This window comes from Bordetella genomosp. 6, assembly GCF_002119705.1.
GTDB classification, from domain to species: domain Bacteria; phylum Pseudomonadota; class Gammaproteobacteria; order Burkholderiales; family Burkholderiaceae_B; genus Bordetella; species Bordetella bronchiseptica_F.
The window spans coordinates 3,993,685-4,048,933 of sequence record NZ_CP021107.1 but is presented as its reverse complement, the minus strand read 5'-3'; the positions used below and the strand labels follow the sequence as shown (position 1 = coordinate 4,048,933).

Genomic DNA, 55,249 nt, shown 5'->3' with positions numbered 1-55,249 from the left:
GTGCGGAACAGCCGCGCGCCGTCGCGGATGAACACATTGGTGCCGTGCCATTCGTGCACGCCGAAGTCGGCGTCGAAGCCATCGGTGATGGTGTACCAGGGCATGTCCCAGCCCATGCGGGCCTTCAGCCGGGCGATGTCGGCCTGCGGCGCGCGCGAGACGAACGCCAGGGTGGTGTCGCGCGCGTTGAGGTGGGCCAGGTGGGCGACCTGGTCGGCCACCATGGAGCAGCCGCGGCATGCGTGGTCGGGCCAGCCGTATACGCCCGGCTCGTAGAAGGCGCGGTACACGATGAGCTGGCGCCGGCCCTCGAACAGGTCGAGCAGGCTGGCCGGCCCCTGGGGGCCTTCGAAGGCGTAGCCGTCGCGCACCGCCATCCACGGCATGCGCCGGCGCTCGGCGGCCAGGGCATCGCGGGCGCGGGTGTGGGCTTTCTCCCTGGCGAGCAGGCGCTCGCGCGCCGCTTCCCATTCCTGGGCGGACACCACCGGCGGCGTGTCCATGGCGGGCGGGGAGGATGGGGCGGAAGTTCCGGGTTGGCGGGTCATGGTGCGTCTCCTGGTTCGGGCCAGGCCGCGCGCCGCATGCGCGCGGCCCCGAAACAGTGTGGCACCGCCGGCCGCCGGCGGGGAGTAACAAATGTGGCGCCCTGAATGTGGCGCCCTGGCGCCTGTCCGGCGCCATGCCCGCGCAGCCTCAGCTGAGCAGCGAGCGCGGCATGTTGACGATCATGTCGGCCACCCCGCGCGTGCCGTGCCCCGGGCTCATGTGCTCGAACATGGCCTTGGCCGCCTGGGCCGGCTGGTTGGCGAGCACCGCGTCGAGCACCAGCTGGTGGTGTCCGTAGGACGTCGGAATGCGTCCGACCGCGCCGAAGGCGTGCCGCCGATAGGCGCCGGTCTGGGTCCGCATGCGCAGGATCTCCTGGCGCAGGTAGGGATTGCGCGACCCCTTGTACAGCGCTTCGTGGAAAGCCAGGTTCATTTCCTGCCAGCCCACTTCGTCGTTGGCTTCGACGATGGCGGCGGCGTCCTCGTGCAGTTGCCTGAGCACGACGCGCTCTTCGTCCGTCATGCGCTCGCAGGCATAGCGGGCGCACAGGCTTTCCAGCTCGGCCAGCAGCTCCCACATGGACAGCAATTGCTGCACGTCCATCTTGGCCACCACCATGCCGCCGCGCGGCAGGCTGGTCAGCAGGCCCTGCGCCTGCAACTGCAGCAGCGCCTCGCGCACCGGCGTGCGCGACACATTGTGCTGCGCGGCCAGCTTGCCGTCGTCAACCTGGTCGCCCGGCAACAGCGTGCCGTCCTGGAGTTGCCGTTCGATGTCGATCCGAATTCTGTCGCTGACCTTCATTTTTCTCCCGCATCAGTAGAAACCCCGATATTTTTTTGGATGCGTCCATATAGATTAGCATGCTATAAAATATATCGAAGATGCAGTAAAAAATATTTATAAGGCTTTGGGAAATTCTCATCCAGGACGAAGGCCGCCGCATGCCAGCGGCGGTCCGCGCCTGTTCCCAAGGCGTCACATTAAGGATTCGCTGACCATGTCCGGCTCCAAGCCCCTGTCCCAGATTCGCGTTCTCGATCTTTCCCGCGTGCGCGCCGGCCCCGCGTGCGTGCGCATGCTGGCCGATTTCGGCGCGGACGTGATCCGCATCGAGCCGCCTCGCGGGGTCGACCCCAACGAGGCGATGTTCGCGGCCGACCGCATGAGCGGGGATTTCCAGAACCTGAACCGCAACAAGCGTTCGCTCACGCTGAACCTGAAGTACCCGCAGGGCCGCGAGATCCTCTACAAGCTGGTCGAGACCGCCGACGTGGTGGTCGAGAACTGGCGCCCCGACGTCAAGGCGCGCCTGGGGCTGGACTACGAGACGCTGCGCGGCATCAACCCGCGCATCATCCTGGCCAGCATTTCCGGTTACGGCCAGTCTGGCCCGTATGCGCGGCGCCCGGGTTTCGACCAGATCATCCAGGGCCTGAGCGGGCTGATGTCGATCACCGGCGAGCCGGGCGGCAAGCCCATGCGCGCGGGCCTGGCCGTGGCGGACGTGGGCGCCGGCATGTACGCGGCCATGGGCATCCTGATGGCGGTCATCGAGCGCCAGCGTTCCGGCCAGGGGCAGTGGGTGCAGGCGTCCCTGCTGCACAGCCTGATCGCCATGCTGGACTTCCAGGTGGCCCGCTACCTGAACGAGGGCGACGTGCCGGTCGCGGTGGGCAACGACCACCCGACCAGCTCGCCCATGGGCCTGTACCAGGCCAGCGATGGTCCGTTCAACCTGGGCTCGTCGGGCGAAGGCACCTGGCAGCGCCTGTGCCGCATCCTGGGCCGCGAGGACCTGGTCGAGGTGCCCGAGTACGGCAGCGAGAAGCTGCGCGTGCGCAACCGCGCCATGCTCAACGAGGTGCTGGCGCCGATCTTCGCGCGCCATGACGTGCAGCACTGGGTCCGGGTGCTGAACGAAGGCGGCGTGCCGGCCGGTCCGGTCTACACGATTCCGCAGGTCATCGCCGACGAGCAGGTGCGGCACCTGAACGTGGCGGTCACGGTGCCGACCAGCGTCGACCAGGACGTGACGGTCATCACCCAGCCGGTGGTGCTGTCGCGCACCCCGGCCGAGGTGACGGCCGGCGCGCCGCAATGGGGCGAGCACAGCGAAGCCATCCTGGCCGAGCTGGGCTACCAGCCTGCCGACCTCGAACGCCTGCGCGCGCAAGGGGTGTTCTGAACGGCCGCGCCGGCCGGCATCGAACGCAGTTCAACCATCATCGAGCAACGAGTCCACATACCATTCCCAGGGGAAAACGATGAAATACTGGAAAATACTTTGCGCCGCCGCGCTGGCGTGCGAGCTGATCGCGTTGCCCGGCCTGGCCGCCGCGGCCGATCCCGTGGTGCTGAAGTTCTCGCACGAGGCGCCCGAAACGCAGGCCAAGGGCCGCGCCGCCAACTACTTCGCCGAGAAGGTCGCGGAACTGAGCGGCGGCAGCCTGAAGATCGAGGTGTTCCCCAGCGCGCAGCTCATCCCCACCAAGGACGAGGTGCGCGCGGCCATGCGCGGGCAGGTCGACATCATCGCACCGCAGACCAGCTATTTCATCCCGATCGACAACAGCTGGGACGTTTTCTACATGCCCATGCTGTTCGACAACGCGCAGCAGGGCATGCGCATCGTGCAGGGCGAACTCGGCCGCGAGATGCTGGCCGGCCTCAAGCGCAACCGCCTGCACGGGCTGGGCATCTGGCATGACGGCCCGGGCTATGTGTTCGTGCGCGGCAAGCCGGTGGAAAAGCCCGCCGACCTGGCCGGCAAGAAGATCCGCATCTTCCCCTCGGCGCCGCTGGAGGCCGGCATACGCGCCGCCAACGGCATCCCGGTTTCGCTGCCCGCGCCCGACGTCTATGTGTCGCTGCAGCAAGGGCTGATCGAGGGCGTGGTGTCGGCGATCACGTTCGCCGCGCCCAGCCGCTGGTACGAGGTGGTCAAGGGCGGCACCCGCATGACGCTGTTCGTCGGCGGCTATGGCGTGGTGGTCAACGACCGCCGCTGGGAGTCGCTCAGCGAGGAGCATCGCAAAGTGCTCGAAGAGGCCATGCGCCTGACGGAGAAATGGAACTACGACCACACCGTCGAGAACATCGCGCAGTCCGAGAAGCTGATGACCGACAACGGCGTCACGTTCGCCGACCCGACGCCGGAAGAACTGGCCCAGTGGCGCGAAGTGATGAAGCCGGTCTACAAGAACCAGCCCGAGAACATCCGCCAGCGCATCGAACAGGTCGAGAAGCTGAAGGCCGCGATGGCCAAGTAGACCAGCTCCCGGGAAATCATCATGCTGACTTTGCTGCGCAGACTGGGCCGGGCCTGGGACACGGTCGAGCTGATGGTCGGGGGGGTCTTCCTGACCCTCTCGGTCATCCTGATCGTCACGGAGATCGCCGGCCGCAACCTGTTCGGGGTATCGATGGTCGGGGCCGACGAGATCGCCTCGTACATGGTCATCTGGAGCGTGTTCTTCACGGCGTCCATCGCCGCCAAGAAGAACATGCATATCCGCATCGACGTCATCTTCACGCTGGCCTCGCCCGCAGTGGGGCGGATGCTCGATATATTCGGCAGCCTGATGTCCGCCGCGTTCGCCGCCTACCTGACCTACTCGGGCCTGGTGCTGGTGCACGACAGCTGGATATTCGGCGAGACCACCATGACCATGCTGAGGCTGCCGCTGTGGGTGCCGCAACTCATCATGCCGATCGGCGGCTTCCTGCTGACCGTGCGGCTGGTCCAGCGCGTCGTCCACCTGCTCAAGACTCCCGCCTCGGCGCTGGTTTCGGAAGCCGTCCATAGCCCCACGGCCTAGCGCTCGATCTGAGAGAAAACCATGTTCGCTACTTTTTCGACGCTGTTCGCCGCGCTGGTGGGCGGCATGCCGGTGGCCTTCGCCCTGGGCGCCTGCGGCCTGGCGTATCTGCTGACCCAGAACGCCGCGGCCGACGCCCTGGCTTCGCAGCTGTTCGGCTCGCTGAACTCGTCCGGCCTGCTGGCCATTCCGTTCTTCATCCTGGCCGCCGAGATCCTCAGCCGCACGGGCGCCACCATGCGCCTGATCCACCTGATCGACACGTTCCTGCGGCACACCCGCGGGGGGCTGCTGGCCATCGCCGTCATCGCCACGGCGATGTTCTCGTCGATCTGCGGCAGCTCGGTCGCCACGGCCGCGGCCATCGGCACCGTGATGATCCCGGAAATGGTCAAGCGCGGCTATGACCGCACGCTGTGCGTGGGACTGATCGCCAGCGCCGGCGGGCTGGGCATCCTGCTGCCGCCCAGCGTGCCGCTGGTCGTCTATGGGATGGTGACCGAGAGCTCGATCGCCGGGCTGTTCGCCGCCGGCGCGGCGGTGGGCATCGTGCTGACCATCTGCCTGGTCATCGTGGCCTACATCTTCGGCTGCAAATCCGGCGTGGCGCCGCAGCCCAAGGCGAGCGCCGCCGAGCGCTGGAAGGCGTTCAAGGCCGCGCTGGGCGTGCTGCTGTCGCCGGTGATCGTGCTGGGCGGGATCTATTCCGGCATCTTCACGCCCATGGAAGCGGCGGCGGTCAGCTGCGTCTACGCGCTGGCGCTGGCGCTGTTCTATGGCCAGACGGCGCGCAAGCTGCTGGCGGTGCTGACCGACGCGGCCACCACGTCCTCGCTCATCATGCTGATCCTGGCCGGCGCGCAGCTGTTCGGGTATGCGATGACCAACGAACGGGTGCCGCACGCCATGTTCGACTTCGTGTCGTCGATGGACCTGTCCAAGGCCGGGTTCTACATCGGGGTGATGCTGTTCTTCCTGGTGATAGGGATGTTCCTGGAAGTGATCTCGGTCATCCTGATCACCATGCCCATCCTGCTGCCCATGCTGGCCGGATTCGACATCAATCCGATTTTCTTCGGTATCTTCGTGATCCTGAACATGGAGATCGCGGTGATCACCCCGCCCATCGGCCTGAACCTGTTCGCCATCAGCGCGATCAGCGAGGTGCCGGTGATGCGGGTGTTCCGCGGTTGCGTGCCGTTCGTGCTGCTGCTGTTCGCCTTCATGGTGGCCATGGTCTTCATCCCCGGCGTGCCGGAATTGTTCGACTACTTCTAGCCATGCAAACGGATCGCCCGCCGCTGTATGCGGTGAACCACTACCTCTGCCCGGCGGGCACGCCGCTGCCCGAGTTCGCGGCCCGCGTGGCCCGGGCCGGCTTCGGCGGCATCGGCCTGACCGCCGCCGCGCTGGACGAAATGCCTCTGCCGGCGATCGCGTCGCTGCTCGACGGCCTGGGGCTGCGCGTCTCGTCGGTCAACACCGCCGGGTTCTTCCGCGGCGGCGCGGCCGGCCAGGCCGGGCGCAACCTGCGGCTGCTGGAGGCGGCCGCGGCGCTCGACGCGGTGGCGTTGAACGTCATCGTGGGCGCCGACGACGAATCCGTGCCGCTGCAGCAGGCGCGGCAGGCGGTGGCGCGGGCGCTGGAGGGTTTTGGCGCGCAGGCGCGCGCGGCCGGCGTGCGGCTGGCGATCGAGCCGCTGAACCTCTCCAACGTTTTTTCCAAGAGCTGCGTCAACACCATCGCGCAAGTGGAGGCGCTGCGCGATGCCATTGGCGAAGCGACGATCAATGTCGATTACTTCCACCTGTGGGCCGACCCGGACCTGCCGCGCCTGCTGGGCGGCCAGGGCGTTCCCATCGGCCTCACGCAGTGGTGCGACGTGACCTGGACCGGCCATCCGGGCCAGGCGCGGCGCGCCCCGCTGGGCGCCGGCCGCCTGCCGGCCGCCGGATACCTGGACGGGCTGGCGGTGGACTGCCCCGTCGAGATAGAGCTTTTCATCGATCAACTTCCCGGGATGGACTATGCGCGGATCATCGACGATTCCGCGCGGCGTCTCGGCCTCAAAGGCGAGTAGAAACCATGGCAACCGCGATAGCTTCCGATGGCGTGCGTCTGCACTACGAAACGACCGGGGAGGGCACCCCCATCGTTTTCGTCCACGAGTTTGCCGGCAACCTGCGCAGCTGGGAGCCGCAGGTGCGGCATTTCGCGCGCCAGTACCAATGCATCCGCTTCAACGCCCGCGGCTATCCGCCCTCCGAGGTGCCCGAAAGCGCCTCGGCGTACTCGCAGGCGCAGGCGGTGCGCGACATCGTCGCGGTGATGGACGCGGCCGGCGTGTCCAGGGCGCACGTCGTCGGCCTGTCGATGGGCGGCTTCGCCGCCCTGCACCTGGGCCTGGCGCACCCCGAGCGCGCGCTGTCGCTGTGCGTGGCGGGCGTGGGCTATGGCGCCGAGCCCGGCCGCCGCGACCTGTTTCGCCAGGAGTCCGAAACCAGCGCGCGGCTGCTGCTCGAACTGGGCATGCCGGCCTTCGCCGAGCGCTATACCCAGGGCCCCACGCGCATGCCGTTCCTGCGCGCGGACCCGCTGGGCTTCGCCGAATTCGTCGCGCTCATGAAAACCCATTCGGCGCTGGGCTCGGCCAACACCCAGCTGGGCGTGCAACGCGAGCGCCCCTCGCTGTACGAGCTGGAGGAGCAGCTGGGCGCGCTGACGGTTCCCACGCTGATCCTCAACGGCGACGAGGACTGGCCCTGCCTGGCGCCGGGCCTGATGCTCAAGCGCGTGATCCCGTCGGCCGCGCTGAGCGTCATTCCCAACTGCGGCCATACCATCAACCTGGAGGCCAGCGAAGCCTTCAACCGCGTGCTGGGCGACTTCATGGTGCACGCGGCCAGCGGCCGCTGGCCGCAGCGCGATCCGCGCGCCATGGCCGATACCATCACCGGCATGTCGGGAGGCAAGTCTTGAACATCCTGGTCACCGGCGGGGCAGGCTTTGTCGGCCTGAACATCGTGGAGCGCCTGCTCAAGGCGGGCGCAAGCGTCGTGTCGTACGGCAGCGAGACGCCGCCGCCCCGGGTCATGGACTATCTCGGGGCGCTGGGCGGACGGTTCGAGGCGGTGCAGGGCGACGTGCGCGACGGCGCGCGCATCCGCGCCGTGTTCGCGCAGCACGGGATCACCGACGTGGTCCACGGCGCGGCGATCACCGCGGGCCTGGAGCGCGAGCGCGCCCAGCCGCACGCCGTGATCGAGGTCAACCTGCTGGGTACGCTGGAGGTGCTGTCGGCCGCCGCGTCGTGCGGCATCCGGCGCGTCGTGCAACTGGGCACGGGCTCGGTCTACGGGGCGCGCTGCCGCACCGACGGCCTGCTGGATCCGGACCAGGATCCGCCGGTGCCGGATTCGCTGTACGGCGTGACCAAGTACGCGGCCGAGCGGCTGGCGTGCCGCTACCGGGCCCAGCACGGACTGGACGTGGTGGTGGCGCGCCTGGGCGTGGTGTTCGGCCGCTGGGAGCACGACACCGGCGTGCGCGACACGCTCAGCATCCCGTACCAGATCCTCGGCCAGGCCCGCGCGGGCGGGACCGCCGCGCTGGCGCGGCAACTGCCGGACGACTGGGTCTACGCCCCCGACGTCGCGCAGGCCGTGCACAAGCTGCTGCTGGCGCGCGAACTGGGCCGGCCCGTCTACCAGATCGGCACCGGCGGGCGCTGGTCGGCGCAGCAGTGGTGCGAGCTGGTGCGGGCCCGCTTCCCGGGCTTCGAATACCGTTTCGTGGATACCCCGGAGCAGGTCAACGTCGGGCGCCAGACGCCCACGCCGCGCGCGCCGTTCTCCATCGACGCGTTGCGCGACGAGGTCGGCTACCGCCCCGAGTACGACGCCGCGGCCGCGCTGGACGATTACCTGGCCTGGCTGGCGCTGGGCCTGTACGCCACCGGGCCGAACGCCGCGCAACAAGGATGACGGACATGAACCCAGTGGGATCGAAAGCCGGCGGCGAGACCGGCGGCCTGCTCATGGGCCTGGTCGCCGTGGCCATCTTCGCCATGTCGCTGCCCATGACGCGGCTGGCGGTCGGGGACGTCTCCGCGCCGCAGCTCTCGCCGGTCTTCGTCACCTGCGCGCGCGCGGCCCTGGCCGGCTTGCTGAGCATTCTCTACCTGCTAGCCATCCGCTCGCCGCTGCCCCCCAGGCGGGTGCGCATGTCGCTGTTTGCCAGCGGCATGGGCACGGTGGTCGGTTTTCCGCTGTTCCTCGCGCTGGCGCTGCGCTACGTGGACGCCATGCAGGCCGCGGTGTTCACCGGCGTGCTGCCGCTGGCCACGGCGGTGTTCGGCGCCATCCTGTTCCGGCAGCGTCCCTCAGCCGCGTTCTGGCTGTGCGCCGTGGCAGGATGCGCCCTGGTGCTGGCGTTCGCCCTGTATCGCGGCAACGGCCAGGTCGGTTATGGCGACCTGATGCTGCTGGCGGCGGTCATCGTGGGCGCCATCGGCTATGTCACCGGAGCCAAGGCGTCGGCGGCCATGTCGGCCGGCGAGGTCATCAGCTGGATACTGGCCGTCACGTTCGTGCCGATGCTGGCCGTCAGCCTGGCCTATTGGCCGGCCGACGCGGTCTCGTGGAAGGCCTGGGGCGGGGTCGGCTACCTGGGCGTGTTTCCCATGTGGATCGGTTTCTTCATCTGGTATCGCGCCATGACGGTGGGGGGCGCGGTGCGCGTGAGCCAGGTCCAGCTGCTGCAGCCGTTCCTGGCCCTGCTGTTCGCCGTGCCCATCGTCGGCGAGTCGCTCGACGGGCTGACCATCGCCTTTTCGCTGGCCATCATCGCCATCGTCTACCTGGGCAAGCGCGCCCGGGTGAATTAAGCGGCGGCGCTGGATACGGCGCATCCCGGCGAGGGCGTTGTCGGGCGGCATCGTTCCAAAAAAAGGACTATGAGATCGAATTTGCGTAACTAGTCGGTTGATCGTTCCATTTTTATTATGTGCGGACCGTTACTTTTCGCGCCTTCCGGGGCGCATCTCTCCAGGAGAAAGTCATGTCCGTACCCGCCAATTTCAACGGCCAGCGTCCCGTCATCGATCCCGCCGATTCGGTGATGCTGCTGATCGACCACCAGAGCGGCCTGTTCCAGACGGTGGGCGACATGCCGATGCCGGAGTTGCGCGCCCGCGCGGCCGCGCTGGCCAAGATGGCCACGCTGAGCAAGCTGCCCGTCATCACCACGGCCTCGGTGCCGCAGGGCCCCAACGGCCCGCTGATTCCGGAAATCCACGCCAACGCCCCGCATGCCCAGTACGTGGCGCGCAAGGGCGAGATCAATGCCTGGGACAACCCCGAGTTCGTGGCGGCGGTCAAGGCCACCGGGCGCAAGACGCTCATCATCGCCGGCACCATCACCAGCGTATGCATGGCTTTCCCGTCGATCAGCGCGGTGGCCGATGGCTACAAGGTCTTCGCGGTGATCGACGCCTCGGGCACCTATTCGAAGATGGCGCAGGAGATCACCCTGGCCCGCGTGGTGCAGGCCGGCGTCGTGCCGATGGACACGGCGGCGGTGGCTTCCGAACTGCAGCGCACCTGGAACCGCGCGGACGCCCAGCAGTGGGCCGAAGTCTACACTCAGGTGTTCCCCGCCTACCAGTTGCTGATCGAAAGCTACGTCAAGGCGCAGGACGTGCTGAAGAACAACGAAATCCTCGATTCCCAGCGCTGAGGGACGGCAGGCATGAGCGCCTGTCCCTGGGGGACAGGCGCCGCGACGCCGGCATGACGGCGCGCGCCAGGACCTGCGCGGGCCTGCCGCCGCCGGGCGCGCCTGGCGGATATCCAGACGGGAGAAGAGCCTGGAAAACCTCAACGATCTCTATTACTTCGTGCAGGTGGTGCGCCACGGCGGCTTCGCGCAGGCCGGGCGGCTGCTGAACATTCCCAAGTCGCGCCTGAGCCGGCGCGTGGCCGCGCTGGAGGAACGGCTGGGCGTGCGCCTGGTGCACCGCTCCAGCCGCAGTTTCTCGGTGACCCACATCGGCCAGGAGTACTACGCCCAGTGCCAGGCCATGCTGGCCGGCGCCGAGGCCGCGCAGGAAGTCATAGACCGCGTCCACGCCGAGCCGCAGGGCATCCTGCGCGTGACCGCGCCGCCCGCGCTGATCCAGGGCGCGCTGGCGCAACTGGTGGCGCGGTTCATGATCCAGTGTCCCAAGGTGCATGTGCATCTGAAGAGCCTCAACCGTCCGGTGGACGTGCTGAGCGAGGGGTTCGACCTGGCGGTGCGCGTGCGGTTCGGGCCGGTCGAGAGCAGCGAGCTCATCATGAAGCCGCTGGGCGTCGCGCGCCAGCGGCTGGTGGCCAGCCCGCGCCTGCTGGCGCGGGGCGCGGCCATTCGCGGGCCAGAAGACCTGGCGCGCCTGCCGTCGGTGGTGCTGGGCACGGAACTGCGCGAAGGGCGCTGGGACCTCGAAGACGACCAGGGCCGCCGCTTTGCCGTGGCCTTGCGGCCGCGGCTGGCGACCGACGACGCGGCGGCGCTCAAGGCCGCGGTGCTGGCGGGCGTGGGGGTCGGCGCGTTGCCGCTGGTGATGATGCGCGAGGAATTGCGCGCCGGCGCGCTGGTGGCCTTGTGCGAGCCGTGGCAGCCGGTGCCCGGCCAGGTGCACGCGGTCTTTCCTTCGCGCCGCGGCGTGATGCCCGCGGTGCGCGAGCTGCTGGAGTTCCTGGGCAAGGAGTATCCGCGCAGCGACGACGGGCGGCTATGATGCACGGGGCGCGCATCGCCGCGCCGCCATGCCCGTATTCGCCGAGTCGTTGCCGTGTCCCCAGCCCAGCCCCTGTTCCGTCCCGCCGTGCCCGCCGACGCGGCGCGCTGCCACCAGATCGAGATTTCCGCCTACGAGGGCGACGAGGCGGCCACGCGCGAGAAAATCGCCCGGCGCATCGCGCTGTATCCCGAGGGCTTTCTCGTGATGGAGCTCGATGGCGCGATCATCGGCTTCATCAACAGCGGCTGCGCCCATGAGGTCGTCATGTCCGACGAGGCCTTCAAGGAGCTGGTCGGGCACGATGCCCAGGCGCCCAATGTCGTGATCATGTCGGTGGCGATCGATCCCGCCTGCCAGGGGCGCGGCTACGCCACGCTCATGATGCGCGCCTTCGTCGCGCGAATGCGCGCGCTGGGCAAGCGCACGATCCACCTCATGTGCAAGCAGCGCCATGTCGCGCTGTACGAACGCCTGGGATACCGCTATGTGAGGCCGTCCGCCTCGGACCATGGCGGCATGGCCTGGCACGAAATGATCATGCCCCTCTGACGCCGCGCTTGGGGCGCGCCGCGCCCTGGCTGGGCCCGATACTTGCTGGCGCACTGCGGTGGCGGTTCCGGCGTCCGCGTCCCTGTGGCAGGCGCGCCGGATCGCCGCCTTCGAACCGCGCACTGCCGCGCGATCAAAAAGGAGCACGCGCCATGTTGGGAACCATCTTGATAATCCTGTTGATCCTGGCCCTGATCGGGGCAGTGCCGGCCTGGCCCTACAGCCGCGGCTGGGGTTATACGCCCAGCGGGTTGCTGGGCGTGGTGCTGGTTGTCCTGATCGTCCTGCTGCTCATGGGCAGGATCTAGCCGCGCCGCGCGCGGCGCCGCGACCGCCCGCCGGGGCCGTTCAGATGGCGCCGCGCGCCGACAGGCCGGCAATGCTTGCTTCGCTCAGGCCCAGCAGCCCGCCCAGCACTTCGGCGGTATGCTCGCCCAGCGCGGGGGCCGGCGCGATCGGCCCGGCCGGGGTGGCCGAGAACCTGGGGCCGACGCCTTGCATTTTCAGCGGCCCCAGGCGCGGCGTGTCGACCGTGACGATGTTCTGCCGCGCCGCATAGTGCGGGTCGGCGAAGATGTCGGCGATCGAATAGGTGGTGGCATGGGCGATGCCCTGTGCCTGCAGGGCCGCGAACACGTGCCCGGGGTCGTTGTCCTTGATCCAGGCGGCGACCGTGCCGTTGAGTTCGCCGATGTGCTGCCAGCGCAGTTCATGGGTGGCGTAGCGCGGCTCGGACGCCAGCGCGGGCTGGCCCATGGCGGCGCACAGGCGCGCGAACATGGCGTTGTTGGAGACCGTCAGGATGAGAAAGCGCCCGTCGCGCATTTCGAAGGTCTCGCCAGGCGCCGCGGCGAAATGCACATTGCCCTGCCGCTGGCGCACCGTACCCAGGCGGTCGTGGGCGGTCGCCAGCACATCGGTGAAGCGAAACACCGATTCGTACAGCGCCAGGTCGATGTGCTGCCCCGGGCCGTCGCAGGCATCGCGCCGATAGAGGGCCATCATCAGCGAAAACGCCCCGAACAGCGCCGACTGGTAGTCGGCCAGCGAGTTGCCCGATTTCAGCGGCGGCCGGTCCGGGTAGCCGGTCAGGTGCATCAGGCCGCCGAAGGCCAGGGCGATGCGGTCGTACGCCGCCCGGCTCGCGTTCGGCCCGGTCTGGCCGAAGCCGGAAATGCTCAGCATGACGATGCGCGGATTGGCCTTGGCCAGCTCGGCGTAATCCAGGCCCCACTTCGCCAGCGTGCCCGGGCGGAAGTTCTCGACCACGGCATCGGCCTGCCGGGCCAGGTCGCGCAGCAGCGCCTGGCCCTCGGGCTGGCGCAGATCGAGAGTGACCGATTTCTTGTTGCGTCCCTCGACGTTCCAATACAGGCTTTCACCCTGCTCGAAGGGGCCGATCTGCCGCAAGGTATCGCCCGTGCCGGGCTGCTCGATCTTGATCACCTCCGCGCCGAAGTCGGCGAGCAGGGTGCCCACCACGGGCCCGGCGATCATGGTGCCCAGTTCGAGGATGCGCAGCCCCGCGAGCGGACCGCTGCGAGCCGGGGTGGTCGTGTCTTTCATCATGCTTGGCTGCCGATGGCTACCTGCGGCCAGGCGGCGCGTTGCCGCGCTCGCCCCGCATGCCGCAGGAAATGAGATTGGAGAAAATGCGCGCCACTTGCTCGCCGGGGATCGGGCCTTCCGGGTTGAACCACAGCGGGATCTGGTTGATCGCGCCCATGAAGAACGCGACGACCAGGCCGGGATCGTTGTCCGCGATGTCGCCGTCGGCGATGGCCTCGTTCACCCATTGGCGCAGGGCCGAATCGAATTGGCGGCGCCGCTTGAGGATGGCCAGCCGCTCGGGTTCGCGCAGCGACGTGGCCGGTTCGGTCAGGACGGCGTAGCTGCCCAGCTCGCCGTTGATCAGGCTCACATACCGGAACACGAACTCGCGCAGCCGCCCGAACGCGGTCGCCTGCGCGGCGCGGGCTTCGTCCATGGCGCGGTCGCCCAGGTCGAGCGCGAAGTTGTGGCACTCGAACAGGATTTCGTTCTTGTCCTTGACGTAGTAGTAGAGCGCCGGCTTGGATACGTGCAGGGCGCGGGCGACGTCGTCCAGCGAGGCGTTGTGGTAGCCCAGCCGGCTGAACGACTTGCCTGCTTCGCGAATCAGGGCGCGCCGCTTGACCTGGAACATTTCGTCGCGCGATGGAAGGTCTGCCCCCCACTTGGAGTTTGCTGGTTTGCGAGCCATGTCGGATGCCGTAGTCAGAAGAAAGCAAAGGGCAAAGATACACCAGGCTGTCAGCGGACCACGGCATGTGCTGGCTCACTCCAGGCTGCCGCGGGCCTTGGCCTGGGTTACCACCTTTTCCCACATGGCCGCTTCGCCGCGCTGGAACTGCAAGGCCGCGGCGGGCGTGCCCGGCGCCGGCTCGAAGCCGCGGTTGCGCAGCGCTTCCTGCGTGGCGGCTTCGCCCAGGAATGCGTTGGTGGCGGCATTCAGGCGCGCGATCACGGCATCGGGGGTCCTGGCCGGTGCGTACAGGCCCAGCCAGGTATCGACCGCATAGCCGGGCAGGGTGGCGGAGGCCGAGGGCACTTGCGGCAGCTCGCGCGAGCTGCCCGGGCTGGCGATGGCCAGGGCGACCAGGCGCCCGGCGCGGATGTGCGGCATGGCCGAGATGGTGTTGGTCACCATCAGGTCGATCTCGCCGCTGGCCAGCGCCGTTTCGGCCTGCGACGCGCCCTTGTAGGGGATGTGCGTGAGCTCGATGCCGGCGGCCTGCTGCAGGAATTCGGCGCCCAGGTGCAGCGCGCCGCCCTGGCCATTGGAGCCGAATTTCAGTTTGTCCGGGTTCTGCTTCGCGTAGCGGATGACGTCGTCCAGGGATTTCAGGCCGGATGCGCTGCTGGCCACGAGGACGGTCTCGGCATGGGCCAGCAGGCCCACCGGACGGAAGTCGTGCTCGAAATCGTACGGAACCTTGGATACGAGCGGATTGACCACGGCCACGCTGCTGGGTGCCAGCAGCAGGGTGTAGCCCTCGGGATCGGCGCGCGCGACGTGCTGGGCGCCGATCGAACCGGTAGCGCCGGGCTTGTTCTCGACCACGACCGGCTGGCCAAGGGCCTGCGTCAGGTGCTGGGCCAGCAGGCGCGCCAGCACGTCGGTGGCGCCGCCGGGCGACATGGGTACGACGACGGCGATCGATTTCGACGGGAAGGCGTCGGCATTGGCCAGGGCCGGCGCGGCGCAGGCGGCCAGCGCCAGTGCGAATAGGCGGCGCAACGCCAGGCGCCTGGCCAGTATTTGGCGAAAGTCATGGAACACGGTTGTCTCCTGTGGGTATTGTCTTGGCAAAGTGTGTCGGCAAAGGCCGGGGTGCTGCGTCAAAGATGAAGAATCGTCGCCACGGCCACGGCGGCGTCGCCGCCCAGCTGCCCGCCGTTGTTCTCGGCCAGTCCCACCTTGGCGTGTTCGCGCTGGCGCGCGCCGGCCTCGCCGCGCAATTGGTGGGTCAGTTCGACCAGTTGGGCCACGCCGGTCGCGCCGATGGGGTGGCCGCGGCTGAGCAGTCCGCCGCTGGCGTTGACCGATACGCGGCCGTTGAGATCGGTCGCGCCGCTGCGCAGCAGGTCCACGCCGCCGCCTGGCGCGCACAGCCCGAGGTTCTCGTAGTGGATCAGTTCGGCCGGCGCCGAGGCGTCGTGCACTTCGGCCACATGGATCTCGGACGGGGCGATGCCGGCTTGCCGGTAAACGGCCTGCGACACGCGGGTGGCGCAATTGGGCTGGTCGGCGTCGTCCAGCGCCGTCACCAGTGTCGAGCCGCCTACCCAGACCGGGCGGGCGCCGGTCAGGCCGGCCAGGGCGCGGGCCGAGCACAGGACGATGGCCGCGGCGCCGTCACCGATCGACGAACACATCGGCAGCGTCAGCGGATCGCTGATCATGCGGCTGGCCAGCACTTCCTCGATGGTGGTTTCCTTGCGGAACTGCGCGTTGTCGTTGCGCGCGCCGGCCCGCCGGCTCTTGACCACGATGCGGGCGAAATCCTGCGCGGTCGCGCCGGTGGCGCGCATGAATTTGCGCGTCTTTTCCGCATAGATGTCCATGAAGATCGTGCCCGAGCCGGACCCGATATGCTCGGGCATGGGTTCTTCCAGGTCGACCGCCTTGCCGAAGGCGCCGAACGACACGCTCTTGTCGGGGTGGGAAAGTTTCTCGGCGCCCACGACCAGCACGATGTCGGCCTGGCCGCCCTGGATAGCCTGCCAGGCCAGGTGGAAGGCGGTGCTGCTGGAGGCGCAGGCGTTCTCGACGTTGAAGATCGGCTTGCCCGCCAGGCCGGTGTGGCGCAGGGCTGCCTGGCCACGGATCATTTCCTGGCCGGTGATCAGCCCGGCCGCCGCGTTGGCGAAATAGACCTGGTCCACCTGCGCGGGCGCGATCCCGGCGTCGCCGAGCGCATCGCGCACGGCGGCCTCGGCCAGGCTGCGCGTCGAGCGGTCCAGGAACTTGCCGAAGGGGGTCATGCCCACGCCTATCACTGCTGTTCTTTGAGTCATGGTTTGCCTAGGTGAAAGAGGATGCGCGTTCAACGGCCCTGGAAGCGGGGCGGGCGTTTCTCGCGGAATGCCGCCAGCCCTTCGGCGCGATCGAACGACAGGCTGTGCAGGTGGTTGAGTTCGCGCTCGCGCCGCATGGCCACGGGCGCGGGCTGATCGGCGGCGTCGTTGAGGGCGCTTTTCATGCGAGCGATGACCAGCGGGCTCTTGCTGGCGATCTGGCCGGCCAGTTGCGCGGCGTGCGCGGCCAGCTGGTCGGCGGGCACCGCGCGCGCGACCAGGCCCAGCGCCACCCACTCGCTGGCCGGCAGCGACTGGCCGGTGAACATGACGTACTTGGCGTTGCCGATGCCGATGCGGCGGGGCAGCCGCACGGTCGCGCCGCCGCCGGGGAACATGGCGTAGTTGGCGTGGGCGTCGCCCAGCCGCGCGCTATCGGCCGCGAGCACGATGTCGCAGGCCAGCACCAGCTCCAGGCCGCCGGCGACGGCGATGCCGTTGACGGCGGCGATCACGGGCTTGGCGCTCGCCTCGATCAGCTCGGTCAGCGCGGCGATGGCGCGGATGAACGGGACATTGCTGCCGTGCTCCAGGGCGCGGCGCTCGGTTTCCTTGAGGTCGGCGCCGGCGCAGAAGGCGCGGCCGGCGCCGGTCAGGACGATGGCGCCGATTTTCGGGTCGTCCTGCGCCTGGCCGACGGCCTCGGTCAGCGCGGCCACCAGCGCGGCGTTCAGGGCGTTGAGGGCCTGCGGCCGGTTGAGCGTCAACCAGCGCACGCCGTCTTTGGTTTCGATGATGAGTTCTTCCAAGCCAGCCTCGCTTCGCGTACAATTTTACTTTGAAGTAAACAACTATACTTAATATTCAAAGCAAGTCAAGGAGAGGTGTCGCATGAATTATTTTTCGCTCGAAGGACGCAACGTGCTGGTGACCGGCGCGGGCCAGGGCGTGGGCCGCGCCATTGCGCTGGCGATGGCGGGCCACGGCGCCGGCGCGGTGGTGGTCAACGATTTCCATGCCGAGCGCGCCGAGGCCGTGGCGGCCGAACTGCGCGCGCTGGGTTGCCGGGCGCTGGGCGTGCAGGCCGACGTCACCGACCGGGCCAGCGTCAAGCGCATGTTCGACGCCATCAGGCAGGCATTCGGATCGCTGCATGTACTGGTGAACAACGCCGGCAACGCCGGCCCGGAGGCGGTGAGCGCGGACCTGCCGAAATTCTGGGAGAGCGAGGAAGCCGATTGGCAGAAATGGATCGGCACCAACTTCAATGGCGTGCTCAACTGCTGCCGCGAGGCGATTCCCTTTCTGATGGAGCACCAGGCCGGGCGGTTGATCACCATCGTCTCGGATGCCGGGCGCGTGGGCGAGTCCGGCTATGCGGTGTATTCCGGCGCCAAGGCCGGGGCCGCCGGCTTCATGCGCGCCATGGCCAAGGAGCTGGGCCGGTTCATGGCGACGGCCAATTGCATCGCCCTGGCCAGCGTCGAAACGCCGGGGCTGGCGCAACGCAATGCCGACCCGGAGCTGGTGCGCAAGAAGCTGGCCAAATATGTGATCCGCCGCCAGGGCCGGCCCGAAGACGCCGCCGGGGCGGCGGTGTTCCTGGCGTCCGATGCGGGATCATGGATCACCGGGCAGACGCTGCCCGTCAACGGGGGGTACTCGTTCAACCAGTGGGGGGGGGGGGGGGGGCTGCCTGCTGGTGCCTTGTATCTTTCCTCCGGTGGTGATTAGCTATCACCACCGCGCGCCGATGACCGCGAGTTGGTGCCCAAAGCGAGGACTTTGTGGGACAGATAGCGGCTCGGTTGCGCACTGCTGGGCCGGCGAAACACTGGACGGTATCGTAGGGCGAGGACCCTGTATGTACAAGGCAAGTGGGCGCAGTGGCTGACAGCAGTTTGTTATCTGCAGGAGGCCAAGTCCATGTTTTTTATAGGTATTGATGTATCGAAGGCTAAGCTGGATTGCACGTTGCTGACGGCTCAGTCTGATAAGCGTAAGACCAAGGTGGCGGCCAACAGCGCCGCGGGCGTGAAGGCCCTGCTGGCGTGGTGCGCCAAACACGGCGCACAGCCAGCGCAGTTGCACGCCATCCTGGAGCCCACGGGGCTGTATCACGAGCAAGCGGCCACGGCGCTGCACGATGCCCAGGTCCGGGTCTCTTTGGTCAATCCCGCCCAGGCTCGGGACTTTGCCAAGGCCTTGGCGATGCGCTCCAAAAATGATGCGCTCGACAGCTACGTTCTGGCACGCTATGGACAGACGCTGAGCCCGGCGCTGTGGCACCCGGCGCCCTTGCATGCGCGCCAACTGCGCGCCTTGTTGACGCGACGCGAGGCGCTGGGCAAGGATCTGCTGCGTGAGCTCAATCGCAAGGAGAAGAGCCAGTTCAGCCCTTCGGCGCCCTTGGTCGATGGCTCCATCGACAAGGCCATCGCGTTTCTGCGCGAACAGCTCAAACAGATCGAGCGGGCGATCGAGCAGCACATCGACAACCACCCCGATCTCAAGCAAGACCGCGAGCTGCTGAACTCCATCCCCGCCGTCGGGCCTCAGGCCGGCAACGCCATCCTGGCCGTCATGCACAATCGGCGTATCGACTCCGCCCAGAGCCTGGCCGCCTACCTCGGGATTGTCCCCGTGCAGCGCCAATCCGGCAGCAGCCTGAACGGCCGCGCACGCCTGTCCAAAGCCGGCCCGGCCCAGGTGCGCGCCACGTTGTACATGGCGGCCCTGGTGGGCACCCGCCACAACCCCCACATCCGTGCTCTCTACCAGCGTCTGCTCAAAGCGGGAAAAAGCAAAAAGGCCGCGCTGGGCGCGGCCATGAGAAAACTGGTGCATCTGTGCTTCGGGGTCCTCAAAAACCGCATCCCCTATCAGCCCAATTACGCCATGAACGCTTGACGGCCAAGACGGTATCTGTCCCTCTGAGGGACAGGCACCCTGTCAACTGGTGCCTGTCCCAGCGGGGACTGGCGCCTCGGCGGCGCCGGTCAAAGTCAGCTGGTGCCTGTCCGCGTGGGGACAGGCACCAGATTTATTCCTGCTCAGACTTATTCCATGAAATTTACTCGTTTGTTGTGATCAAACCCAGCGCTTAGCATAGGCCTCTGAACCCACAGCAGGAGCCCCGCATGAGCGCGCCCATTCCCGAATTCGCCCACAGCCTGGTCACGCGCGATGCGCGCGGCGTCTACACGCTGCAGATCCACGACGCCAAGAGCCTGAACATCCTGGCCACGCCGGTCACGCTGGGCCTGACCGCCGCGGCGCGCTGGATTGCCGCGCAGGAAGACGCGCGCGCGGTGGTCATCCGCGGCACGGGCGAGCGCGCCTTCATCGGCGGTGCCAATATCTACGAGATGGCCGAGCTCGACCCCGATGGCGCGCGCGGCTTCATCACCAACCTGCGCCACCTGTGCGACGCCGTGGCCGATATTCCGGTGCCGACCATCGCACGCATTCCGGGCTTCTGCCTGGGCGCGGGCATGGAGCTGGCCGCGGCCTGCGATATCCGGCTGGGCACGCACGACGCGGTGTTCGGCATGCCCGAGGTGCGGGTGGGCATTCCGTCGGTGATCCACGCCGTGCTGCTGCCGGCGCTGATCGGCCCGGGCGCCACCAACTGGCTGCTGCTCACGGGCGAGACGGTCGACGGCGAGCAGGCGCTGCGCTGGGGCTACCTGCAGTTCGCCTGCGAGGCGGCCGGGCTCGACGCGCTGGTCGAACGCACGGTCGCGCCGATCGCGGCCAGCGGCCCGCGCGCGGTGCGTTCGCAGAAGGCGCTGCTGCGCTACTGGAGCCATTCGAGCGTCGAGGCCGGGCTGGACCGCAGCGTGGCGGCGTTCGGCGAGGCGTTCACCACGTCCGAGCCGCGCGAGTACATGGCGCCGTTCCTGGCCCGCAAGCAGCAGCGGGAGCAAAAGTAATGTCCGGCCCGCTGCGCGGCGTGCGCGTCATCGACATGACGTCGGTGGCGATGGGGCCTTACGCGACCCAGATCCTGGGCGACATGGGCGCCGAGGTCATCAAGGTGGAGGCGCCGGAAGGCGATGTGTTCCGCACTTCGGCGCCGGCCGCGCACGCGGGCATGGGGCCGGCGTACCTCAACCTGAACCGCAACAAGCACAGCGTGACGCTGGACGCCAAGGCGCCGGCCGAGCGCGAGCGGCTGCTGGCGCTGATCGCCGGCGCCGACGTGTTCGTCTCCAACGTACGGCCGCGCGCGCTGGCCAGGCTGGGGCTGGACGCGGCCACGCTGTGCGCGCGCCATCCTCGGCTGATCTATTGTTCGGCGGTGGGGTATGGGCAGGATGGCCCGTATGCGGCGCAGCCGGCCTTCGACGACATCATCCAGGCCCGCAGCGGCCTGGCCGACCTGCAGGGGCGCAACGGCGGCGCGCCCGCCTATGTGAATACCATCCTGGCCGACAAGGTGGCCGGGCTGACGCTGGCCTACGCGATTCCCATGGCGCTGTACGAGCGCGAGCGCTCGGGCCAGGGGCAGGCGATCGAAGTGCCGATGTTCGAGACGCTGGTGTCGTTCGCGCTGGCCGAGCACATGAGCGGCCACACCTTCGAGCCGCCGCGCGGCCCCATGGGATACAGCCGGGTGCTGTCGCCGCAGCGCCGGCCCTACCGCACGCGCGACGGCTACCTGGCCCTGCTGCCGTACACCGACGCGCAATGGCAGCGCTTCTTCGCGCTGGCGCAGCGTGCCGACCTGGCCGCCGACCCGCGCTATGTGGACGCCGCCGCGCGCGCGCGCCACTTCGACGAGCTGTACCAGGACCTGGCGGACATCGTCGCGCAGCGCGGCACGCAGCAGTGGCTCGACCTGCTGGCCGACGCCGATATCCCGCATTCGCGCGTCAATACGCCGGAGGAACTGTTCGACGATCCGCACCTGCGGGCCACGGGCTTCTTCCGGCAGGTGGAGCACCCCACCGAGGGCGCGCTGGTGACGACCGCCATTCCCGTGCGCTTTTCGCGTACGCCGGGCTCGATACGCCGGCTGGCCCCACGCCAGGACGCCGATCGCGATATGCTCGACGCTGGGCGCTGAGGCTGGCATGGCCGGCGGCGCATCGGGCAACGACGGACCATGAACATCACCCTCAAGCAATTGCGCGTGTTCTGCGCGCTGTACGAACTGCGCAGCTTCACGGCGGCCGCGCGCGCCGCCTTCGTGACCCAGTCGGCCGTCAGCAAGCTGTGCGCCGAACTGGAGGCGGAGGTGGGGCAGCCGCTGTTCGAGCGCTCCACCCGCAGCGTCACGCCCTGTGACGGCGCGGCCGATTTCTATGCCTACGCGCAGGACATCCTGGGCACGGTGCGCGCCGCCGAACGCAGCATGTCGGGGCTGCGCTCGCTCGAACGGGGCATGGTGGGCGTGGCGACCTCGCCGCTCATGATGATCGGCCTGCTGGGCGACGTGGTGACGGCCTATCACCGCGCCCATCCCAGCGTGAAGCTGGAGCTGTTCGAGCTGACCACCGACGACACCATCGAATACGTGCGCCACGGCCGCGCCGATTTCGGCATCGCGTCGCTGGAGGCGCCGCCCGAGGAACAGCTGGAGGCGCGCGTGATCTACCGCGACACCATGTACGCGGTGTGCGCGCCCGGCCACGCGCTGGCCGCGAAGCGTGCGCTCGCCTGGGCCGATGTCGCGGCGCACGAGCACATCATGCTGCGCAATGCCTACAGCGTGCGGCGCAGCCTGGACCGGGTGGCCGCCGAACTGGGGCTGACGTTCCGTTCGTGTATCGAGGCGGGCCTGCTGTCGTCCGTGCTCAACCTGGTGGGCGAGGGCCTGGGCATCACGGTCGTGCCGGGCTATGCCTGCGGGCCGGCGCGCCAGCTCGGCCTGTGCGTGCTGCCCATCGCCGGCGCGCGCCGGCATGGCCATGAACTGTGGCTCATCCAGCGTCGCAGCGCACGGCTGTCGCTGGCGGCCAAGGCGTTCCTGGATGATGCGCTGGCGTACCTCGAGGCCCGCCAGGCCCGGGGCGATTGATCTCTGGAAAGAATAAGTCTATGAATATTAGTCGCTTGTTGGGATAAGCGCGCCGGTCCATCATGGATGCCTGGTTCAAGAGGGCCGATCCCGGCCCCGCAGGAGACAGCCATGACCCAAGTATTCGAAGGCGCGCGCCGCCGGCTGCTGGCAGCCGGCACGCTGGCGGCCTTTGCCGCGTTTGCCGGCGCGGCCCACGCCCAGGCGACCTATCCCGACAAACCCATCACCATCGTGGTGCCGTTCTCGCCGGGCAGCGCCACCGATACCAGCGCGCGCATCATTTCCGAGAAGCTGGGCCCGCGCCTGAACGTGCCCATCGTCATCGAGAACAAGCCGGGCGCCTCCGGCACCATCGGCGCCTCGTTCGCGGCGCGCGCGCAGGCCGACGGCTACACGCTCATCCTGACCAGCAGCTCCACGCACTCGGCCACGCCGGCGCTGTTCCGCAAGCTGCCGTTCGATCCGACCGGCGACTTCATCCACGTGATCCGCATCGCCACCATTCCGATGATGCTGGTGGTGCGCGACGACGCGCCCTACAAGTCGGCCGAGGAGCTGGTCAAGGCCACGCAGGCCAAGCCGCTGAACTACGCGTACGGCTCGCCCACCAGCCAGATCGCCGGCGCCACGTTCAACACCGTGGCCGGCGCGGCCGCCGCGGGCGTGCCGTACAAGAGCCAGCCGCCGGCCGTGACCGACCTGCTGGGCGGCCACGTCGACTATCTGTTCGCCGACCTGTCGGTGGTGACCTCGTTCATGCAGGGCGGCAAGCTGCGCGGCCTGGCGTTTACCGGACAGACGCGCGCCAAGGACTTCCCGGACGTGCCGACGCTGTCCGAACTGGGCTACCGCAACTTCGACCTGGTGGTATGGGTCGGGGTCGCCGCGCCCAAGGGCACGCCCGACGAGGTGGTGCAGCGCGTGAACCGCGAAGTCGCCGCCGTGCTGGCCGAGCCGGACGTGGCGCAGCGCTTCGAGTCGCTGGGCATGCAGGTGTTGCCCAACAGCGTGGCCGAGCACCAGGAGTTCGCCCTGGCGCAGCGCAAAGTCTGGACCCAGCGCGCGGTGGACGCGAAGATCGAACCGCAGTGATGCGGCAGGCGGGCGGCCCGGACGGGCCGCTTTTTTTTCGTCAGTTGAATACGTGGCGCCGCGCCGCATTGAGAAAGCGCGTGAACCACGGTTCGCCGACCGGGTGCACGATGGCGCGCAGCGCGCGGCTGTAGTCCAGCGTCAGGCCCGGCGTCCAGGCCATGGCCTGGGCGCGGCGGCGCACCTGCGCGGCGATCCACAGCTCGGGCATCAGCAGGGTGCGCAGCACCTGCAGCCAATTGCGGCTGCGCAGGTCCAGCACGCCGTCGAGGGCCGCCTCCAGGCCGAACGAGACCGAACTCGAGCAGTTGCGCCGCGTGAGGTTGTAGATTTCCACCTGGCGATAGTGCTGCCAGAAGGCCAGCAGCCCCTGGGCGTTGTAGTGCTCGAAGCGCACCTGCCAGTTCGACGGGCACCAGGCCTTCGATTCGGTGGGGTAGTCGGGCTGGTAGGTGCCCGGGACGTCGTTCTCCTTGACCGCCTTGAGGATGTTGAAGAACTCCGACGGCGAGCGGTCGATGTCGACGGCCGGGTAGAGGCTGATGTAGGCGGCGGGCTGCAGTTCCAGCGCCGCATGCCCGGTCGAGATGACGCCGTTGACGTCCACGGCGGCGATGTAGCGGTTGAACACCGGGCGCGCCACGGTGGTGTCCTTGGCCGAGCCCTCGGGCGTCCAGACATGCACCGTCAGCGGCGTGCCCTGCGGCGGCAGGCCGTGGCCGCCGGTCGCGGCGGCGTGCCGCGGGTGGTGCAGCTCGCCGGGCGCCAGCAGTTCGAACATGCTGGCGCGCTGGCTGAGCCGGCGCGCCTTGAGCGCGACCCGCACCGTGTTCAGGCCGCCGACCAGGATGGTGACGCCGATGAACAGCGACACCGTGCCCGCGTAGTGCGTGGGATAGGGCTGCACCATGAACACGCCGAACCCCAGCTGCGCCACGCCCACCAGCATGGACAGCCGCCAGCCGTCGTAGCGCACCACCCAGGCCGCGGCCATCTGGAAGATCCCCAGCAGCACGTAGGACAGTCCCAGGACGATAGCCAGCAGCAGATTGCTGATCGAGCCGCCCACCAGGATGAGCAGCGCCACGAACAGGAACAGCCCGCCCTTGAAGGCCAGCACCGCTTTCTGCGCGCCCAGTCCGCTGCCGGCCACGGTCAGCGTGACCACGCTTTCGGCCAGCAGCAGCGCACCGAACAGGGTGAGGGGGAAATAGCGGATGCCGTCCAGGCCGTCTATGGCGATGGCCAGCCCCAGCGCTGCCCACAAGGCGCCGACGAGGGCCAGCAGGTAGGCGTTGCGGCGCACGAAGCCGGCGCCGAACAGCAGCAGTGCGATCTGTATCATGGTCCAACGTCCCTGTGCGCGCGTCAGGACTGCGATGCCTGGCGCCAGCTGCCGATCAGAAAGGTCGTGTCTTCGCTTTGCATCACGCCGCGGCTGTGGTCCAGCATGACCCGCCAGCGGCCCGCGTCGTCGGCGATGCGCAGGCGCATCGGCCGGCCGTCCCGCGCCGCGCCGCCATCGGCGCGCAGGCGGCGCTCCAGCGCGGCGCGGTCGTCCGGGTGCGCGCGCGCCAGCATTTCGTCGCGCGTGGCCGGGGCCGGCGCCGCGCGCGGGGCGTCGTCGCCGTCCCAGACGATGGCGCCGGTGCCCAGGTCCAGGCGGTAGAGGCGTTCGGGTTGGCCGCCGGCGCGATCGCGGCCGTCCAGGCGCGCCACGCTGTGCGTGACCACGCGGATGAAGACTTGCAGCAGGGCGATGGCCACCAGGTAGGCCTGCGCCAGGATGAGCGGTTCGCCTTCGCGCATCCCAGGCGCGAAGAACGGGCCCAGGCCCAGGTCGGATCGATAGAGCGCGATCGCGCCCACGGCCAGGATGGCCAGCGATCCCGGCCGGTTGCCGCCCAGCAGCGTGACCACGGTGACCAGCGCCACGGGGACGCAGGCCAGGCCCATCGTCACGGGCGCGGGCAGGGCGTGCAGGTCGGCCATGCCGAACACCTGCCAGGCGACGGCCGCGGCGGCGATCCCGGCCACGATGGCGGCCGGCATGCCCAGGCGCGCGCCGGGCGCGCCCAGGCCGCGGAAGCCGGCAAAGCCCATGAGGATCGGCACGCCGAACAGCACGCCGGTGACGTTGGCCGCCCACCATATCCAGGCCAGTTCCTGGAACTCGCCCACCTCCATGGCGGCCAGCCCCGCGCTGGTGACGACGGCGCCGGCCGCGCTGGCCAGCAGCGTGGCGGCGATCCAGCCGAAGATGGCCCGCAGCGCGTCGCGTTCGCGCGCATAGGCGCGCGCGCCCATGGCGATCAGCATGCTGGTGCACAGGGAGACCAGGCCGACCCACAGCGCGCGGGCGGGCGGGTGGCCGTGCGCCACGGCCAGCGCCAGGTCGAGCGCCAGGAATGCCGCGAACAGCGCGGGCCACGTGCGTTGTTCGGCGATGAGGAAGGCGGCCGCCGCGATGCCGGCGGGCAGCCACACGAACGCGACCTCGGTCTGCGGATCGTCCAGCCGCAGCGACGCATAGCCGCCCATGACGTAGAGCAGGGCCCAGAGCAGGGTCATCGAGCGGCGTGTGACGGCGGGCATCGCATGTTCCTTCGGGCGGGGGAGCGGTCGGAGTATGGCAGTATATGGCACTGTCGCGCCCGGCCTGTCAACCGGGCCTTGGGAGCCCCCGTGCACGATCGCCTCGGCAAGCATCGCTTCATCCCGGCTCGCGCGTTGCGCGCCGCGCCGCCATGCTAGCCGGCCAGGCGCTGGCGGCGCTGGTCATCGCGCTGGGCGCGGCCTGGGGCGCGCTGGCGCTTGCCGTGCGCGGTCCGGCCCGCCTGCGCGTGCCGCTGGCCGTCGCCTGGCTGGCCGCCGCCGCGCTGGCGCTCCATGCGCTGTACGACCGCGCCTGGGCCGGGCTCGCGCCGTTCGCGGCCGCCGCGCTGTGGCTGGCGTGGTGGTGGCGCGGCATCAAGCCTTCGCTGAACCGGCCCTGGCAGGCCGAGGTTGCGCGCCTGTTGGCCGGCAGCGCCGATGGCCATCGCGTGCGCCTGAGCAATGTGCGCGATTTCCAGTGGCGCGGCGTGGATGACTTCGATGCGTGCTGGCGCGACGACGAGTACGACCTGGGCATGCTCGAGTCGGTCGATCTGGTGCTGTCTTACTGGGGGCGGGCGGCCATTGCGCACACCATGGTGTCGTTCGGCTTCGCCGACGGCCGTCATCTGGTGTTTTCGGTCGAGATACGACGCAAGGTGGGCGACAAGTTCTCGGAGCTCGGCGGTTTCTTTCGCCAGTACGAGCGCTGCATCGTCGCGGCCACCGAGCGGGACTGCATGCGGGTGCGCACCAACATCCGCGGCGAGGACGGCTATCTCTACCGCGTGCGCATGCCGCGCGAAGGGGCGCAGGCGCTGTTTCTCGCCTATGTCCACGCGGCCAACCAGCTGCGCGAGCGGCCGCGCTTCTACAACACCCTGACGGCCAACTGCACCACGATTGTCTTCCGCCTGGCCGAGCAGGTGGCGCCCGGGCTGCCGCTGGATTACCGGCTGCTGCTGTCCGGCTACCTGCCCGGCTATCTGTATGATCTGGACGCGCTCGAGGGCGTGGGCACGCTGGCCGAGCGCCGCGCCGCCGCCCGCTATACGGAGCGGGCGCGCGCCGAGCCCGACCCGGCGGCCTATTCGGCGGCGATCCGCGCGCCTAGCCGCGCGGCGGCTTGAGCGGCAGGATGCGCCGGTAGCCCGCCGGCAGCGGCGCCTGCGCGTGTTCGCCGACCGTGCGCGCCAGGCGCTCGGCCAGGGCCGGGTCGAACGGCTTGGAGCGGCGCGTGCGCAGGTCCACGTGCAGCGACAATTGCTCCATGGTGGCGGCCAGGTAGCCGTCCCGCGTCTGCCACAGCTCCATCAGGCACAGCACCCGCTTGTCGTCGGCCTCCAGCAGGCGCACGCGCAGCATGAGCGGATCGCCGGCCAGCACCTCGCGCAGGTACGCGACCTGGATATTCATGGTGTAGATGCCGCACTGGGTGGCCTCGGTGTAGTCCAGCCCCACGCCGACTTCGCGCAACAGCTCGAAGCCGACGCGATCGAAGATGCCGACGTATTCGGCGGCGTTCATGTGGCCGTACGCATCGATCCACGCGGGATCCACGCTGAGGGTGGTGCTGGGCAGGGCAGGCATGATCGGACCTCGGGAGTGGAGGGGGCGGGAAGGAGCCTGTCCCCGCCGGGACAGGCTCCTTCCTGCAGGGGCGGGCACGCGTGTTCGCGGCAGGGTAGCACACCGGGCGCCTGAACCGCCTCAGTCCAGCTGCACGCCCAGCTGGCGCACCAGGCCGCCCAGCCGCTCGGCCTCGGAGCGCACCAGCGTGTCGAACTGCGCCGGCGTGCCGCCCACCACGTCGCTGCCGATGGCTTCCCAGCGGGTGCGGAATGCCGGGTCGGCGAAGATTTCGTTGAGCGCCGTGTTGTAGCGCGCGATCACCTCGGGCGGGGTGCCGGCGGGCGCCACGATGCCGTGCCAGGCGTAGTAGTCGAAGCCGGGCAGGCCGGATTCGTCGATGGTGGGCACGTCGGGCAGCAGCGGCGAGCGCGCCTTGGTCGTGATGGCGATCGGCGTGAGCCGCTTGCTGTTGATGTGCTGGATCGAGCTGCCGAGAATGTCGAACATGCTCAGGATCTGCCCGCCGATCAGGTCGTTGAGCGCGGGGCCGGCGCCCTTGTACGGGATGTGCTGCAGCGGGGTCTGCGTGAGCGTCTTGAACAGCTCGCCGCCCAGGTGCTGCGGCGAGCCGTTGCCGGCCGAGCCGAAGGTCGCCTTGCCGGGGTTGGCCTTGGTGTAGGCGATGTACTCGGCCACCGTCTTGATGCCGGACTCCGGGTTGACCTCCAACACCAGCGGGAAGCGGGAGATCTGGATGATGGAGGCGAAGTCCTTGATCGGATCGTAGGGCAGGCTCTTGAACAGCGTCTGGTTGACCGACATGTTGCCGCTGGCGGCCAGCAGGATGGTGTAGCCGTCCGGCGCGGACTTGGCGACCTGGGCCGAGCCGACGTTGCCGGCGGCGCCGGCCTTGTTCTCGACGATGACGCTGGTGCCCAGCTTTTTGGACAGCGGCTCGGAAATCAGCCGCGCCATCAGGTCGGTGGGGCCGCCGGGGGGAAACGGGACGACGAAGCGGATGGGCTGGCTGGGCCAGTTGTCGGCGGCCAGGGCCGGCGCGATGGGCGCGGCCAGGAACATGCCCAGCAGGATGCCGGCGTAGCGTTTCATGGTGTCTCCTTGTTTTGGTTATGGGTGGCGCGCGCCGGCCGGGCCGGGCGCAGGAGCCATTCTGGCCGCGCGCGGCGCGCAGGGCAAGGCTACCAGCGGTAGCGGCGCAGCGCGAACGCGACGAATTCGCGCAGCAATGGGTCGCTGGCGTCGCGTTTCCAGGCGAAATGCGCGTACGAGCGGGCATCGCAGGCTTTCAGGCGCAGATAGCGCACGCCGTCCAGTCCGGCGTCGACGAACGGGTCGGGCACCAGGGCCACGCCGCCGCCGCGGCTGATCAGCAGCAGTGCGGTCAGCCAGTGGGTGACCTCGTGGCGTATCCGCGGCGAAAAGCCCGCATCCATGCACAGGGCGATCACGCTGTCGTAGTAACCCGGCGAGACATCGCGGGCAAACAGGACCATGTCCTCGCCGGCGAGCTGGCGCACGTCGATGACGCGGCGCCCGGCCAGCCGATGGTGGCGCGGCACGCAGGCCACGAACGGCTCGTCGCGGATCACCTGGCCCTCCAGCTCGGGCGCCAGCAGGCCGGCATGCAGGAAGCCCGCCGCCAGCTGGCCGCGCGCGATCGCCTTGGTCTGTTCGGCCGAGCTCATCTCGTGCAGCGTGACGATGACTTCGGGATTGCGTTCGGCATAGTCGTGCACGATCTCCGGCAAGCCCCGCAGCAGCATGCCGCCGACAAAACCGATGCGCAGGTGGCCGCGCTTGCCGGCGCCCACGTCCTTGGTCACCGCGCAGGCCACCTGCAGCTGCGCCAGCACCTTGAGGGCCTCGGGGTAGAACGCCTGTCCGGCCGATGTCAGCGCGACCGACTTGGTGGTGCGCTCGAACAGCGCGGTGCCAAGTTCTTCCTCCAGCAGTTTGATGGCGTGGCTGAGCGGCGGCTGCGAGATCGACAGCCGCGCCGCCGCGCGGCGGAAATGCAGTTCTTCGGCCAGCACGACGAAGTATTTGAGCTGTCGGAGGTCCATGGCGGTTGATATTTTTTAAGGATCAATTGGTCCAAATATTGAATTGGACTATATCACTGCCCTTGCCCATACTCGATCCGGACCAATCAACGACAAGCATGGGAGACACGCAGTGGCCGGCCTGGGATTCGAACCTCATTCGCCAGGGCAGACGGGAGCCCTGGCGGGCATCCGCGTCCTGGATCTGTCGCGGGTGTTGGGCGGTCCGTACTGCACCCAGATCCTGGGCGATCACGGCGCCGACGTGCTCAAGATCGAACCGCCGGGCGGCGACGAGACGCGCGCCTGGGGTCCGCCGTTCCAGGACGGGACCGCCTCGTACTACCTTGCCGTCAACCGCAACAAGCGCGCCGCGCGGCTGGACCTGTCCACCGCCGAGGCGCAGCAGGCCGTGCTGCGCCTGCTGTCCGAATGCGACGTGGTGGTCGAGAATTTCCGCGCCGGCACGATGGAGAAATGGGGGTTGGGGCCGCAGGCGCTGCAGGAACGCTTCCCGCGCCTGGTCTATTGCCGCGTGACCGGGTTCGGCGAGACCGGCCCCATGGGCGGGCTGCCCGCGTATGACACCGCCGTCCAGGCCATGGTGGGCCTGATGAGCCTGAACGGGCCCGCCGAAGGCGGCCCGTGCCGGGTCGGCTTTCCGGTCATCGACCTGGTGACGGGCATGAACGCCGCGCTGGGCGTCATGATGGCGCTGCAGGAGCGCCAGCGCAGCGGCCGCGGGCAGTACGTCGAGGCGGCCCTGTACGACAGCGGCATTTCCCTGCTGCACCCGTACGCCGGCAATTACTTCCTGAGCGGCCAGCCGCCTGCGCGCGTGGGCAACGCGCACTCGAACATCTACCCCTACGACGTATTCGATACCGCCACCGTGCCGATCTACCTGGCGGTGGGCAACGACACGCAATTCGAACGGCTGATGCGCCACCTGGGCCGGCCCGACGTGCTCGACGACCCGCGTTTCGGCGCCAACCGCGCGCGCTCGGAACACCGCGCCGCGCTGCGCGCGATCCTGGCCGGCCTGTTCCAGCCGATGGACGGCGAACCGCTGGCACGCGCGCTGCTCGACGCGGGCGTGCCCTGCAGCCCCGTGCTGACGGTGGAGAAAGCGCTGGCGCATCCGCAAACGGCCGAGCGCGCCATGGTGGCCAGGATAGGCGAGCGCTACACCGGACTGGCCTCGCCGATCAGGCTGGGGCGCACGCCCGCCAGCTACCGCATCGCGCCGGCGTAGCGCATCGATCCGAAGACCGGCGGCTTGCCGCGCCGGTCCGTTCAAACCATTTCGTCAGCAAGGAAGAACGCCATGTCATCTCCTGAAATCGCGGCGCGGTTGGCCGACCCCATTCCCGACAGCCTGGGCCAGAACCTTTACCTGGCCGACCCCGACCTTCCGGCGCTGTTGTCGCTGTACCTGGCGCCCGACCTGCTGGCGCACCTCACGCCGCACCTGCATCGGCTGGGTGAGCTGGCCGGCGGGCGGCTGGAGCAGCTGGCCGCGCAGGCCGACAAGCACACGCCCGAGCTGGTGGTGCGCACGCGCCAGGGCCACGACTGCAGCGAGGTGGTCAAGCATCCCGTCTACGTGGAGCTGGAGCGCTGGGCCTTCTCCGAGTTCGGCCTGGCCGCCGCGTCGCACGCGCCCGGCGTGCTCGGCTGGCACGAGCCCCTGCCGGCCGCGGCGAAGTACACCCTGTTCTATCTGTTCTCGCAGTCCGAGTATGGGCTGACCTGCCCGGTCAACATGACCGACTCGTTCACCCGCACGCTCAAGAAGTATGGCGAGCCGGCGCTGGTGCAGCGCTACCTGTCGCGCCTGACCTCGCTGGATTTCGACACCTACTATCAGGGCGCGATGTTCATGACCGAGCAGGGCGCGGGCTCGGACATCGCGCAGACGGCCACGACGGCCCGCCGCCATGGCGAGCACTGGCAATTGTCCGGCGACAAATGGTTCTGCTCCAACGCCGGCGCCGACCTGGCCATGGTGCTGGCGCGTCCCGACGACGCGCCGGCCGGCATGGCCGGCGTGAGCCTGTTCCTGATGCCGCGCGTCAAGGCCGACGGCACGCCCAATGCCTATCGCATCATCCGGCTCAAGGACAAGCTGGGCACGCGTTCCATGGCCAGCGGCGAGATCCGCCTGGAGGGCGCCGAAGCCTACCTGATCGGCGAAGTGGGCAAGGGGTTCCAGCAAATGGCCGAGATGGTCAACAGCTCCAGGCTGTCCAACGGGGTGCGCTCGGGGGCCTTGATGCGGCGCGCGCTGAGCGAAGCCACTTATGTCGCCGAGCATCGCCGCGCCTTCGGCAAGCGGCTGGCGGACCTGCCTCTGATCCGCCGCCAGCTGGACAAGATGCGCCTCATGACCGAACAGGCCCGCACCTTTGCCTACCACACCGCGCAGGCGCTGCGCAGCGCCGACGACGGCGACGAGACGGCGCGCCGGGTCGTGCGGATCATGACGCCCCTGATCAAGTTCCGCGCGTGCCGGGACGCGCGCAAAGTGACCGGCGACGCGATGGAAGTGCGCGGCGGCTGCGGATACATCGAGGAATGGCCGGAAGCGCGCCTGCTGCGCGACGCGCACCTGGGCTCGATCTGGGAAGGCACCAGCAACATCGTCGCGCTGGACGTGTACCGCGCCATCAACCGCGAGGATGCGCTTGCCGCCTACGAGGGGGCGCTGCGGGCCCTGCTGGGCCAGGCAGGCGGCCCGCACGGCGCCGCGCTGGCCCAGCGGCTGGACCTGGTATGCGCGTACGCCGCGCGCCAGGCGGAGGCGCAACGCGAGGAAGACGCGCGCGAGGTGGCCTCCGCGCTGTATCACGTCGGCAGCGCCATCCAGTTCGCCTGGGAAGCGAGCCAGGACGACGGGCTTGCGCATCGGCATGCCTATGCGGCCGACGTCCTGGCGCACCGGCTGGATCCGCAGCTGCGCCGCGGCGGCCTGCTGCGCGCCTGACCACGCGGCGACGGCGCCCATACCAAAACCAACGGAGGAGACACCATGCCTACTTATCGCAGACTGCGCCGGCTGGCGCTATCGATCGGGGCGGCGCTGCTGGCGGCCACCCTGTGGCCGGTCCATGCCGCCACCGGCGCCTACCCGGTGCATCCCATCCAGATGGTGGTGCCGTTCACGCCGGCCGGGCCCACCGATGCGCTGGCCCGCGTACTGGCGCGGACCATGCAGGACACGCTGGGGCAGTCCACCATCATTCTCAACAAGCCGGGCGCGGGCGGCAACATCGGCACCCAGTATGTCGTCAAGGCCGCGCCCGACGGCTACACGCTGCTGTTCGCCAATTCGGGCGCGCTGTTCATCAACGCCAATCTCTACAAGGATGCCGGCTTCGACCCCAAGCGGGACTTCACGCCGATCGCGTACCTGGGCGAGATTCCCAACGTCCTGGTGGTCAACAAGGACCTGCCGGTGCGCGGCCTGGGGGATTTCGTGAAGTACGCGAACACTCGCCAGAACCTGTCGTATGCAAGTTCGGGCAGCGGCAGCACCAACCACCTGGCCGGCGAGATGTTCAACAAGCTCAACGGAACGCGGCTGGTGCACGTGCCGTACCGGGGCACCTCGCCGGCGATGAACGACCTGCTTGGCGGGCAGGTCACGGCGATGTATCTGGACGTGCTGAGCGCGGCGCCCTACATCAAGGACGGCCGCCTGCGGGCGCTAGGCGTGGCGTCGGCGCAGCGCTCGAAGATCCTGCCCGAGGTGCCGACCTTCCGCGAGCAGGACGTGCCTACGCTGGAACGGGGCGTGGCCTTCGGACTGGTGGGCCCCGCGGGGCTGCCCGCGCCCGCGTTGGCGACGCTGGAGCGCGCCGCCCGCGCCGCGCTGCAGGCGCCGGACATGCGCGCGACCCTGGAGAAGAACGGGGTGCAGACGCCCGAGACCATCCTCAGCCAGGCGGCGTTCACCGAATTCCTGGCGCGCCAGGTCGACGGCTGGAAGGAAATCATCGACCGCACCGGCGCGACGGTGCAGTAGGCGGCCCGCGCCGCGCATGGCGCAGTCATGGGCGCCTGTCCCCGCTGGGACAGGCGCCCGTGCGGCATCGACCGATATACCAAGGTATATCCCGCTTGTCCCAATGCCTGCTGGCGGCCAGGCGCGGCCGCGGGGACAATTCGCACTGTCGCCAACCCAGGCCCGCCGCGCCGGCCGGCCACGAAGCAGGAGGATGCGCATGGACCCCGACCCGCACAGGCGCCGCGTCGCGCCCCTTTTCCCGAACCCCATGAACGCAACAACACATCGGGCACCGGCCCCGGGATTCTCGCCCGCCTGAGCGCGTGAGAGGCCTGCGCGGCGGCGTGCCCGCGGAGGTCTCATTCCGATGAAAGTCATCGACACCATGCTCAAGCGCCTCTTCAGCCGATTTCTCCAGGGGCGGCACGCGAATCGCCATTTCAAGCGCCAGGCCATTCTCGAAACCCTGCGCGGCGCCCACGGCGCGGCGGCGCAGGCCGGGGCCGGGCGCGTCGCGCGCGACATGCGGCGGATCGCCTCCGATGATGTCGCCGCCGCCATGGCCCGCATGGCCTCGCGCGAGGGCGGGCTGAGCGCGGCCGAGGTGCGCGAGCGCCGGGCCCGTTTCGGCCCCAACGAGGTCGAGCACGAGAAGCCCCTGCCCGGGTGGCTGCACCTGTGGCACTGCTACAGGAATCCGTTCAATCTTCTGCTGAGCGTGCTGGCCGGCATTTCGTTCGCGACGGATGACATGACGGCGGCCGCGGTGATCGGCACGATGGTGGCCTTGAGCACCTTGATCCGCTTCGTGCAGGAAGGCCGTTCCAGCCGGGCGGCCGAGCGGCTCAAGGCCATGGTCAGCAATACCGCCACGGTCATCCGGCGCCCCGATGACGGCGAGCCGGCGGGCCCGCCCGGGCGCGCCGCGCGCACGGAAGTGCCGATCCGCGACCTCGTGCCTGGCGACCACATCGTGCTTTCCGCCGGCGACATGATTCCGGCGGATTGCCGCCTGCTGGCCGCCAAGGACCTGTTCATCGCCCAGGCGGCGATGACCGGCGAGTCGCTGCCGGTGGAGAAATTCGCCGGCATCACCGAGCCGTTCGAAACGATATTCGACGCGCCCAACCTGGTCTTCATGGGCACCAACGTGGTTTCCGGCGCGGCCACCGCGCTGGTGATCGCAACCGGCGGCCGGACCTATTTCGGCGGGCTTTCGGCGCGCGTCACCGCGGCCGATCGCGCGCCGACCGCGTTCGAGAGCGGGGTCAACAGCGTCAGCTGGCTGCTGATCCGGTTCGCGCTGGTCATGGCGCCGGTCGTCCTGTTCATCAACGGATTCACCAAGGGCGACTGGCTGGAGGCCTCGCTGTTCGCGCTGTCGGTGGCGGTGGGCCTGACGCCGGAGATGCTGCCGATGATCGTGACGTCCACTTTGGCCAAGGGCGCGGTGGTGATGTCGCGCAAGAAAGTGATCGTCAAGCGCCTGGACGCGATCCAGAATTTCGGCGCCATGGACGTGCTCTGCACCGACAAGACCGGCACCCTCACGCAGGACCGGATCGCGCTGGAGCGGCATACGGACGCGTTCGGCAATAGTTCGGACGAGGTGCTGCGCTATGCCTATCTCAACAGCTACTACCAGACCGGCCTGAAGAACCTGCTCGACCACGCGGTGCTCGAGCACGCCGAGTTGCAGCGGGAAATGCGGGTGGCGCTCGACTATCGCAAGGTCGACGAGATTCCGTTCGATTTCGAGCGGCGCCGCATGTCGGTGGTGGTTGCCGAGCGCGACGATCATCACGAACTGATCTGCAAGGGCGCGGTCGAGGAGATGCTGTCGGTCTGCGACCGCATTCGCATCGAGACCGCGCAGGGGCCGCGCCATGTCCCGCTCGACGGCGAACTGCTCGATCGGGTACGCGCGTTCACGCAGGCGCTGAACGAACAGGGCCTGCGGGTGGTCGCGGTCGCCATGAAGACGCTGCCGGGCACGCAGTCGGCGTATTCGGTGGCCGACGAAGCCGGGCTGACCCTGGTGGGCCATATCGCCTTTCTCGATCCGCCGAAGGAATCCACCGAGCCGGCGCTGCGCGCGCTGGCCGGGCATGGCGTGCGGGTCAAGGTGCTGACCGGCGACAGCGAACTCATCGCGGCGCATGTGTGCGGCAGGGTGGGGCTGGAGCATGGCCGCCACCTGCTGGGCGCGCAGATCGAGAGCATGAGCGACGCGCACCTGGCCTGCGCGGTCGAGACGCACCAGCTGTTCGCGCGCCTGACGCCGCAGGACAAGGAGCGCATCGTGCGCGCCCTGCGCGGCAACGGCCACGTGGTCGGTTTCATGGGCGACGGCATCAACGATGCCGCGGCCCTGCGCGCGGCGGACATCGGCATCTCGGTGGACGCTGGCGTGGATATCGCCAAGGAAGCCGCCGACATCATCCTGCTGGAGAAAAGCCTGATGGTGCTGGAGGAGGGCGTGGTGGAAGGCCGCAAGACGTTCTGCAACATGCTCAAGTACATACGCATGACGGCCAGCTCCAACTTCGGCAACGTCTTCTCGGTCCTGGTGGGCAGCGCGTTCCTGCCGTTTCTGCCTATGCTGCCGCTGCAATTGCTGGTGCAGAACCTGTTGTACGACATCTCGCAGATCGCCATCCCGTTCGATGACGTGGACCCGGAGCTGGTCGCCAGGCCGCTGAAATGGAATCCGGCCGACATCGGGCGCTTCATGGTGTTCTTCGGCCCGCTCAGCTCGGTCTTCGATATCGCCACCTACGTGCTCATGTGGCATGTCTTCGCGGCCAACACGGTGGGCGAGCAGGGCTTGTTCCAGTCCGGCTGGTTCGTGGTCGGCCTGCTGACGCAGACCTTGATCGTCCATATGATCCGCTCGCCGAAACTGCCGTTCATCCAGAGCCGGGCGGCCTGGCCGCTGCTGCTGATGACCGCGCTCATCATGGCCATAGGCGTGGCCTTGCCGATGAGCCCGCTGGCAGGCTATTTCAACCTTCAGGCGCTGCCCCCGGCCTATTTCCCGTGGCTGCTTGCCATCCTGCTGGGCTATGCACTGCTGACCACGGCGATGAAGAAGATCTATATACGGAAGTTCGGCTGGCAGTGAGAGACCGCGTGCTAACCTAGTTCACCGCAGCGCTTTTCGCCATGCCCGCATCCAGTCCTGCCATCGCCCAGCACCTACAGGTCATGCCATGCAGCCGTTTGGGATATCCACCTCGCCGCGGATGCGCCTGCTCCTGAAGTTCGCCCTGATCGCGCTCGCCACGGCGGTCATCTTCGCGGCGGACACGGGCACCCGCTACGAGGTCGCCGCCGCCGTGTTCTACGCGGTCGTCATCCTGACGACGGCGCGTTTCCTGGGCCGGCGCGGGCTGCTGGCGCTTTGCGCGGTCTGCATCGCCATGACGGCGCTCAGCTTCGGGCTGACGCCGCATGGCGACCTGCGTTCCGGCCTGATCAATACCGGCATCAGCATCGCGGCCATCATCATGACCACCTACCTGGTGCTGAAGATGGAGGCGGCCAGGGCGGCCGCGCACATCGCGCAGGCGCGCCTGATGCGCATCGCCCGCGTCCAGAGCCTGGAAAGCCTGACCACCTCGATCGCGCACGAGGTGAACCAGCCGCTGGCCGCCATCGTCGCCAGCGGCAATGCCGGCCAGCGCTGGCTGGCGCAGGATCCGCCCAATCTGGACAAGGCGCGCCAGGCGTTCGAGCGCATATTGGGCGACGCTGGCCGCGCCAGCAACATCATCGCCCGCGTGCGCAGCCTGACCCGGGGCGAGCCGCCGGACACGGGCGAGTTCGACTTCAACCAGGCCATGCGCGAAGTGCTGGAACTGTCGCGCGCCGAAATGGAGCGCAACGATATCGTCCTGGCCACCGACTTCGCCGAGGGACTGCCGCCCGCGCTCGCCGACCGCCTGCAGATACAGCAGGTGGCCGGCAACCTCGTCCTCAACGCCATCGAGGCCATGGCGGCCGTGCCGGCGCAAGCCCGGCTGCTGCGCGTCGGGTCGGCCGCCGCGGACGGCGCCATCGTGCTGTCGGTGGCCGATTCCGGCGCGGGCATCCCGCCAGGCCTGCACGAACATATCTTCGAGGCCTTCTGGACCACCAAGGAGGAGGGCATCGGCGTGGGCCTGAGCATCAGCCGGAGCATCGTCGAGGCCAATGGCGGTCAGATATGGGCCGAGCCGGACGCGGGCGCGGGAGCGACCCTGCGCTTCAGCGTGCCGGCCCTCGCGCGGGAGAGGCGGCCATGACGGCGGATATGCAGCAGGCGGCGGGCGTCGTCTATATCGTCGACGACGACAGTTCGGTGCGCGCGGCGCTCGAGGACTTGCTGGCCTCGGTGGGCCTGCGGGCGCTGACGTTCGGTTCGACCGGGGAGTTCCTGGCCCATGCGATGGAGGACGCGCCGGGCTGCCTGGTGCTGGACGTGCGCATGCCGGGGCAGAGCGGGATGGATTTCCATCGGCGCATGGCGGGGCTGGAAATCAACCTGCCGGTGATTTTCATCACCGGCCATGGCGATATCGCCATGGGGGTGCAGGCCATGAAGAACGGCGCCATCGAGTTCCTGGCCAAGCCTTTCAGGGACCAGGACCTGCTCGATGCGATCCACGCCGGCATCGAGCAGGATCGCCAGCGCCGCGAGCGCGCCGCGCGCGCCGCCGCGCTGCAGGCCAGGTGGGCGTCGCTGAGCGCCGGCGAGCAGGACGTCGCGCGCCTGGTGGTGCAGGGCCTGCTGAACAAGCAGATCGCGGCGCGCCTGGGCATCAGCGAGATCACCGTCAAGGTTCGCCGCGGACATGCCATGCGCAAGATGCAGGCGGGTTCGCTGGCCGAGCTGGTGCGCATCACCGAAAAGCTGCAACCCTAGACTCGGGCGCCCGCCCCCGCACGGGCGCCGACACCCGCGCATGGTGCGCCTGTCCCCACTGGGACGGGCGCACCGCTCTACACCATGAACGGTTGACGGCCAGTCCCCGCCGGGACAGGCGCCCGTCGCATGCCGTCAGTACCGAGCCGATCCGCAAAAATAATCGCCTAGCGATTGTTTTAATTAAAAATTGACGTGTCCGAACCGGATTCCTAGAATTCGTCCCACTTGTGGGTTTCGCTTGAACGAAATGCTCAAGAGTTGTGCGTCCCCGCGCCGACCGCCCATGCCGGCGTACAGCGCGGGCTATCGGTCTGCTCAGCAGGAGAACCCCTGTGATTGCCTCTTTCGTACACCAGCTCAAATTCGCCGTGACAGCCGTGGCCTGTTGCGCGGCGCTTGCCCCTGTGGCCCACGCCCAGGATTCCTATCCTTCGCGGCCGACCCGCCTGGTCGTGGGCTTCAGTCCCGGCGGTCCGGTGGACGTGGGCGCGCGGCTGCTGGGCGAACACCTCAGCCGGACCATGGGCACCACCTTCCTGGTCGAGAACCGCGTCGGCGCCAACGCCATGATCGCGGCCGAGTCGGTCAAGCGCGCCGCGCCCGACGGCTATACGGTGTTCGTCAGCAGCAGCAGCGCCATCACCCTGAGCCCGGTGCTGCACAAGAACACCATCCGCTACAACCCCGAGGAAGACTTCGCGCCGGTCGCGACCATCATGGAGATGCCGTTGATCCTGGTGGTCAACAACAACGATCCCAAGATGAAGTCGGTGCGCACGCTGCAGGACCTGGTCGAGCTGGCGAAGAAGAACCCCGGCCAGATCACCTATGGCTCGGCCGGCCCGGGCAACATCACGCAGATCGCGTTCGAGGTGCTGTCCTCGCGCGCCGGCATCCAGATGGTCCACATCCCCTACAAGGGCACGGCCAGCGCCCAGTCGGCGATCCTGGCCAACGAGGTCAACATGGTGTTCGACTCGCTGTCGGTGATGGCGCACATCAAGTCCGGCGCGGTGCGGCCGTTGGCCATTTCCTCGAACCGGCGCCTGGCCGAGCTGCCGGACGTGCCGACGGTGCAGGAGGCGGGCTATGGCGATTTCAACGTGGCGTCGTGGGTCGGCCTGTTCGTGCCCAAGGCCACGCCGCGGGCGGTGATCGAGCGCTTGAACCAGGAGGTGGACGGGGCCCTGAAGGACAAGGAACTGGCCGCCAAGCTGACGGTGCAGGGCCCGGTGCTGGCCATGTCGCCCGAGGAGTTCCAGCAACGGATCCGCAAGGAGTCGGCCGAGCTGGTGGAAGTGGTCGAGAAGGCCAACATCAGCATCAACTGACGCGGCGGCACGCCGCGCGGCGTGCCCCGTTTCTCTCCCAGCCATTTTCAGACGCCATGCCCAACCAGAACCCCCTCTTCGACGCGGCGCTTTATGCGGGCGCCCGCCGGCCGCTCGAGGAAGCGACCTCGCTGCCGCCGCAGGCCTATCACGACCCCGCGTTCTACCAGCGCGAGATCGACCGCATCTTCATGAAGCGCTGGAATTTCATCGGCCATGAAGGCCGCCTGGCCGCGCCGGGCGCGTACTTCGCGATGGACTTCGCCGGCGTGCCCATCATCGTCTCGCGCGGCGAGGACGGCCAGGTGCGCGCCTTCGCCAATTCGTGCCGCCACCGTGGCGTGCGCCTGGTCAACGGCGAGGGGCAGGGCCGGGCCTTCGTCTGTCCCTACCATGGCTGGAGCTACGCCGGCAACGGCGAGCTGCGCGCCGCGCCGGGGATGGAGGGCACCCATTGCTTCGACAGGAAGGACAACGGCCTGCTGCCGGTGCGCCTGGAAAAGCTGGGTCCGTTCATGTGGGTCAATTTCGACCCGGACGCGGCCCCGCTGGCAAGCCAGCTCGGCGACCTGCCGTCCAAGATCGAAAGCCACGGGCTCGACGAGCTGGTGCTGACGCGCCGCGCCGAATACCAAGTCCAGTGCAACTGGAAAGTCTATGTCGAGAACTTCATGGACTACTACCACACGCCCACGGTGCACAAGAACAGCCTGGCGCGCGGCAGCCTGTCCGTTTACCACCGCAAGCCGGTGGAGCTGGAGCAGTGCGACGGCGACTACCTGGTGCTGTACGCGCAGCACGAGGGAACGGCCGGCCTGCTGCCGGGCAAGGAAGGGTTCGCGCACTGGCCGGACCTGCAGGGACGCTGCCGGGACGGCTCGACCTTCGTCCATGCCGCGACCAGCGCCCTGTTCGGCTTCACCAAGGACTGCGTGTGGTACGTGAAGCTGAACCCGACCGGGCCGCAGTCCATCGACCTGACCGTGGGCTCGTGCTTTCACCGCAGCACGGTGGCGCGGCCGGATTTCGACGAGAAAGTCCAGGCCTATTACGACCGCTGGGATGTCGCGGTGGCCGAAGACAACGAGATCGTCGAGCAGCAGCAGCTGGGCGTGCGCTCGCCGCTGGCCAGGGCGGGGCGGGTGTCGCCGCTGGAAGCCGTGTCGTACGCGTTTCGCCAGCGCCTGCTGGACGCGCTGGCGCTGTGAAGGAACCATCCATGACTGCCTCCACGGACCTGATGCTGCTGGGCACCGGCGAGTTCGCCGCGCGCCTGTTGTTCGATATCGCCGCCAGCGCCGACCATCCCGCGCGCGTGACGGTGGTGGGCCGCAGCGCGCCGCGCCTGGCCTGGCTGCGCACCGCGGCCAACGCGCGCGCCGTGCTGTTCGGCCGACCGGTACGGTTCGAGACGCGCCAGTGCGCGGACTTCGAGACCGACACTTTGGCAGGCGTCCTGGCGCAGGCCCGGCCCCGCGTGGTGGTGCAGACGGCGTCGCTGCAAACGGCTTCCGTGCTGCGCTCGACCGACGACGCCTGGAGCCGGCTGGTCGCCAATGGCGGCCTGAGCGTGACGGCCGCCTTCCAGACCGTGCTGTCGCTGAAGGCGGGGCGCGCCATCGCGGCCGCCGCGCCGGGCGCGCATTATCTCAATGCCTGCTTTCCCGATGTCACCAATGGCTTGCTCAGGCATGCCGGCGTCGACGTCCTGTGCGGTGTGGGCAACGTCGGCATTCTTTCCAATGCGTTCGCGGGCGCGCTCGATGCGCGCGAGCCGGGCCGCGTGAAAGTGCTGGCGCATTATCAGCAGCTGGGCCTGTGGCGGCGCCTGCCCGGCGAGCGCCAGGGGTCGGTGCCGCGCGTCTGGCTCGACGGGCGCGAGATCGACGATGTGCCCGGCGTGTTCCGGGACGTCATGCTCTCGCCGCAGACCGCGTTCGACATTTCCGGCGCGACCGGCGTGCCGCTGGCGCTGGCGCTGGCGGCGGGTCGGCCGTGGTCGGGCCACGTGCCGGCGCCCGAGGGCCTGCCCGGCGGCTACCCGGTGCGCGTGGACGAGCAGGGCGCCATGGCGCTGGACCTGCCGGCCGGCCTGTCGCGCGAGGACGCCATCGCCTGGAACGCGCGCTTCGAGCAGGACAGCGGGCTGGTGATCGACGGGCAGGGCAATGCGACGTACACCGGCGCGCTGCACGAGGCGCTGCGGCGGCACGACCCGCAGCTTGCGCAAGGTTTCGCCGCGCGCGATGTCGAGCAGGCCGCCGCGCGCCTGGCGGTGCTGCGCGACCGCCTGCAGGCGCAGGCCTGCTGATTCCCCACGCCATGCACGAGCCGATGGACACACCATGAACGCCATTTTCATTACCCCGGCGGGCGAGACGCTGCGCGTCGAGGTCGCCGAGGGCGACAGCCTGATGCACGCCGCCACCTTCGCCGGCGTGCCGGGCATCCTGGGCGAATGCGGCGGCAGCTGCAGCTGCGCGACCTGCCATGTCTTTGTCGAGCAACCGGCGCTGGAGGCGCTGGAACCGATGGGCGCGGCCGAAGCCGAGGCGCTGGAGTGGACGGCCGAACCGCGCCGGCACAACAGCCGGCTGTGCTGCCAGTTGCGGATGAGCGCGGCCCTCGACGGCATTACCGTGCGCGTCGCCGACACACAGAACTGAGGCCGCCATGCAGCATGCTCCGGCAATCCGGCAAGACGCGCCCGGCCTGGTGGTGGTGGGCGCCGGCTGCGCCGGCGTCGAGACGGCGTTCGCGGCCCGCAGCGCCGGATGGCAGGGGCCCATCACGCTGCTTGGCGAGGAAAGCGCCGAGCCTTATCAGCGGCCGCCGCTGTCCAAGGCCTTCCTGCAGGGCGCGGCCGGCATCGACAGTCTGGGGCTGAAGCAGGCCGCGCTGTACGAGCGCGCGGCGATTGCGCGGATCGGCGCCGCGCGCGCGACGCGCATCGACCGCGCCGCGCGCGTGCTGCACTGCGCCGACGGGCGTGTGCTGCCCTACGAAAAGCTGGTGCTGGCCTGCGGGGGGCGCGCGCGCCGCCTGGACGCGCCGCTGGCCGAGGGCGGCGGGCACGTCCATTACCTGCGCACGCTCGAGGACGCGCGCCGCCTGCGCGCGCGGCTCGAACACAGCCGGCGCGTGGTCATCGTGGGCGCCGGCTACGTCGGGCTGGAAGTGGCGAGCGTGTGCCGTTCGCTGGGGCTGGCCGTGACCGTGCTGGAGGCCGCGCCGCGCGTGCTGGCGCGGGTGACGGCGCCCGTGGTGTCGGCCTTCTACGCAGCGACCCATCGCGGGCACGGGGTGGACCTGCGGCTGGATACGGGCGTGGCCGGGTTCGAGCCGGCGCGCGACGGCGGCATCGCGGCCGTGCACACGAGCGACGGCCAGCGCATTGCCGCCGACCTGGTGATCGCCGGCATCGGGCTGGCGCCCAACGTGGAACTGGCGCGCGAGGCCGGGCTGGCGGTCGGCGACGGCATTGTCGTCGACGCCATGCTGCGCACGGACGATCCGGACATCCTGGCGGTCGGCGACTGCGCGCTGGCCTATAACCCGCGCTACGGACGCGCGATGCGCATCGAGTCGGTGCCCAACGCGCTGGAGCACGCCCGCCAGGCGGCCGCCACGGTGTGCGGCAAGGCGCGCGAGCTCGATCCGCTGCCGTGGTTCTGGTCGGACCAATACGACCTGAAGCTGAAGATGGCCGGCGTGGCGCACGGGCACGACCACGTGGTGGTGCGCGGCGACCCGCGGCAGGCGGCGTTCAGCGTCTTCTACCTGAAGGCGGGGCGGCTGCTGGCCGTCGATACCGTCAATCGCCCGGGCGAATTCATGGCCGCCCGCAAACTGATTTTCTCGACCATCGGCGAGGCCGACAGGCTGGCCGATGAAACCCGTGAACTGAAGCACTGGCTGGCCTGACGACGGCCGGCCCCTTACGAGGAAACCTCATGATCGACGCTACCTCCCTGCGCGGCATCCTGACCGCGCTGCCCACGCCCGTCGACGCCCAGGGCGCCGTGGACGCCGGGGCCGCGCGCCTGCTGGTCGAATACCAGCTGCGCCACGGCATCAATGGCCTGGTGCCGATCGGCGGCACGGGCGAGTACGGATCGCTCGCGCGCGCCGAGCGCTGCCGCATGGTCGAGGCGACCGCCCAGGCCGCGCAAGGCAAGGTCCCGGTGATCGCCGGCGTGCTGGACACCGGCTATTTCGACGCGCTGCAGTCCGGGCGCGAGCTGGCGGCGGCCGGCGCCGACGCCTTGATGGTGGTGACGCCTTACTACACCAATCCGACCCAGGCCGGCCTGCTCGACTACTTCCTGCGCTACGCCGACGAGTCGCCCGTGCCGCTCATCATCTACGAGATTCCGTACCGCACGCGCATCGCGCTGGCCCCCGAGGTGCTGCACCAGCTTTCCCGCCACGAACGCATCATCGGCATGAAGGCCTGCAACACCGACATGTACCACTTCCTGCGCGTGGTGGCCGGGGTGTCCGATACGTTCTCCGTGCTGAGCGGGGAAGACACGCTGCTGCCGCTGCATCTGCTGGGCGGGGCGCGCGGCGGCATCGTGGTGACCGCCACCATGCTGCCGGCGGCCTGGCTGCGGCTGTTCGAGCTGGCCACGTCGGGCCGTGGCGCCGAGGCGCTGGCGCTGCATCGCGAGCTCATGCCGGTCATGGACCTCGCGTTCGCCGAGACCAACCCCGGCCCGCTGAAGGCGGTCTGGGACCTGATCGGCATCGAGGCGCCCGCGCTGCTGGCGCCGCTGCGCGAGGCGGCGCCCGAGCTGCAGGCGGCGCTGCGCCAGTGCATGGCGTCGATGATCGAGCGTTTCGGGCAGGCTGCATGAGCGCTCGCCCCGGCCTGGAGTCGGCACTGGCCTGCGTGCACGACTATCGGTCGCTGGCCCGGCGCCGGCTGTCGCGCTTCGCGTTCGATTACCTGGAGGGCGGCGCCGAGGACGGCAGGACGCTGCGGCGCAACCTGGCCGCCTACGGCAGGCTGGCATTCAATCCGCGGGTATTGACCGACGTCAGCGCGGTCGACACCCGCGTGCCGGTGCTGGGGCGCGAACAGCGCTCGCCCATGATCGTCGGCCCGACCGGCCTGAACGGGCTGTACTGGCCGCGCGCGGACGAGGCGCTGGCCCGCGCGGCGCATGCGGCCGGCCTGCCGTTCGTGCTGTCGACCGCCTCGACCTCGCTGATCGAGGACGTGCGCGCGGCCAGCCCGGGCGACCTGTGGCTGCAACTGTACGTGCAGACCGACCGCTCGATCGCCGAGGCCATGATGCGCCGGGCCCGCGAGGCCAGCTTCTCGACCCTGATGGTGACGGTGGATACGCCGGTGCACGGCACCCGTGACCATGATGTGCGCAACGGCTTTCGCCTGCCCCTGCGGCCCGGACCGCGGTTGATGCTGGATTTCGCCGCGCACCCGCGCTGGTGCCTGCGCATGCTGCGCCAGCGCGGCGGGCCGCAGCTGGTCAACCTGGCGCGCAGCATGGGCGAGCAGGCCAGCCTGAACCGGCAGGCCGCCGCCATGAGCCGGCAGATGGACATGGGGCTGGGGTGGGATGCGTTGCCGTGGCTGCGCCGGCACTGGCAGGGGCCGGTCCTGGTCAAGGGCATCCTGTCGGTCGAGGACGCGCGCCTGGCGCTGCGTCACGGCGCCGATGGCATCGTCCTGTCCAACCATGGCGGACGGCAGCTCGAAGGCGCGCCCAGCGCGCTGGAGGTATTGCCGCGCGTCATGGATGCGGTGGGGACGCGGCTTGCCGTGCTGGTCGATGGCGGGGTGCGGCGCGGCAGCGACGTGGCCAAGGCCCGCGCCCTGGGCGCGCAGGCCGTGCTGCTGGGCCGTGCGCCGCTGTACGGGCTGGCCGCGCGCGGGCCGCGCGGCGTGGCCGAGGTCCTGGCCATCCTGCAGCGCGAGCTGGAGACCACGCTCAGGCTGCTCGGCTGCCCCGCGGCGCGGCGGCTGGACGAGCATGCGTTGCTGCCGGCGCGCGGGGACCGGCAGCACGAGGCCGCGCCATGACGCACGGCCACGCCAGCCTGGACCTGGGCCAGTTCGACCACGACCAGCGCTACAAATTCCTGATGGCCAGCGTCGTGCCGCGGCCGATCGCGCTGGTGACCAGCCTGGGCGAGGACGGCGTGCTCAACGCGGCGCCGTTCAGCAGCTATGTCGTGCTGTCGATCGATCCGCCGATGCTGGGCATCTCGGTGGCGTTTCGCGACGACGGCGCGTGCAAGGACACGCGCCGCAATATCGAGCGCTCGGGCGAGTTCGTCATCAATTCCGTCACCGCCGACATGGTGGCCCAGGTGCAGCAGTGCGGCCAGCCCTATCCCAGCGATGTGAGCGAGGCGCAGGCGGCCGGCCTGACGCCCATTGCCTCGCACGTGGTCAGCGTGCCGCGCATCGCGCAGTCGCCGCTGCAGTTCGAGTGCCGGCTGCGCCATTGCGTGGAGTTCGGGCAGCGGCGCTCGGCGCTGCTGGTGGGCGAGGTGGTGCTGGCCCACGCGGCCGCGGGGCTGGCCCACGCGCACCGCGTCGATCCGGCCGTGCTCAACGCGGTGGGCAGGCTGGCGGGGACCACGTATTGCCGGGTTTCGGACACCATATCGGTATAGCGATATGATGCCGGGGCGGGTAGCCCAAGGATCGCCAACGATACAATCGAGCATGCCTTCAAAACAAGCCAAGCCTACGTCTGTCGAGCCGCCGGCGCATGCCGCCGGCGGCGACGATTCGCCGCTCTACGTGCAGGCGATCGCGCGGGCATTCCAGGTCTTGCAGGCATTCGACGGGCCGCGCCGGGAGATCACGCTGGCCGACATCGCCAAGGCGGCCGGCATGGGCCGCAGCGCCGTGCAGCGCGTCGTGCATACCCTGGAAAGCCTGGGCTACCTGGCGCGCGTGCCGGATTCGAAGAATTACCGGCTGACCGCGCGCCTGCTGCAGTTCTCGTACAACTACGTGCGCAACAACGAGCTGATCGCCAAGGCGCTGCCGTACCTGCAGGAACTGAACCGCACCTTCGACGAAACCATCAACCTCCAGGAGCTCGATGGCACCGAGATCGTCCTGGTGGCGCGCTTCCTGAGCCGCCACTTGATGAATATCGAAGTGGCGGTCGGCAGCCGGCTGCCGGCCTTCTGCACCGCCTCGGGCACGGCCATCCTGTCGCGGCTGCCGGAAAAGGAATGCGACGCCATCCTGCGCGCCAGCCGGCGCGTGGCCCTGACGCCGTCGACCGAGCTGGACCTCGACCGCCTGCGCCAGCGCATCCGCACCGCCGCCGCGCGCGGCTATTCCATCGTGGCCAACGAGTCGGTCGTGGGCGACATCTCGCTGGCGGCGCCGGTGCTGGACCAGGGCGGCTGGCCGGTCGCCGCGGTGAACATTTCGGTGCCGGTCGCGCGCTGGACGGTGGAGCAGGCCGAGACCGAACTGGCCAACCATGTGCAGGCCACGGCGATGATGCTGTCGGGCGCCAAGATCAGCCCCTTCATGGGGTGACGGCGGCGGCGCGCCGGATCGCTTAACCTAGGGCCTGTTTCCCGAGGGCTCCCGGCATGCGTATCGAAGACCTGGCTATCTTTACCGCCGTGCACGACTATGGCAGCTTCCAGAAGGCGGCCGACGTGCATGGCCTTACCCAGTCGGCGGTGACCAAGATCGTGCGCCGCCTGGAGGCGCACTACGGCATGGCGCTGGTCGAGCGCGGCGCCCGCACTACGCTGACGCAGGCCGGGCGGGCGCTGTACGACCGCGCGGTGGAGCTGCTGAAGATCGCCAACACCATCGAGCGCGACCTGCTTTCGGAAGACGCCGCCAGCCTGGGCGCGCTGCGCATGGGCGCGGTGCCGGCCCTGCTCGAACCGCTGGTGCTGCCGGCGGCGGCCCTGCTGCTGCGCCGCTACGCCAATGCATCGCTGACCACGCGGGTCAAGCTGACCAGCGAGCTGGTCGACCTGGTCATCGACGGCAGGCTGGACCTGGCGGTGGGTTTCGAGGCCGCGCCGCTGCCCGAGGACATCGTGGCGGCCTCGCTGGGCCGGCAGCACTACAAGCTGGTGGTGCGCGCCGGCGGGCCGCTGGCCGGCCGGCGGCTCAGCCTGAGGGCGCTGGCCGACTGCGAATGGCTGCTGCCGTCGCGCGACATCGCGCTGCGCCGCCAGCTGGACCGGCATTTCGAGGATGCCGGCCTGAACCCGCCCCGGGTGCGCCTGGAAACCGACACGTCGGCCATGCTGTTCGCGTCGCTGATCCGGGAGACCGACCTGATCGCCATCATGGCCGAGCAGTCTTACCTGCAGGCCGCCAGCCGGGATATCGCCGCCCTCGACAGCGCGCTGCCGCCCATCCACGGCGACGTGATGCTGTTCTACCGGCGCCAGACTCCGTCCACGCCGATGTTCGCCGAGGCACTTGGCCTGCTGCGCGCCAACGCCGCCGCCTATTTCGACCGCGCGGGCCTGGCGCCCGGCGCCTGAGCGGGCGGCGCGCCCCGCGCGCCGCCGGGTATTCCGCGCCGGAAGGCAGATAGGACAAAAAGTCGTCGCGTCCGCGCTTACAGTCTCGCCCTGGGGCTGGCGCCGCCTCCCGGCATGGATGCAGGGCATGGACAGCATGGGCGCCCGCCTGTTCTACGAGGAGTTTTCCAGTGTCTGAAGCATTACGAGGACGCCGCGCCGTCGTCACCGGCGCCGCGTCCGGGATCGGCCTGGCCACGGCGCAGCGCCTGGCCCGTTCGGGCGCGTCGGTGGCGATGGTGTACCTGCCCGGCGACGAGCGCGGCGCGGCCATGTGCCGGCAACTCGAGGCCGAAGGCCGCAGCGTGTTCGCCGCGCCGGGCGACGTGACGCAGGAGGCGGGCATCCTGGCGACCATCGAGGCCGCCGCGCAGGCCATGGGCGGGATCGACCTGCTGGTCAACAGCGCGGGCATCCCGGGCGTGAAGGCGGTGGTCCCGGCGGCGCGCCTGGACCTGATCACTGGCGATATCTGGGACGCGGTGCTGGCGGTCAACGTCAAGGGCCCGTTCTTCTGCGCCAAGGCGGCCGCGCCGCACCTCAAGCGCGCGGGCGGGGCCATCGTCAATATCGCCTCGCTGGCCGGCCTGGACTCGCCGGGCAGCAGCCTGCCCTATGCGGCGTCCAAGGCGGCGGTGATCAACATGACCAAGAACCTGGCCCGCGCCCTGGCGCCCGAGGTGCGTGTGAACGCCGTGGCGCCCGGCTACGTGGATACCGGCTGGGCGATCGAGGGCTGGGCCGAGCGGGGCGAGGTGTCCAGGCGCCTGTCGCTGCTGGACAAGGTGTGCGGCGCCGACGACGTGGCGGGGCTGATCGAGTACCTGGGATTCTCGGCCACCCTGACGACCGGCGAGACCGTCAAGGTCGACGGCGGCTTCTGGCTGACCGACGCCCGTACCGGGCAACAACGGCTGGCGCAGATCTAGCGCCGCCTGCAATTCGATAATGGAAGGGACGAAAATGATGATGACGATGACCAAGCGCTGGATCGGCGCGGGCGTGGCCGCGGCCTCGATGATGGCCGGCGCCGCGGCGCATGCCGCGGATTACCCGCAGCGCCCGATCACCCTGGTGGTGCCGTACGCCGCCGGCGGAACCACCGATATCCTGGGCCGCGCGCTGGCCGAGGCGCTGGCCGGCGAACTCAAGCAGGCCGTGGTGGTCGAGAACAAGCCGGGCGCCAACGGCACGCGCGGCGCCTCGGGCATGAAGCAGGCCAGGCCGGACGGCTACACCCTGACCATGGTGCCGCTGGGCGTGTTCCGCCAGCCCTACATCCAGCAGGTCAACTACGACCCCCTCAAGGACCTGACCTATGTGTCCATGGTGGGCGGCTACAACTACGCCATCGCGGTGGCCGACAAGGCGCCGTGGAAGACCATCCAGGAGCTCATCGAACACGCGCGCAGCCATCCCGGCGAGATCTTCTACGGTGTGTCGGCCCGCTACAGCGTCAATGAATTCCTGATGATGGACCTGGGCAGGAAGGCCGGCGTCGAATGGACCAGCGTGCCCTTCAAGGGCGACTCCGAAGCCGTGACCAACCTGCTGGGCGGGCAGATCCAGGTGGTGTCGGCCACCAACACCATCCTGCCGTTCGCGCAGCAAGGCTCGGTGCGCGTGCTGGCCACCGCCGGCGAGGCGCGCTCGCCTGATTTCCCCGACGCCCCGACCCTGGCCGAGGCGGGCTACCCGGTCACGGTGACCTCGCCGCTGGGCATCGCCGGACCGGCCGGCATGGCGCCCGAGACGGTGCGCATCCTGGACGAGGCGATCGGCCGCGCGGCGCGCAACCCCAAGCTGCTGGAGACCGCGGCGCGCTACGGCATCGGCGTCAAGTACCTCGACCATGCCGGCTACACCGCTTACGCCCGCAAGGCGGCGGTCGAAGAGAAGGACGCCGTGGCGCTGATGCTGCAAGGCGCGGCCAAGCCCTGACATGGCCGACGCGCTCAACGCCGGGCCGGGCGACGGCCACCTCTATCGCATGCCGACCGCGTTCGGGCCCGCCCTGGGCCCGCGCCAGGCGCCGGCCGGCATGCGCCACGACCCGGCCGCGAGCCCGCGCAAGTCGTGCGCGTACGCGGTCTGGCGCACCGACGCCGGGCTGCTCGGGCGGCTGCTGCCGCCTGGTTTCGCGCTGCGCGGCGAGGCCGTCGTCGTGTTCGAGTTCAGCTACATGACCGACATCGCCTGGCTGGCGGGGCGCGGCTACAACATGCTGACCGTGCGCATCCCGGCCACCTACGGGAACGGCGATGACGCCGTCGACGGCTACTTCCAGCCGGTGGTGTGGGAGAACATGACCGAGCCCATCCTGAGCGGCCGCGAGGAGCTGGGCTGGGCCAAGATCTACGCCGACCTGCCCGCGGCCACGCACGAGCAGGACGAGATCGTCTGCCGCGCCGAATGGATGGGGTTCCGCTTCCTGGAATTGCGGCTGGGCGCGCGCGCGGCCGGCGGCGGCGCGCTGCAAAGCGGGCCGGTGCTGCACCGCAAGTACATTCCGGCCACCCAGCACTGGGGGCAGGCCGACGTGGACTACGTGACGCTCACGCCCGGCGGCGGCAGCCAGGCGCGCCTGCTCGACAGCGCGACGGCGCAGCGCTGCGCGTTGCGCATCGCGCGCCCGCGCTGGGAGGACATGCCGACGCAGCACGCCATCGTCGGCGCGCTGGCCGACCTGCCCTTGCTCGAGTGCGTGCGCGGCGGGACGTACCAGACCGTGGGCGGCAAGGACCTGTCGGACCAGGTGAGGCTGGGTTGAGCCCGGCCTGGCGCTAGGGCTTGAGCGTGGTGACGGGCGGCTTGGGCCGCTCGTCCACCGTCAGCGAGAAGATGTCCGGGCGCGCATAGTGCCCGACCACGTCGAAGTCCATCTTGCCCCGCGTCACGGCGTCGAGGTCGATGTCGGCCACCAGGATCGCGTCCTCGTCGTAGACCGGGCCGGCCAGCAACTGGCCCATCGGGTCGACGATGCAGCTGCCCCCGCGCATCAGCACGGTGTCGGGCTGTACGTCCAGGGCGTTGTGGAACTCGGGCGGGAAGTCCTTGCCGCGCAGGTGCTGGCAGGCCGACAGCACGAAGCAGCGCCCCTCCAGGGCCACGTGCTGCATGGTGGACACCCAGGTCGGCTTGTCGTCGGCCGTGGGCGCGCAATAGATCTGGATCTGCTTGCCGTACATCGCCATGCGCAGCAGCGGCATGTAGTTCTCCCAGCACACGACCGCGCCCAGCCTGCCCAGCGGGGTGTCGTACACCGGAAAGGTGGAGCCGTCTCCGAACCCCCACAGCAGGCGCTCCAGCGCGGTGGGCATCAGCTTGCGGTGCTTGCCCAGCAGCTCGCCCTCGGGGCTGAAGAACAGGATGGTGCAGTACAGGGTGCCGCCGTCGCGCTCGATGACGCCGACCACGATGAACATGTCCTGTTCGGCGGCGATCTGCCCGATGCGCTCGGTGACCGGGCCCGGCACGGCGATGGCGGTCTCGGCGTAGCGCTGGTATTGCGCGCGCCCTTGCGGCGTGCGTCCGCCCAGGAAGATGTGGAAATCGGCGCCCTTGGGGTAGCCGCCCACGAAGGCCTCGGGAAACAGCGCGAGCCGCGCGCCCTGCGCCTTGGCGCCGGCGGCCAGGCGGCTCATTTTCTCGGCGGTGGCCATGGCGTCGCCCGGCACCGGCCCATCCTGTATGACGGCGATTCGATGTGTGGTCATGGGATATCCGTGTGGTGGAAGGTAAAGCGAAACGGGGTGCGCTATGGCGCGTCGCCGGGCGCGGCGACCGGCTCGAAGTCGTAGAGGCCGGCGCCCTGCGCGTCGCCGATCACCAGGAAGCGCACCGGCGCGGCGCCGGCGCTGGTGACGCGGTGCGGCTGGCCGGCCCGTACCTGGAAAACCTGCGCCGGGCCGAGCACGACTTCCTGGCTGGGTTCGGTGGCCGCCACGCGCAGCGTGCCTTCGATCACGTAGAACGTGTCGATGACGGTGGTGTGCCGGTGCCACGGCACTTCCTGGCCGTGCTCCAGGATCAGTTCCGTGATCTTGAAGCCCGGCCGTTCGCCGTAGCGTTGCCGGTTCCTGACCGGATACAGATGCGTGCCATCCGCGAGTTTGACCATTGCAGCTCCTGTGGTTGGGCGGCGCGGACGCGCCGCGCCGTGGTTCAGTTGGGCTTGATGCCCAGTTCGCCGATGAGCCGGCCGCGCTGCTCCAGTTCGTTCTCGATGCGCTGGCCCAGCACGGCGGGCGGACCGCCCACCGGGGTGACGCCGCGCCCGGCCAGTTGCGCGCGTATCGCCGCGTCGCCCAGCACCTGGTCGATCTCCGAGGACAGCTGCCGCACGATGGCCTCGGGCGTGCCGCGCGGCGCCAGCACGGCCTGGTAGGTGCCGCGCTCGGCGTTGGGGCGGCCCAGGGCTTCGGTCAGCGTCGGGACGTCGGGGATCAGTGGCGAGCGCGCTTCGGCGGCGACGGCCAGCGCCTTGACCCGTCCGCCCTTGACCATGGGCAGCGCGTCGCTGAAGGTGCCGAACAGGAACTCGACCTGGCCGCTCATCAGGGCCGTCATGGCCGGCGCGGTGCCGTTGTACGGAATGTCGACGGCGTTCAGGCCGGCATCGCGCACCAGCGCGGCGCCGGCCAGGTGCAGGATGCCGCCCTTGCCGGTGGTGGCGTAGTTCAGGCCGCGCTGCGCGCGCCGCGATTGCTCGACGAACTCGGCCAGGTCGCGGGCCGGCGAGGCGGCGTTGACCAGCAGGACCAGCGGCTCGGCGGCCACCAGCGAGACGGGCTCGAGGTCGCGGCCCGCGCCGTAGGTGGGATGCTTGAGCAGCAGCGAGGTGATGACGTTGCTGCTGGAGATGTACGCCAGCGTGTAGCCGTCGGGCGCGGCCTTGGCCACCGTGGCGCCGCCGATCGAGCCGCCGGCGCCGGGGCGGTTCTCGACGATGACGGGCTGGCCCAGGCGCTGGCCCAGGGCCTGGGCCAGCAGGCGCGCGTTGCCGTCGGTGGCGCCGCCCGGCGGCCATCCCACCACCAGCCTGATCGGCTGTTCGGGATAGGCGCCGGCCCGCGCGTCGTGCATGGCCAGGGCGGCGACGAATAGCCCGGCGAGTATGGGCAGCTTCAGCATGGACTTCCCCCTTGGTGTGCGGTGCGATGGTGTCGTACTGCATCCTAGCGAGGGCGCGGCGGGCGATTGATGCCAAATCGGTCGGGATTGGGACCGTTTCGGTATGAATCGCCCACCGGCCGCGCGCCGCGCCATGTAAGGTTTCCCCGTATGGATGCGGCCGGGGCCGGCCATGCATACTGGAACATTGGGCCACGCGGGTACGGCCGCTGGGGAAGCTGGATGAATCTGCGGCATGTCCACTACTTCGTGACGCTGGCCGAAGAGTTGAATTTCACCCGGGCCGCGGCGCGCTGCCACATCGAGCAGGCGCCCCTGAGCCGCGCCATCAAGACGCTGGAGCGCGAGCTGGGCCTGACGCTGCTGATACGCAATACGCGCAATGTCGAACTCACGCCCGCCGGCCGCCTGTTCTGCGACTGCGCCAGGGTGGCGCTGGAAGAGCTGGAACTGGGCGCGCGGCGCGCCCGGCGCGCGCAGGAAGGCGCCGCGGGCCAGTTGACCATCGCCCACGTGGGCTCCACCGTCTACGAGCTGCTGCCCAGCATCATCCGCACGTTCAAGCGCGGCTATCCGCTGGTGGACCTGCGCATACGCCAGCTGACCACGCGCGAGCAGATCCCCGGACTGATCGCCGGCGACATCGACGTGGGCTTCGTGCGCGTGGCGCCCGGCAGCGGGCAGCTGGCGGCCACGCGCCTGTACGCCGAGCCGTTCGTGTGCGCGATCCCCGACTGGCATCCGCTGGCCGGGCGCGAATCGGTGGCGCTGGGCGAACTGGCGTCGTCGCCGTTCATCACGCTGATGCGCAGCCCCGCGCCCAGCCTGCACCAGCAGGTGCTGGACCTGTGCCGCAAGGCCGGCTTCGAACCCCGGATCGCCCAGGAGGTCGAGCAGATCGAAAGCACCGTGGGCCTGGTCGCCTCCGGCATCGGCGTGGCGCTGGTGCCGGCCTCGTTGCGCAAGCTGTCGATCCGTTCGGTGTGCTACGTGCCGCTGAGCGACGTGGCCGAGCAGGTGGAGGTGTGGCTGGCCTGGCCGCGCGAGCATGCGTCGCCGGTCACGCAGGCGTTCCTGCAATGCGCGCGCGAGACCCTGCCGGGGCCGCGCGGCGCGCAGGCGGGCGGCCGGCGCGCGTAGGCGCGGCGGCGCAGCCTAGTCGATCAGCCGGTGCCGGATCGCGTACTGCACCAGTTCGGCGTTGCTGCCGACCTTCAGTTTCTGCAGGATGCGCTGGCGGTAGGTGCTGATGGTCTTGACGCTGACGATGAGCTGGGTGGCGATGTCCGTCAACCGCGCGCCTTGCACCATCAGCATCATGATCTGGTGTTCGCGCGGCGACAGCTTGTCGTGCAGGTCCTCGCCGCGCGCCACGGCCGACACCACCTTGTCGGAGATCTCGGCCGGGAAGTAGCGCCCGCCCGAGGCGGCCTGGCGGATCGCCAGCGTCAGCGCCTTGTAGTCCATGTCCTTGGCGACATAGCCGCTGGCGCCCACTTCGAAGGCGCGCAGCGCGTATTGCTCGGCCGGATACATGCTCAGGACGATGACCGGCAGGCGCGGCCACTCGGCCCGGATCGACGGCAGCACGTCCAGGCCGCTGCGCCCGCGCAGGTTCACGTCCAGCAGCACCACGTCGTAGCTGTGGGCGCGCAGCAGGCGCAGGGCGTCCGAGGCGTCGGCGGTCTCGCCCGTGACGC

Annotated in this window: 55 protein-coding genes (2 of these 55 running past the window's edge); 39 read left to right on the top strand and 16 right to left on the bottom strand. The window is 69.3% G+C overall.

Annotated features, from left to right (window positions below):
* Both CAL11_RS19080 and CAL11_RS19075 read right to left on the bottom strand, forming a co-directional pair.
* Nucleotides 1-548, bottom strand: partial view of a DUF899 domain-containing protein gene (locus CAL11_RS19080; protein WP_068925182.1) — the 5' portion only. 244 nt of this gene lie to the left of the window's left edge; the window shows 548 of its 792 coding nt (coding positions 1-548); the start codon lies at nucleotides 546-548; the stop codon falls past the left edge of the window.
* A gap of 148 nt (nucleotides 549-696) precedes the next feature.
* The gene (locus tag CAL11_RS19075; protein ID WP_086093869.1) at nucleotides 697-1,356 is read right to left on the bottom strand and encodes a GntR family transcriptional regulator; all 660 of its coding nucleotides are present in this window, start codon (nucleotides 1,354-1,356) and stop codon (nucleotides 697-699) included.
* A 196-nt stretch (nucleotides 1,357-1,552) separates the two neighbouring features.
* On the opposite strand from CAL11_RS19075, the gene CAL11_RS19070 reads away from it, so the two are divergent.
* From CAL11_RS19070 to CAL11_RS19015, 12 genes are all read left to right on the top strand, one after another.
* On the top strand, nucleotides 1,553-2,740 hold the full coding sequence (locus CAL11_RS19070; RefSeq protein ID WP_033461780.1) for a CaiB/BaiF CoA transferase family protein: 1,188 nt from the start codon (nucleotides 1,553-1,555) through the stop codon (nucleotides 2,738-2,740).
* Nucleotides 2,741-2,819: 79 nt separating this feature from the next.
* Nucleotides 2,820-3,824, top strand: coding sequence for a TRAP transporter substrate-binding protein DctP (dctP, locus tag CAL11_RS19065; protein WP_068925186.1), 1,005 nt, complete (start codon nucleotides 2,820-2,822; stop codon nucleotides 3,822-3,824).
* A gap of 21 nt (nucleotides 3,825-3,845) precedes the next feature.
* The gene (locus CAL11_RS19060; protein ID WP_033461776.1) at nucleotides 3,846-4,373 is read left to right on the top strand and encodes a TRAP transporter small permease; all 528 of its coding nucleotides are present in this window, start codon (nucleotides 3,846-3,848) and stop codon (nucleotides 4,371-4,373) included.
* Between the two features lie 21 nt (nucleotides 4,374-4,394).
* The gene (locus CAL11_RS19055; RefSeq protein WP_033461775.1) at nucleotides 4,395-5,651 is read left to right on the top strand and encodes a TRAP transporter large permease; all 1,257 of its coding nucleotides are present in this window, start codon (nucleotides 4,395-4,397) and stop codon (nucleotides 5,649-5,651) included.
* Between the two features lie 2 nt (nucleotides 5,652-5,653).
* Nucleotides 5,654-6,454, top strand: coding sequence for a sugar phosphate isomerase/epimerase family protein (locus tag CAL11_RS19050; RefSeq protein ID WP_086093868.1), 801 nt, complete (start codon nucleotides 5,654-5,656; stop codon nucleotides 6,452-6,454).
* Between the two features lie 5 nt (nucleotides 6,455-6,459).
* Nucleotides 6,460-7,353, top strand: coding sequence for an alpha/beta fold hydrolase (locus CAL11_RS19045; RefSeq protein ID WP_033461773.1), 894 nt, complete (start codon nucleotides 6,460-6,462; stop codon nucleotides 7,351-7,353).
* Nucleotides 7,350-8,357 carry an NAD-dependent epimerase/dehydratase family protein gene (locus CAL11_RS19040; RefSeq protein WP_086093867.1) on the top strand — a complete coding sequence of 336 codons (1,008 nt, stop codon included), beginning with the start codon at nucleotides 7,350-7,352 and terminating at the stop codon, nucleotides 8,355-8,357. Before CAL11_RS19045 ends, CAL11_RS19040 begins: the two co-directional genes overlap by 4 nt.
* On the top strand, nucleotides 8,354-9,259 hold the full coding sequence (locus tag CAL11_RS19035; RefSeq protein WP_086093866.1) for a DMT family transporter: 906 nt from the start codon (nucleotides 8,354-8,356) through the stop codon (nucleotides 9,257-9,259). The genes CAL11_RS19040 and CAL11_RS19035 overlap by 4 nt, the downstream gene beginning before the upstream one ends.
* 173 nt (nucleotides 9,260-9,432) lie before the next feature.
* Nucleotides 9,433-10,110, top strand: coding sequence for an isochorismatase family protein (locus tag CAL11_RS19030; protein WP_068925192.1), 678 nt, complete (start codon nucleotides 9,433-9,435; stop codon nucleotides 10,108-10,110).
* 130 nt (nucleotides 10,111-10,240) lie between these two features.
* Entirely contained in the window at nucleotides 10,241-11,152 is a 912-nt protein-coding gene (locus CAL11_RS19025) for a LysR substrate-binding domain-containing protein (protein ID WP_086093865.1), read from the top strand.
* 54 nt (nucleotides 11,153-11,206) lie between these two features.
* Nucleotides 11,207-11,704, top strand: coding sequence for a GNAT family N-acetyltransferase (locus CAL11_RS19020; RefSeq protein WP_086093864.1), 498 nt, complete (start codon nucleotides 11,207-11,209; stop codon nucleotides 11,702-11,704).
* Between the two features lie 152 nt (nucleotides 11,705-11,856).
* Nucleotides 11,857-12,012: a DUF3309 family protein gene (locus CAL11_RS19015; protein WP_033461765.1), complete on the top strand. Its 156-nt coding sequence runs from the start codon at nucleotides 11,857-11,859 to the stop codon at nucleotides 12,010-12,012.
* Between the two features lie 40 nt (nucleotides 12,013-12,052).
* On the opposite strand, the gene CAL11_RS19010 is transcribed toward CAL11_RS19015, so the two are convergent.
* The 5 genes from CAL11_RS19010 to CAL11_RS18990 form a co-directional block, all read right to left on the bottom strand.
* Nucleotides 12,053-13,273, bottom strand: a complete 1,221-nt coding sequence (locus CAL11_RS19010) for a CaiB/BaiF CoA transferase family protein (protein WP_086093863.1) — start codon at nucleotides 13,271-13,273, stop codon at nucleotides 12,053-12,055.
* A 16-nt stretch (nucleotides 13,274-13,289) separates the two neighbouring features.
* Nucleotides 13,290-13,946: a TetR/AcrR family transcriptional regulator gene (locus tag CAL11_RS19005; protein ID WP_244172838.1), complete on the bottom strand. Its 657-nt coding sequence runs from the start codon at nucleotides 13,944-13,946 to the stop codon at nucleotides 13,290-13,292.
* A 75-nt stretch (nucleotides 13,947-14,021) separates the two neighbouring features.
* Complete coding sequence (locus tag CAL11_RS19000; protein WP_086093861.1) at nucleotides 14,022-15,026, bottom strand: tripartite tricarboxylate transporter substrate binding protein; 1,005 nt, start codon at nucleotides 15,024-15,026, stop codon at nucleotides 14,022-14,024.
* 59 nt (nucleotides 15,027-15,085) lie between these two features.
* The gene (locus CAL11_RS18995; protein WP_033461758.1) at nucleotides 15,086-16,264 is read right to left on the bottom strand and encodes a thiolase family protein; all 1,179 of its coding nucleotides are present in this window, start codon (nucleotides 16,262-16,264) and stop codon (nucleotides 15,086-15,088) included.
* 29 nt (nucleotides 16,265-16,293) lie between these two features.
* A complete protein-coding gene (locus CAL11_RS18990) occupies nucleotides 16,294-17,073 on the bottom strand; it encodes an enoyl-CoA hydratase/isomerase family protein (protein WP_086093860.1) in 780 nt (259 codons plus the stop codon).
* Nucleotides 17,074-17,155: 82 nt separating this feature from the next.
* Between CAL11_RS18990 and CAL11_RS18985 the strand changes: the two genes are divergently transcribed.
* From CAL11_RS18985 to CAL11_RS18960, 6 genes are all read left to right on the top strand, one after another.
* Nucleotides 17,156-17,998, top strand: a complete 843-nt coding sequence (locus tag CAL11_RS18985) for an SDR family NAD(P)-dependent oxidoreductase (protein WP_086093859.1) — start codon at nucleotides 17,156-17,158, stop codon at nucleotides 17,996-17,998.
* Between the two features lie 192 nt (nucleotides 17,999-18,190).
* On the top strand, nucleotides 18,191-19,174 hold the full coding sequence (locus CAL11_RS18980) for an IS110 family transposase (RefSeq protein ID WP_157668840.1): 984 nt from the start codon (nucleotides 18,191-18,193) through the stop codon (nucleotides 19,172-19,174).
* A gap of 230 nt (nucleotides 19,175-19,404) precedes the next feature.
* The gene (locus tag CAL11_RS18975; RefSeq protein WP_086093858.1) at nucleotides 19,405-20,199 is read left to right on the top strand and encodes an enoyl-CoA hydratase; all 795 of its coding nucleotides are present in this window, start codon (nucleotides 19,405-19,407) and stop codon (nucleotides 20,197-20,199) included.
* Entirely contained in the window at nucleotides 20,199-21,335 is a 1,137-nt protein-coding gene (locus tag CAL11_RS18970) for a CaiB/BaiF CoA transferase family protein (RefSeq protein ID WP_086093857.1), read from the top strand. Before CAL11_RS18975 ends, CAL11_RS18970 begins: the two co-directional genes overlap by 1 nt.
* A gap of 39 nt (nucleotides 21,336-21,374) precedes the next feature.
* Nucleotides 21,375-22,289, top strand: coding sequence for a LysR family transcriptional regulator (locus CAL11_RS18965; RefSeq protein ID WP_086093856.1), 915 nt, complete (start codon nucleotides 21,375-21,377; stop codon nucleotides 22,287-22,289).
* 111 nt (nucleotides 22,290-22,400) lie between these two features.
* A complete protein-coding gene (locus tag CAL11_RS18960) occupies nucleotides 22,401-23,384 on the top strand; it encodes a Bug family tripartite tricarboxylate transporter substrate binding protein (protein ID WP_086093855.1) in 984 nt (327 codons plus the stop codon).
* 40 nt (nucleotides 23,385-23,424) lie between these two features.
* Here the strand turns inward: CAL11_RS18960 and CAL11_RS18955 are convergent, their stop codons facing one another.
* Entirely contained in the window at nucleotides 23,425-24,729 is a 1,305-nt protein-coding gene (locus tag CAL11_RS18955; protein WP_086093854.1) for an HdeD family acid-resistance protein, read from the bottom strand.
* Nucleotides 24,730-24,752: 23 nt separating this feature from the next.
* A complete protein-coding gene (locus CAL11_RS18950; RefSeq protein ID WP_157668867.1) occupies nucleotides 24,753-25,979 on the bottom strand; it encodes an MASE1 domain-containing protein in 1,227 nt (408 codons plus the stop codon).
* Nucleotides 25,980-26,131: 152 nt separating this feature from the next.
* Between CAL11_RS18950 and CAL11_RS18945 the strand changes: the two genes are divergently transcribed.
* Nucleotides 26,132-27,109, top strand: coding sequence for an Lnb N-terminal periplasmic domain-containing protein (locus CAL11_RS18945; protein ID WP_086093852.1), 978 nt, complete (start codon nucleotides 26,132-26,134; stop codon nucleotides 27,107-27,109).
* Here the strand turns inward: CAL11_RS18945 and CAL11_RS18940 are convergent.
* The 3 genes from CAL11_RS18940 to CAL11_RS18930 all read right to left on the bottom strand — a co-directional run bounded on the left by CAL11_RS18940 (nucleotide 27,090) and on the right by CAL11_RS18930 (nucleotide 29,635).
* Nucleotides 27,090-27,569: a thioesterase family protein gene (locus tag CAL11_RS18940; protein ID WP_033461744.1), complete on the bottom strand. Its 480-nt coding sequence runs from the start codon at nucleotides 27,567-27,569 to the stop codon at nucleotides 27,090-27,092. The genes CAL11_RS18945 and CAL11_RS18940 overlap by 20 nt on opposite strands.
* Nucleotides 27,570-27,689: 120 nt before the next feature.
* A complete protein-coding gene (locus tag CAL11_RS18935; protein ID WP_033461743.1) occupies nucleotides 27,690-28,661 on the bottom strand; it encodes a Bug family tripartite tricarboxylate transporter substrate binding protein in 972 nt (323 codons plus the stop codon).
* An 89-nt stretch (nucleotides 28,662-28,750) separates the two neighbouring features.
* On the bottom strand, nucleotides 28,751-29,635 hold the full coding sequence (locus CAL11_RS18930; RefSeq protein ID WP_086093851.1) for a LysR substrate-binding domain-containing protein: 885 nt from the start codon (nucleotides 29,633-29,635) through the stop codon (nucleotides 28,751-28,753).
* Between the two features lie 112 nt (nucleotides 29,636-29,747).
* Here CAL11_RS18930 and CAL11_RS18925 point away from each other — a divergent pair, with 112 nt between their 5' ends.
* The 19 genes from CAL11_RS18925 to CAL11_RS18835 all read left to right on the top strand — a co-directional run bounded on the left by CAL11_RS18925 (nucleotide 29,748) and on the right by CAL11_RS18835 (nucleotide 51,186).
* A complete protein-coding gene (locus CAL11_RS18925; protein WP_086093850.1) occupies nucleotides 29,748-30,869 on the top strand; it encodes a CaiB/BaiF CoA transferase family protein in 1,122 nt (373 codons plus the stop codon).
* Nucleotides 30,870-30,941: 72 nt separating this feature from the next.
* Nucleotides 30,942-32,600, top strand: coding sequence for an acyl-CoA dehydrogenase family protein (locus CAL11_RS18920; RefSeq protein ID WP_086093849.1), 1,659 nt, complete (start codon nucleotides 30,942-30,944; stop codon nucleotides 32,598-32,600).
* Between the two features lie 45 nt (nucleotides 32,601-32,645).
* Entirely contained in the window at nucleotides 32,646-33,641 is a 996-nt protein-coding gene (locus CAL11_RS18915) for a Bug family tripartite tricarboxylate transporter substrate binding protein (protein WP_086093848.1), read from the top strand.
* A 349-nt stretch (nucleotides 33,642-33,990) separates the two neighbouring features.
* A complete protein-coding gene (gene mgtA / locus CAL11_RS18910) occupies nucleotides 33,991-36,747 on the top strand; it encodes a magnesium-translocating P-type ATPase (protein ID WP_086093847.1) in 2,757 nt (918 codons plus the stop codon).
* Between the two features lie 88 nt (nucleotides 36,748-36,835).
* A complete protein-coding gene (locus CAL11_RS18905) occupies nucleotides 36,836-37,909 on the top strand; it encodes a sensor histidine kinase (protein ID WP_086093846.1) in 1,074 nt (357 codons plus the stop codon).
* Nucleotides 37,906-38,529: a response regulator transcription factor gene (locus CAL11_RS18900; RefSeq protein WP_086093845.1), complete on the top strand. Its 624-nt coding sequence runs from the start codon at nucleotides 37,906-37,908 to the stop codon at nucleotides 38,527-38,529. The genes CAL11_RS18905 and CAL11_RS18900 overlap by 4 nt, the downstream gene beginning before the upstream one ends.
* Before the next feature lie 335 nt (nucleotides 38,530-38,864).
* Complete coding sequence (locus CAL11_RS18895; RefSeq protein WP_050458056.1) at nucleotides 38,865-39,863, top strand: Bug family tripartite tricarboxylate transporter substrate binding protein; 999 nt, start codon at nucleotides 38,865-38,867, stop codon at nucleotides 39,861-39,863.
* Nucleotides 39,864-39,919: 56 nt separating this feature from the next.
* Nucleotides 39,920-41,071: an aromatic ring-hydroxylating oxygenase subunit alpha gene (locus CAL11_RS18890; protein ID WP_086093844.1), complete on the top strand. Its 1,152-nt coding sequence runs from the start codon at nucleotides 39,920-39,922 to the stop codon at nucleotides 41,069-41,071.
* 11 nt (nucleotides 41,072-41,082) lie between these two features.
* Nucleotides 41,083-42,174: a hypothetical protein gene (locus CAL11_RS18885; protein WP_244172837.1), complete on the top strand. Its 1,092-nt coding sequence runs from the start codon at nucleotides 41,083-41,085 to the stop codon at nucleotides 42,172-42,174.
* A gap of 34 nt (nucleotides 42,175-42,208) precedes the next feature.
* Complete coding sequence (locus CAL11_RS18880) at nucleotides 42,209-42,529, top strand: 2Fe-2S iron-sulfur cluster-binding protein (RefSeq protein ID WP_033461737.1); 321 nt, start codon at nucleotides 42,209-42,211, stop codon at nucleotides 42,527-42,529.
* Between the two features lie 7 nt (nucleotides 42,530-42,536).
* A complete protein-coding gene (locus CAL11_RS18875; protein WP_086093842.1) occupies nucleotides 42,537-43,787 on the top strand; it encodes an NAD(P)/FAD-dependent oxidoreductase in 1,251 nt (416 codons plus the stop codon).
* A 29-nt stretch (nucleotides 43,788-43,816) separates the two neighbouring features.
* Entirely contained in the window at nucleotides 43,817-44,722 is a 906-nt protein-coding gene (dapA, locus tag CAL11_RS18870; protein WP_086093841.1) for a 4-hydroxy-tetrahydrodipicolinate synthase, read from the top strand.
* Nucleotides 44,719-45,912: an alpha-hydroxy acid oxidase gene (locus CAL11_RS18865; protein WP_086093840.1), complete on the top strand. Its 1,194-nt coding sequence runs from the start codon at nucleotides 44,719-44,721 to the stop codon at nucleotides 45,910-45,912. The genes dapA and CAL11_RS18865 overlap by 4 nt, the downstream gene beginning before the upstream one ends.
* Nucleotides 45,909-46,511 (top strand): flavin reductase family protein, encoded by a 603-nt coding sequence (locus tag CAL11_RS18860; RefSeq protein ID WP_086093839.1) that lies wholly within the window; start codon nucleotides 45,909-45,911, stop codon nucleotides 46,509-46,511. Before CAL11_RS18865 ends, CAL11_RS18860 begins: the two co-directional genes overlap by 4 nt.
* A gap of 52 nt (nucleotides 46,512-46,563) precedes the next feature.
* Complete coding sequence (locus CAL11_RS18855) at nucleotides 46,564-47,400, top strand: IclR family transcriptional regulator (protein WP_086093838.1); 837 nt, start codon at nucleotides 46,564-46,566, stop codon at nucleotides 47,398-47,400.
* A gap of 56 nt (nucleotides 47,401-47,456) precedes the next feature.
* On the top strand, nucleotides 47,457-48,377 hold the full coding sequence (locus tag CAL11_RS18850) for a LysR family transcriptional regulator (protein ID WP_086093837.1): 921 nt from the start codon (nucleotides 47,457-47,459) through the stop codon (nucleotides 48,375-48,377).
* A gap of 170 nt (nucleotides 48,378-48,547) precedes the next feature.
* Nucleotides 48,548-49,345, top strand: coding sequence for an SDR family NAD(P)-dependent oxidoreductase (locus CAL11_RS18845; RefSeq protein ID WP_086093836.1), 798 nt, complete (start codon nucleotides 48,548-48,550; stop codon nucleotides 49,343-49,345).
* Between the two features lie 34 nt (nucleotides 49,346-49,379).
* On the top strand, nucleotides 49,380-50,357 hold the full coding sequence (locus CAL11_RS18840) for a tripartite tricarboxylate transporter substrate binding protein (protein WP_086093835.1): 978 nt from the start codon (nucleotides 49,380-49,382) through the stop codon (nucleotides 50,355-50,357).
* A gap of 1 nt (nucleotide 50,358) precedes the next feature.
* On the top strand, nucleotides 50,359-51,186 hold the full coding sequence (locus tag CAL11_RS18835; protein ID WP_086093834.1) for an acetoacetate decarboxylase family protein: 828 nt from the start codon (nucleotides 50,359-50,361) through the stop codon (nucleotides 51,184-51,186).
* A 13-nt stretch (nucleotides 51,187-51,199) separates the two neighbouring features.
* On the opposite strand, the gene CAL11_RS18830 is transcribed toward CAL11_RS18835, so the two are convergent.
* Genes CAL11_RS18830 through CAL11_RS18820 form a run of 3 tightly spaced genes read right to left on the bottom strand, consistent with a single transcriptional unit; the run spans nucleotide 51,200 to nucleotide 53,549 of the window.
* Nucleotides 51,200-52,132 (bottom strand): carbon-nitrogen hydrolase family protein, encoded by a 933-nt coding sequence (locus CAL11_RS18830; protein ID WP_015064421.1) that lies wholly within the window; start codon nucleotides 52,130-52,132, stop codon nucleotides 51,200-51,202.
* A 41-nt stretch (nucleotides 52,133-52,173) separates the two neighbouring features.
* Complete coding sequence (locus CAL11_RS18825) at nucleotides 52,174-52,536, bottom strand: cupin domain-containing protein (protein ID WP_086093833.1); 363 nt, start codon at nucleotides 52,534-52,536, stop codon at nucleotides 52,174-52,176.
* Nucleotides 52,537-52,580: 44 nt separating this feature from the next.
* Nucleotides 52,581-53,549: a Bug family tripartite tricarboxylate transporter substrate binding protein gene (locus CAL11_RS18820; RefSeq protein ID WP_086093832.1), complete on the bottom strand. Its 969-nt coding sequence runs from the start codon at nucleotides 53,547-53,549 to the stop codon at nucleotides 52,581-52,583.
* Between the two features lie 222 nt (nucleotides 53,550-53,771).
* On the opposite strand from CAL11_RS18820, the gene CAL11_RS18815 reads away from it, so the two are divergent.
* Nucleotides 53,772-54,689: a LysR family transcriptional regulator gene (locus CAL11_RS18815; RefSeq protein WP_086093831.1), complete on the top strand. Its 918-nt coding sequence runs from the start codon at nucleotides 53,772-53,774 to the stop codon at nucleotides 54,687-54,689.
* Between the two features lie 15 nt (nucleotides 54,690-54,704).
* Here the strand turns inward: CAL11_RS18815 and CAL11_RS18810 are convergent, their stop codons facing one another.
* Nucleotides 54,705-55,249, bottom strand: partial view of a response regulator gene (locus CAL11_RS18810; protein ID WP_086093830.1) — the 3' portion only. Its footprint extends 82 nt past the window's final position; the window shows 545 of its 627 coding nt (coding positions 83-627); its start codon lies beyond the right edge, outside the window — the gene reads right to left on this strand; it ends in the stop codon at nucleotides 54,705-54,707.

Excerpts from the sequence above, each read along its gene's own strand:
- CAL11_RS19075 (WP_086093869.1), bottom strand. The coding sequence starts at position 1,356 with ATGAAGGTCAGCGACAGAATTCGGATCGACATCGAACGGCAACTCCAG.
- dctP (WP_068925186.1), top strand. The coding sequence starts at position 2,820 with ATGAAATACTGGAAAATACTTTGCGCCGCCGCGCTGGCGTGCGAGCTG.
- CAL11_RS18820 (WP_086093832.1), bottom strand. The coding sequence starts at position 53,549 with ATGCTGAAGCTGCCCATACTCGCCGGGCTATTCGTCGCCGCCCTGGCC.
- CAL11_RS18900 (WP_086093845.1), top strand. The coding sequence starts at position 37,906 with ATGACGGCGGATATGCAGCAGGCGGCGGGCGTCGTCTATATCGTCGAC.
- CAL11_RS18950 (WP_157668867.1), bottom strand. The coding sequence starts at position 25,979 with ATGCCCGCCGTCACACGCCGCTCGATGACCCTGCTCTGGGCCCTGCTC.
- CAL11_RS18865 (WP_086093840.1), top strand. The coding sequence starts at position 44,719 with ATGAGCGCTCGCCCCGGCCTGGAGTCGGCACTGGCCTGCGTGCACGAC.
- CAL11_RS19035 (WP_086093866.1), top strand. The coding sequence starts at position 8,354 with ATGACGGACATGAACCCAGTGGGATCGAAAGCCGGCGGCGAGACCGGC.
- CAL11_RS18960 (WP_086093855.1), top strand. The coding sequence starts at position 22,401 with ATGACCCAAGTATTCGAAGGCGCGCGCCGCCGGCTGCTGGCAGCCGGC.
- CAL11_RS19045 (WP_033461773.1), top strand. The coding sequence starts at position 6,460 with ATGGCAACCGCGATAGCTTCCGATGGCGTGCGTCTGCACTACGAAACG.
- CAL11_RS18880 (WP_033461737.1), top strand. The coding sequence starts at position 42,209 with ATGAACGCCATTTTCATTACCCCGGCGGGCGAGACGCTGCGCGTCGAG.
- CAL11_RS18970 (WP_086093857.1), top strand. The coding sequence starts at position 20,199 with ATGTCCGGCCCGCTGCGCGGCGTGCGCGTCATCGACATGACGTCGGTG.
- CAL11_RS19070 (WP_033461780.1), top strand. The coding sequence starts at position 1,553 with ATGTCCGGCTCCAAGCCCCTGTCCCAGATTCGCGTTCTCGATCTTTCC.
- CAL11_RS19005 (WP_244172838.1), bottom strand. The coding sequence starts at position 13,946 with ATGGCTCGCAAACCAGCAAACTCCAAGTGGGGGGCAGACCTTCCATCG.
- CAL11_RS18945 (WP_086093852.1), top strand. The coding sequence starts at position 26,132 with ATGCTAGCCGGCCAGGCGCTGGCGGCGCTGGTCATCGCGCTGGGCGCG.
- CAL11_RS18980 (WP_157668840.1), top strand. The coding sequence starts at position 18,191 with ATGTTTTTTATAGGTATTGATGTATCGAAGGCTAAGCTGGATTGCACG.
- CAL11_RS18835 (WP_086093834.1), top strand. The coding sequence starts at position 50,359 with ATGGCCGACGCGCTCAACGCCGGGCCGGGCGACGGCCACCTCTATCGC.
- CAL11_RS19015 (WP_033461765.1), top strand. The coding sequence starts at position 11,857 with ATGTTGGGAACCATCTTGATAATCCTGTTGATCCTGGCCCTGATCGGG.
- CAL11_RS18850 (WP_086093837.1), top strand. The coding sequence starts at position 47,457 with ATGCGTATCGAAGACCTGGCTATCTTTACCGCCGTGCACGACTATGGC.
- CAL11_RS18955 (WP_086093854.1), bottom strand. The coding sequence starts at position 24,729 with ATGATACAGATCGCACTGCTGCTGTTCGGCGCCGGCTTCGTGCGCCGC.
- CAL11_RS18855 (WP_086093838.1), top strand. The coding sequence starts at position 46,564 with ATGCCTTCAAAACAAGCCAAGCCTACGTCTGTCGAGCCGCCGGCGCAT.
- CAL11_RS18890 (WP_086093844.1), top strand. The coding sequence starts at position 39,920 with ATGCCCAACCAGAACCCCCTCTTCGACGCGGCGCTTTATGCGGGCGCC.
- CAL11_RS18825 (WP_086093833.1), bottom strand. The coding sequence starts at position 52,536 with ATGGTCAAACTCGCGGATGGCACGCATCTGTATCCGGTCAGGAACCGG.
- CAL11_RS18915 (WP_086093848.1), top strand. The coding sequence starts at position 32,646 with ATGCCTACTTATCGCAGACTGCGCCGGCTGGCGCTATCGATCGGGGCG.
- CAL11_RS18830 (WP_015064421.1), bottom strand. The coding sequence starts at position 52,132 with ATGACCACACATCGAATCGCCGTCATACAGGATGGGCCGGTGCCGGGC.
- CAL11_RS18920 (WP_086093849.1), top strand. The coding sequence starts at position 30,942 with ATGTCATCTCCTGAAATCGCGGCGCGGTTGGCCGACCCCATTCCCGAC.
- CAL11_RS19050 (WP_086093868.1), top strand. The coding sequence starts at position 5,654 with ATGCAAACGGATCGCCCGCCGCTGTATGCGGTGAACCACTACCTCTGC.
- CAL11_RS18985 (WP_086093859.1), top strand. The coding sequence starts at position 17,156 with ATGAATTATTTTTCGCTCGAAGGACGCAACGTGCTGGTGACCGGCGCG.
- CAL11_RS18995 (WP_033461758.1), bottom strand. The coding sequence starts at position 16,264 with ATGACTCAAAGAACAGCAGTGATAGGCGTGGGCATGACCCCCTTCGGC.
- mgtA (WP_086093847.1), top strand. The coding sequence starts at position 33,991 with ATGAAAGTCATCGACACCATGCTCAAGCGCCTCTTCAGCCGATTTCTC.
- CAL11_RS18860 (WP_086093839.1), top strand. The coding sequence starts at position 45,909 with ATGACGCACGGCCACGCCAGCCTGGACCTGGGCCAGTTCGACCACGAC.
- CAL11_RS19030 (WP_068925192.1), top strand. The coding sequence starts at position 9,433 with ATGTCCGTACCCGCCAATTTCAACGGCCAGCGTCCCGTCATCGATCCC.
- CAL11_RS19010 (WP_086093863.1), bottom strand. The coding sequence starts at position 13,273 with ATGATGAAAGACACGACCACCCCGGCTCGCAGCGGTCCGCTCGCGGGG.
- CAL11_RS18875 (WP_086093842.1), top strand. The coding sequence starts at position 42,537 with ATGCAGCATGCTCCGGCAATCCGGCAAGACGCGCCCGGCCTGGTGGTG.
- CAL11_RS18940 (WP_033461744.1), bottom strand. The coding sequence starts at position 27,569 with ATGCCTGCCCTGCCCAGCACCACCCTCAGCGTGGATCCCGCGTGGATC.
- CAL11_RS18975 (WP_086093858.1), top strand. The coding sequence starts at position 19,405 with ATGAGCGCGCCCATTCCCGAATTCGCCCACAGCCTGGTCACGCGCGAT.
- dapA (WP_086093841.1), top strand. The coding sequence starts at position 43,817 with ATGATCGACGCTACCTCCCTGCGCGGCATCCTGACCGCGCTGCCCACG.
- CAL11_RS18965 (WP_086093856.1), top strand. The coding sequence starts at position 21,375 with ATGAACATCACCCTCAAGCAATTGCGCGTGTTCTGCGCGCTGTACGAA.
- CAL11_RS18840 (WP_086093835.1), top strand. The coding sequence starts at position 49,380 with ATGATGATGACGATGACCAAGCGCTGGATCGGCGCGGGCGTGGCCGCG.
- CAL11_RS18885 (WP_244172837.1), top strand. The coding sequence starts at position 41,083 with ATGACTGCCTCCACGGACCTGATGCTGCTGGGCACCGGCGAGTTCGCC.
- CAL11_RS19055 (WP_033461775.1), top strand. The coding sequence starts at position 4,395 with ATGTTCGCTACTTTTTCGACGCTGTTCGCCGCGCTGGTGGGCGGCATG.
- CAL11_RS19060 (WP_033461776.1), top strand. The coding sequence starts at position 3,846 with ATGCTGACTTTGCTGCGCAGACTGGGCCGGGCCTGGGACACGGTCGAG.
- CAL11_RS18935 (WP_033461743.1), bottom strand. The coding sequence starts at position 28,661 with ATGAAACGCTACGCCGGCATCCTGCTGGGCATGTTCCTGGCCGCGCCC.
- CAL11_RS18930 (WP_086093851.1), bottom strand. The coding sequence starts at position 29,635 with ATGGACCTCCGACAGCTCAAATACTTCGTCGTGCTGGCCGAAGAACTG.
- CAL11_RS18905 (WP_086093846.1), top strand. The coding sequence starts at position 36,836 with ATGCAGCCGTTTGGGATATCCACCTCGCCGCGGATGCGCCTGCTCCTG.
- CAL11_RS18815 (WP_086093831.1), top strand. The coding sequence starts at position 53,772 with ATGAATCTGCGGCATGTCCACTACTTCGTGACGCTGGCCGAAGAGTTG.